Raw genomic sequence first — 57,011 nt, 5'->3', positions numbered from 1 at the left:
TCTGCCATACGAACCGGATTCGGAGCCGTCGCATTGTAAACTCCTTCCATGTCTGAGTGCGTTAGCACTCTTAGAATCAAATTCACAACATCCTCCCGGTGAATCCAAGCGAACCACTGCCTTCCACTCCCAATTGGGCCGCCTGCAAACAATTTAAACGGTGTCAACAACTTACCCAACGCGCCGCCCATCCCTAAGATAATTCCAAACCGCAAAATCACGAGTCGAGTGCCGCTTTCTTTTACCTTACTGGCTTCTGCTTCCCACGCCTGACACACTTCTGCCAAAAAATCATTGCCAGATGGACTCGTTTCATCAAAGGTGGCCGTTTCACTCGTGCCGTAAAAGCCGATCGCAGATGCATTGACCAAAACAGACGGCTTCGGGTTCACTTTAGCAATCGCTTCTACAACTTTCTGAGTTGTAATCTTTCGACTAGTCATTAAGGATTGTTTTCGCTCTGGCGTCCAGCGTTGCTCTGCGATCGCTTCTCCTGCCAAATTTACAACTCCGTCACAGCCTGCGATCGCGTCTTGCCAACTCCCCGACTCCATCGGGTTGTACGCCACAATCTCAACATTGGAATAAGTCGATTTGGGAAACACTTTTTCTGCACTCGACGCACTGCGCGTCAACACAACAGCGGAATGTCCCTCTGACTGCAATCGTTCCACCAATCGTGTGCCAACAAAACCCGTTGCCCCTGTGACTGCGACTTTCATGAATTAAGCCTGAAAACGCTAGATCTCACTTTAAACCAGATTTGGAGCAGACCGATAAGAGATTTTGAGTCTACATCCTTCATCTAAGCCGTGGTGTAGCCCTCTTGACTCGCTTTGATGCCCACGAGAAACCTTTGCGTCAGCCCTGTGTAGTGTTCGCCTATAGTTTCGCCTGGGTACTCTTCGACCAGATGAAATGGAGTACGGTTATGCAATGGATCGACTTTCAGCAAACGGTGAAGCAGCGGTTGATCCACACACACCCAGACGATGAGCAAACCAAAGCAAAGAACTTCAACATGAAAGGACATTCTCTCATTCGGGGTGTCGCCGGATCAGGGAAGTCGCTCGTTCTAAAAGATCGTGTTGAGAAAATTGTTGAAGACAATTATGAGTCGGTCTTAGTGCTGTCCTACAACCGCTTCATGAAAGGATGGCTCGAAGCTCAATTGACTCACAAGGGCGTCAAAGCTGAGTGCTGCACCTTCCATCAGTGGGCGCATCGACTGGGGTACAGCTATGACTTTGACCAGAATGAAACATCAAGGCAGAAGATCATCAAGCTGGCTGAACAGTCTAAGCTGAAATATCAAGCCATTCTGATCGATGAAGCACAAGACTTTTACGATGAGTGGTTTGGGGCAGTGCTGAAGGTTTTGGATTCGCAAACCAATTCTCTATTTTTCGTTTACGACAATACGCAATCGGTTTATGGGCAAGCGCATCGTAGAAAAAGCGGCTGGAGTTGGGCAAAGTTAGGAATTGAAGTCGTTGGGCGATCGCAGATCTTTGATCTCAATTACAGAAATGCACCCGAAATTCTAGAACTGGCATGGCGGTTTATTCAACCTGCGCTAGACAAAGCGGGAATGAAGACAGAACAGCGCGAAAACAGTCCAACGATCGACAAAATCATTGAACCGAAGAAAAAGATTTCCAGAAGTTCAGGCGTTTCTCCACTGCTGCTGCACGTCGATCGCGAACGCATCGCAACCGAAATTGCAGCACAAGTACAAATGGCGTTAACAACGCATTCTGAATCGTCGATCGCAATCCTGGTTCCTCCCACTCATGCCTCTGCAAAATCGCTAAAATCTGCGATCAGCAAAGCGCTACAGAACCTTGGAATCAACCATCACGCGCCCCTAAAATCGGGAGAACGAATGACTCATATCGTTCATCGTCCCTTTGTACTCGTTGACTCTTGGAATGCGGTGAAAGGAGTAGAGTTTGATGCGGTGATTTTAGCGGGAATAGATAGAGCAATTGATAGAACGGAGGAACTTGACGATCGCGACTTTGAAGAAAAAGCGGGACTTTACACCGCAATGACTCGTGCCAGAGACCATCTAGTTCTGTTGTATGAGGAGAAGACTGCGATCGTAGAGCAGGTCGAAGCCGCCCTCAGCGCACCTCCCCAACTGAAAGAAGCTTAACGCAAGAGAAGGATGCCCGATTGGAGAATGCCAATCACAAACCCTAAAATGCCGCCCAACGTCACGATCGCTTGCAGTTCACTCCTCACAATGCCATTGATTGCTGTTTCTAAATCAGCCGCAGAAGTGGCTTTGACGCGATCAGTAATCACCTGCTCAATATTGAGAATTGGAATTGCCTCCGCCACAATTTTTTCTAGATCTTTCTCTAAATAACGCTCCAAAATTAACGCCAACTCTTGACTCACGACTCCTAGCGACTCGTTAACCGCTTCAGACGTTTGTAGACGGCTCAAAACAACTGAAGCAACGTTCTGCCAATCCACAGAGCCGCTTAAGCCCTGAAGCACATCAGAGCCTTTATCTTGCAAATAGGTGCGGACACTATCTCGCATCGTCTTGCGGAGTTGTCGAACCGTTGAAACCGGAAGATTTTGCAACGACAGGTTTTGCATCCATTCCTTTAAGCGCTGTTTAACGCCGAGCGAAAAAATCAATTCTGCCAGAACCGAATTGCACGCTTCTTTTTCATCTAGACAGAATGCCCGCAACCGAACCAATGAATTACGAATGCCGAACAGGTTAGCAACCACCCAATAGGTGCCACTTGTTTTTTCCCGGAATCCTTCGTCAATCACCTGGATATTGCGATCGGTGAGGAAATCAATCAAGGTTTGCCGCAGCACATCGGGCGGAATCACCGTCTGGAGTACCCATTCTGCCAGCTTTCCAGCTTGGTCATCGGTCAGCTGAAACTCCAGAATAATTTGATCAAAAATGTGGTTTAGCTGATCTTCCAGAAAGTCTTCTCGCCGCGCCAATACCTTTAACAGCCGAGGCAGAGATTGACCAAACAAATCTCGCAGAATATTCGCCAAAATTTTTGCCGTTTTCTGCTCTTTATCTGCCTCAAGCTGATCGAGCGACAGCCGCAGCAACCACAGCAACGCGGCTTGAACTCGATCGGTTTGCAGCAACCGCCTTGCTAAATTCTGCAATTCTTCTGGCGTCAGCAGCGACCCCATGATCGTGTCAGAGATCCGCCTCGCCAACCGCTCTTGATTGCGCGGAATCAGACCCGGTGTAAACGGAAGCCGCTGTTTGCCAATGTAAAGTGCCCGATATGGGCGAAACAGCATTTTGATGGCAATATCGTTAGTGAAATAGCCGATAATGCCACCAACAATCGGAGGAGCCGCAAGGAGCCAAACTGTCGAGAGATCCACAGGCGTAGAGAGGGATGAAGGGAGGGATGAGGGATGAGGGATGAAAGGGGGTTAAGCGGGATATCAAATTCAATTCCTACTGAATTCTTGATTCATCCCTCATCCTTCATCCCTTCTGAATGACTAACACTCCCATCGTACCGCCCGCGATCGCATAGTGTGTTGCCCTTGAAAAACCTGCTTGATGTGCGAGTTCAATTTGCTCAGAGCCAATCGGAAACTTATCGAGACTCGGCGCAATGTAGGCGTACTCTTCCGTAAAGTCAAAGCGTTGCGCCATTGGAACGACAACTTCGTCAAGATACCACTCCTGAAAAATCCGAACCCAGGCGTTCTCAGGACGATGCATATCGAGAATGGCCGCTTTTCCACCCGGCTTGAGGACGCGATGAATTTCCTTGAGGCTGCGGGGAATATTGGTGACGTTGCGTAACCCGTAGCCCATCGTGGCGCAGTCAAATAGAACATCTGAAAAGGGGAGATCTAAAACATCGGCTTCGACCCAGTGAATCGGAGGTTTGAGGCAACGCCGTTCGCTGCGATCGCGGGCCACTTGAAGTTGCGCCGCCGAAAAATCAGCTCCATATACCTGCCCCGTTCTGCCGACCTTCTCTGTCAGCAGTTGGGCAATATCACCACTTCCACAGCACAAATCCAAACATGTATCTCCCGGCTTGGCCCCACTCCATTTCACCGTCATCCGTTTCCAAATGCGGTGCTGACCGAAGCTCAGCGAGTTATTCAGTTGATCATAAACAGGTGCAATGCGATTAAAAAGAGCTTGAACTTTATCAGCCGTCATTAGTTAAAATCTCGGTTTAAGAGGCAATACATTGGACGAGATCCCTCTAAAATTCTAAGTTTTGAAGGGTTCGTTTGGGACATGCCGAACCGAGATTTAGAAGACAGGCATCACGGTAGCAACATTTGTAACGGATGTAGCGGATGGAATTATGGTCAAATTCCATCCGCTACATCCGCTATCACGGCTGATCAGTTTTTCGTAGAAGTCCTACTTTAGACTTGAGCCATAACCCGCTTAGACCGAGTGCAGATGAGTGCTAGAGCCACTTGTTGCGCCGCTAAGTGCAGCAGAAATAGCTCATCTTCCCGGAAAGCACAGGGCTGTTGCCATTGCAGCGATAAAATCGCGAGAACTTCCCCGCAATAGGTAATCGGAACGATGAGATGTGCCTGAGTACCAGAATTGCTGTAGTGCGACACTTCAGACAACGCCATATCTGCCGGGACATTGACAGAAACCTGCATTTTCTTGGAGGCGATCGCGTCTTTTACCATCGGATCACGCTCTAACCAATTTTCGAGTTCTCCCTCTTGGCTGTAGCTGCCGTAGGTCGATACCAATCCACTGTTTTCAACTAATTGCAGAAGACTACCATCTGCCGAGAAGCTTTTGCCAAAGGCTGTTGCCATCAATTCAAGGCTGTTGTCTACAGTGGTCGCTTCTTGAGCAATCCGGATGAGTGTAGAAAGTAAAGCCGTTTGCGACTGCGATCGCCGTAACTCTTCGGTGCGCTGCTTCAGCAAATCGTAAGTTTCGGCAGCGCGTTGAACCACCGCTTTCAGCTCGTTCGGATCCCACGGCTTGGTGATGTACTTATACACCTGTCCAGAATTAATCGCTTCAACGAGATCCTCAACGTCGGTAAATCCGGTTAAAATAATCCGCATCGTGTCAGGAAACTGTGGAACCGTCCGACTAAGGAATTCGGTTCCTTTCATTTCAGGCATTCGCTGATCGGAGATAATCACGGCAACTTCGCCTTCGGTTGCTAGCAGTTCCAATGCCCGAACACCGCTCTCTGCTTTGAGGACGTGAAAATCACGCCGAAACGTCCGGTAAAGTAGGTCTAAGTTATCCGGCTCATCGTCTACCACAAGCATTTTGGTTTTTTTAGGACGTTCTAGGCTCATTAGCTGACGAGTAACACTGTCGAGTTCTGGAATGTTGTATTCCATATATTATTTGCTCCTTGGCAAAGCGGGAGAACGGTTAACGCGATCCTGTGGAGCGTCGCCAGGGCGAATCGTACATCCAGCAGAACCTTTATGCAGCGGATCACTATTCTCTAGTCTTGCCACTTCACCAAAATTTGTAACAGTTTGGATAGCTTCGGATGCGCGATCGTAGATATGAGCGTGAGGTGAGGCATAGCGCGATTGGCTCTGCCAGGCTCCGAAGGATCGCGCTATGTAACAAATAAATAAAAAAGGAGGAAGATTATCTTCCTCCTTTTTTATTTAGCTTTTAGGTGCGATCGCACAAAATTTTGTAAAGCGATCGCACCCCTATCAAGCCCGCTAATTAATAACGGTAGCCGCTACCACTGTTCTTAGCACCCGGCTTATGAACAATAAAGCTCATCACTTGACATTGCTTGATGTTGTCAAATGCCACAACGCGAATGTAAGAGCCACCGTACTCAGAACGGCACTGTTGCACTTCATTCAACACTTCTTGAGGAGAGGTCGCGTTAAACAACGGCAACTTCCACATCGTCCAGTAATACTCTTGAGGAGTCGGAGCTTCTGAAAACTCAATACAGGGGAAGTAGCCCTGATCAAGCGTGTACTGAATCTGACGCGCAATTTGAGCATCAGTCAGAGCAGGCAAATAAGAAAACGTTTCGTAACGCTGCTCAATCGGTAAAGTTCTCATGGATTCCCTCAGGCGTGAAGTAAATAAAGTCTTAGTAACAGATCAAGGTCAGGTCGCCTCAGGCTCTTCCGAGGTTATTTCGGATGGTTCCGTAGGCGCATCACCACTCAAGTCAACTTGCGTCATCCGCTCCAACTGCTGTTTGCGCTGCTCCATGTTTGCCTGCTGCATACTGCTCTGCAACAGTTCTGGCAAATAATCCGCAATCTCGCTCGCTAAATGTTCTCTCACCGTCAAGATTCTAAACGCTAGATCTGGCTTTTCCAAAAAAAGGCGTCTCAAGAACTGCTCCCCATCTTGAATGCTTTCCCGCGAGGAAAACTGATGAAGCCAGTAGGCTCGTTTTGGTTCAGTTTCACCTAGCTGATCTAGAACAACTCGCACAGCCCGATAGGTCAGATAGCTGATCAGCGTCTTGGTCGTATCTTTCGCAATTTGCTTGAGATCCATAGGGGAGGGATGAATTAGGAGAGATGAGGGATGAAGTTCAAGAATATCAGTTCCGCCTTCTTTGCACAGCGTTGCCGCAGGCGTCCCTCATCTCGGTTCATCAGATCGTATCTTGTGCCTCGAACTCGAACTTGATTTCCTTCCACAGTTCGCAAGCAGCAGCAAGTTCAGGAGACCAACGGCACGCTTCACGGATGATGTCTCCGCCTTCACGCATCAGGTCGCGACCTTCGTTCCGCGCTTGGACGCACGCTTCAAGCGCGACACGGTTTGCCGTTGCGCCAGGCGCGTTACCCCACGGGTGACCCAGCGTACCACCACCAAACTGAAGCACCGACTCATCGCCAAAGATTTCCACAAGAGCAGGCATGTGCCAAACGTGAATACCACCAGACGCAACTGCCATGACACCCGGCATCGATGCCCAATCTTGGGTGAAATAGACACCGCGTGAACGATCTTGCTCAATGTAGTTTTCTCTCAGCAAGTCAATGAAACCGAGGGTAACCGCTTTGTCACCTTCAAGCTTACCAACCACGGTTCCGGTGTGGATGTGGTCTCCACCGGACATCCGGAGGCACTTCGCCAACACGCGGAAGTGAATACCATGATTCTTCTGACGGTCAATCACAGCGTGCATAGCGCGGTGAATGTGCAGCAACACTCCGTTGTCGCGGCACCAGTGCGCCAGCGAGGTGTTAGCGGTAAAACCACCCGTTAAGAAGTCATGCATGATGATCGGCATTTCGAGTTCTTTCGCAAACTCGGCCCGCTTCATCATTTCTTCGCAGGTACCAGCCGTCACATTGAGGTAATGACCTTTAACTTCGCCAGTTTGCGCTTGGGCTTTGTGAATCGCGTCAGCTACAAACAAGAAGCGATCGCGCCACCGTTGGAACGGCTGCGAGTTGATGTTCTCGTCGTCTTTGGTGAAGTCCAAGCCACCGCGCAGACACTCATACACGGCACGACCGTAGTTCTTCGCAGACAAACCAAGTTTCGGCTTAATCGTACAGCCCAACATTGGACGACCGTACTTGTTCAATTTGTCGCGCTCAACCTGGATACCATGAGGAGGCCCTTGGAAGGTCTTCAAGTAAGCAACCGGAATGCGCAAGTCTTCTAGACGCAACGCTTTCAGCGCTTTGAAACCGAATACGTTACCCACCAAGGAGGTCAGCAAGTTGGTGACCGACCCTTCCTCAAATAGATCGAGGGGATAAGCGATATAGGCGATGAACTGATTGTCTTCGCCGGGAACAGGCTCGATATCGTAGCAACGCCCCTTGTAGCGATCGAGGTCGGTCAGCAAGTCTGTCCAAACCGTTGTCCAAGTCCCGGTAGACGATTCAGCCGCCACAGCTGCACCTGCTTCTTCAGGGGGAACGCCAGGCTGAGGAGTAACGCGGAACGCCGCCAAAACGTCCGTATCTTTGGGCGTGTAGTCCGGTGTGTAGTAGGTCAGCTTATAATCCTGTACCCCGGCTTTATACCCAGTTTTCGACTGAGTGCTAGTTTGAGCGTAAGACATTATGTCCCTTCCTGTAAAAATTAGTTCAAGACCTTACCAAGCAAACATCACCAGAGTGACCAGGCATTAACCTGCTCTTTACCCTTTGGCGACAAGACGTTGCGTATAGTCACTAGGAATCAGTTTGCCATCGTAGCGATCCCTAGGCGGGAATCGATTTCTTCAATTGCGTCCTGATTCGGTGTTTAGGCGCGGACTTTTCAGAATCATATCAGGATCTCGTTTCGCTTCAATTCAAACATTCTGTAGCGATTGATAACGGGAGCTAATCGATCCCCAAGTTTTGAAAAGTTTTATTGCGGTCGCTTTCGTTTAATTAAATCTGTAGAACATTGAAATGCTTTAAAGCTATGCAAAATTCGATCTCAAATCCTGTTAGTACCATTCTTCAGAACTTGGAGCTTGAGCCAATCGCAAACTTTATTTTTGCTCAAAACCTTTAGACACGAAGATGTTCGCGTCTCGTCGGCATACTCCAGCGATCACGCTTCTAGAGAATCGCACCAACGTCACGGCTGCTCAGTTGCAATTCCCAGCCTGATATTAGGGATGGTTCGTAACTGATCCATCACCGTAATTACCCGCCCGTGGCTTACCCGCTCATCTGCGTTGATAATTACAACAGCTTGGCGGTTTCTATTCAGTAATGCACGGACTCGCTCTCCTAGAGCATCGAGTTTAACAGCTTGCTTATTTAACGCTAAATTGCCCTTTTGATCGAGACTGACTACAATTTGCGCTGCATTCTGAGATTGAGCAGTCGCCGCTTTGGGTAGCGAAACGGGAAGACCCTGCGATCGCGTCAAATATAACGTAGATAGAATGAAAAACGTCAGCAATGCGAAGACCACATCGATCATCGGCGCGATATAGATTTGAGGAGGTAGATCGGGTTCTTCAGGAAGACGCATAAGGCACTCCATCTCGGCGACGACGGTACAGCAATTCTAACTGTCCACCGTATTCCTGAATTCGAGCAATTTGTCGGATGTACAACCCTCGAAAGGTATTTGCAAACATTAAAGTAAAAATTGATACAACTAATCCTGCTGCCGTTGAAGTCAGAGCTTCGCTAATGCCACCCGTCACGCCCCGAGCATTAGTCCCGCCCACATCACCGAGTTGCAGAGACGCAAACGAAGTAATTAAGCCTAGGATCGTTCCCAGCAGTCCTAGTAAGGGTGCAAGGCTGATGATTGTGTCAAAGACCGTATTAAATCGTTTAAGTAGAGGAATTTCGGCTTGAGCGGCGCTTTCTAGGGCTAGGCGAAATTCTTCGGGAGTAGCGTACTCTAGCTCCAGAGCCGCTATAAAAATTCGGGCAATTGGCAAATCTGTATTCTGCTCCAATAGAGCAAATGCTCCCTTTGGACTGCGTTTGTACAGGGTAAGGACTTCTCGAACAAAGCGATCGCCGCGCTTTCCAATTTTCACCCAAAACGTGACTCGTTCGATAATCAGCGCCACCGCTAGAATCGAAAACCCAAGCAAGGGCAGCAACCAAATGCTAGTAATGATCCAATTCATAGAGGGCTATAGAGTAGGTCATTGACAACCAACAATTATCAATGACGATCGCATCGTTTAACAAAATAGAACTGTAAGTAGCAATTCTTTAGTCCTTACAGAAACCTTGCGAAATATCGCGAGTGATAATCACTCTAAGCCTTTCAACTCACCCACTCAAGTTTTACTTGGAAATTTCTCAATTTCAGCGTAGCCACTAAAGATGAGCTTATCGCCCTCAGTTTCCAAACGGTTGAGGCGCAACATCACACCATCGAGATCAAAGCGATCGAGATCCACCATGTTGTTTAAAATTTCTGCAAAAGCGTTCGTCAAAACCTCTGAAATCCCTCGTTGCTCTTCGGGAACAACATCAGGTTCAAACTGCGAGTTTTGAAACAGAATGCGACGCCGACGAGAAATTTCTAACGTAGATGTCAGGCTAATTGGAACCGATCCATTAGGCAGAGCCGCTTTTGCAAAAATCCGGATCTGATTATCCGGCAACAGCTTCAGTTCAATATCAGTAAAAGAAATCGGCTCTCCACCCGACAAGTCCATCAGAGTCGGCTCAGTCACATCAACCAACCGCTTCGCCACTAATTCAGATTTAAAGGCACGGTTGATCCCTGCTTCCGTAAGCGTTACCTGAGCCACTGCTTGTGTAGGCTGCTTAAGCCGGATCTTGCCTGACATAATGGAGCCAAAATCGATCGAGACGGCATCCGTCTCGAACCACATGTCTTCAACCCAAAACTCTTTGCGAATTAAAAGCTTCTGTCCGCTCATCTTAAAGCTGTCGATACTGCCCTGAAGCAGTTTGCTCGACGGAAAACAGCGCACGGAAATGTCGACAGATTCGCTCTCAGAGAAAAGGTGACGAATCGATTGGCTGGCAACTTTGTTGAGCATTTGCTCGCCAAAGTCTGTGCTAGAAGGTGTTTTGAGACCAGTGAAGCCACCGAACATGGAGTTCCTCGCCCACAATAGTTCTCTGACATTGTAACAAGTAGTTAAGAAAGATAACTCTGAATTTACAGTAGAAGTAAAAATTCTCGATAGGATTATCTTGTAGCAGCCATCAGAATTGTAGACGTATCTGAGAGAATCTGGAAAAGCAGTCGCTACAGCAACGCTTCAAACTGTAACGAATCAGGAGTGAATTTGCTTGAAGCAAGACAAAGGACGGCGGTTCTAAGAACGGTTAACGGATTCCTAACTAGCCCGGAGCTAGATGACAAAGGGCTTCTAGATAAGGTTCTGTTGAGACAATCAACCAAAGTCAGCACAACGTATGATGCACCGATGGTTAGTAATCTTTTGGAGATTGGCAGCGCCAATTGCTGGAGTGGCTATTTTTCTTCTAATCGCAGTACACGCTTGGTCGCCTGTCCAGGCCCAAGTTAGCTTCGATTCACGCCTTTCGCGCCTAGAAACAGATCTAGCGGGATTAAGAAATCAGGTGAACCAGTTAGCTGCTGCCCGATCGCTCTCAAGTAGAACTGCACCACCCACTGCGCCGCCTGTTTATAGACAATCTACCTCCGCCGATTCACGCTTTGATCGCCTTGCTACGCTGGTGATTGAACTTAAAGAACGAGTCACAAAACTAGAAGAACAAAGACGGCGTTAGAGCGTCAGTAGAGTTTGATCCGCTTGAATGAAACAGCTTCTCTGTCATTTCTAAGTGGCTTGAGTTATTTAGGACACATGCTTTTCAGTTGAGTCCTCTCTTTGCTTAATTTTAGAAGACCTTTATTTTGAGCTAGGGAAGACCGAATCAAACGTTTTGCTACTGCTCTCTACATCTAGTCAGCCAAGTTCACTATGAAGAAAATTCTGCGGGCGCTTGCGATCGTCACTCTCGGTTTAGCAGTTCTGCTCGTCACTATCCGCGCTGGAGACGCAGAATGGATAGAAGGTAAACGAATTCAACTTTCTACTAGCTTAACCGTTGCACTTCAACCTACATCAGCAGACGCTAGAGAATTATTATCCAGTGCTTGTGCTGTCAAACCTTCTACCTCATCCAGCAAATATAGACGACTTCCTGCTATTACAGGACAACTTCCGCTTAGCCGCTTTAGGCAAGGCGTAGATGCAGCGGCGAGTAAAGATTTATCTACAGACTCACCGAGCTACAGCCCTAGAGAAGAAGTCATCTTGGCACATCCAACAAATTTTGGCAGACGATTCCTTCAGGACTTGTACGGTAAGCCAGTTCAAAATGATGCGATCGTCGTTCTGCATGAAACCGTTGGCTCTGCACAGTCAACCATTAACTATTTCCGAACGTCGCATCCTAAAGATGCTGATCAGGTGAGCTACCACACTTTGATTGAAGAAGATGGTACGGTCGTTTACATGGTTCCGCCCGAGCGGCGCGCGTTTGGAGCAGGCAACTCAGTATTTGCGGGTTCTACAGAAGAAGCGGTTAAAACAAATCCAAACTTCCCGGCTTCAGTTAATAACTTTGCTTACCACATCTCTTTAGTTTCGCCGCCAGATGGGCGAGGAAACAGAAGCAGTCATAGCGGTTATACCAGAGCGCAATATCAGTCTCTTGCTTGGTTAGTTGCCAAAACAGGTGTGCCCGACGCGCGTATCACTACTCATCGGCTGGTCGATCGCTCTCGCCAACGTAGCGATCCTAGAAGCTTCGATTCTCAGTACTTTTTTAGGTTGCTCTATCTCTACCCCAGAAATCGGGAGATTTTAATGCAGTGTTCTACTCCTGCGATCGCTCAGGAAGAATAACAGCATTGATCCAGATCGCCTTTAGCCTTAAATACTTACTTGTTCACGCTCTGGATCATCCATGTTTGCTGGCTCAGAAAGGGATACGATCGCAAAAAAGGGACACAACGGTTTGTTGTGTCCCTTTTGATTTGAGTTGTGTTTGACTTAACGAATGTCTAGTTTTCGTCAAACCTAAAGATTTTTGACCTAGACATCAATAGAGGTTTGGAAAACGTCAAACCTTGGCTTAGCTGGATCAGCGACTCCTTGATTGACGTTGTTGCTGGGATCAGCATCGCTAATGTCAATGACGTCAGCGTTAACGTACATGCCAATATAAATTGGTATGTTTCCAGACTTGCCTTGTAGCTCGGGCGAATTCCTATCTGGAAGCATAACCTCTATAGAACGGGTTCCACTGACGCTCTGTTTGAGGATGCTTTCAGTTACGATATCAGCCCCAATTTCGCGATCTTGCTCCGGGTTAATGTCCGGGTCAAGAGAAGCATAGAACTTGACTTTAAATTCACTTGAAGTGGGTCTGCTACCTAGGTTCGCAACAGCGTATTGCAAATTGATCTTCGCGCCGGGTTGGAAGCTACTGCCAGGAGTCACTTTTGTCAGGCTCTGTCCGCTGAGGTCGATGGTCGGGACATTCGTAACTTTAAGCTCCAACTTATCCTTGCCCAGCGCGACGTTGAAGTTATCCATAGCATTCGTCTCATTCTGGTAACCGATTAGATTGATCGCCATACCAATGAAGTAGGACTTGTCGATTGTCCAGAAAACGTCTTGTGTGCCTGGAAGCGTTAGCGTGACGTTGCCATCAAAGGTGCCATTCTTACCCAATCCTTTCTTAACCAACAAGTCTTTACCAGAGATAATAGCTTCTTGATCACCATTGAGCGAGATCTCCAACTGGCGATCTCCTCTATTTGGAACAGGGTCAAACGGATCAATCACAGAATCACGTGAGATATAGAATGACACTGTGAAATCGCTCGCGACAAATGTTTCCAAATTCTTAATCTGGAAAGTAGCATTCACCTTGTTAATGGCAGGATCAGTGCTTTCAACCAAGGCAAACGAAGCAGTCTCACCAACAAATGCTGTACCCGACAGATCAATTCGGCGCGGTACACCCAGAATGTCTAGCGTATAAGTCGTTGGCTGTGTTGCTCCGCCAATTTGGATATAATAGTCGCCTTTCCCGATCGTTTGCATAATGCCTGCTTGATAGGCTTGCTTCGTCCAGGCCCCATCCACATTTTTATAGAGTTCTAAAGCCGCTCCACTACTCACCGAAGCGGTTAGATCAGACTCAATGCCGACCGAGAACTTATAGAAGTCATTCTCACCCTGACCGATTTTGTCTTGATACCTACCAGCGTCGTCTAGTATCCCAATGTTAAATGCGGTTTCGAGCGTAGCACCACTAATGCTGAACGGTTGGGAGGTTAAGTTACGCTCAAGCGTACCCCGAATTTTCCAACTCGCGTCGATGCCGTTGTACGCTTTGCTGAGATCTGCTCCATTGCTATCCTTGAGGAGACTTACCGTGGTTGCAGTTCCATCGATCAGCCAAATTGCTGCCGATTGCAAAGATTCAGAGCGCCACAGTAGATCGGCTTTGCCATCTCCATTAAAATCGGCCACTTGTTCTACTTTCCACTCTTGCCCAACAGACGGCAGACTGACAAATTGGGTGGTTGTGAGACCATCCATTAGAGCGACTGCAACATCGTTGTTGACGCTACGACAGAACAGGTCTGCCTTGCCATCTTTATTAAAATCGGCCACTTGTTCTATTCGCCAACCTAACCCCGACTCGATTGATCTAGTGTCGCTAAATTGCAGTCCATCCATCAGCCAAAGTCCAAACGTTCCAGTCCGCTCGTTTCGCCAGATGAGATCGTCTCTGCCATCAGCATTCAGATCGGAAACGAACTGAAGCTTCCACTCCAACGGAATGCTAGGCCCAAGTGCTCCCTCTAGCTTGGTTATGCCACTCAGCAAGAAGACCGCAGTGCCTCCATCTGTGGAGCGCCAATACAAATCGTCTTGGTTGTCCCCATCAAAGTCGCCAATCTTCTCAATTGACCATCCTCTCGCAGATTCAAGCACTCCAGAATTAGCTATTGTAGCGCCTTGCATCTGCCACAAAGCAACTGTTCCGGTAGAAACTCCGCCCTCATACCGTTGCCAAACTAAGTCAGCAAAGTTGTTGCCATCAAGGTTCGCCGTACCAACAACCTTCCAATCGAGGGAAACTGTGTTACCGAGAACAGCACTAACGAGTTGCTTGTCTTTGAGAAACCAAAATGCCAGCTGACCTGAGTTTAGATTGCGCCAAACAATGTCATCCTCTCCATCGCCATCAAAATCAGCAAATCCTTGAGTCTGCCACTCTGGCCCAACCCCATTGATGGTGCTAAAACCTGTCAAGGTGCTACCTGACATTTGCCAAATTGCAGCTTGCTGAGCGGCAGCATTGTGCCAAACGATGTTGTTGAAATCTGCTGTTGTATTGAACTCAACGTTGAGCTTGTAATTAGCAGATGTGACTGCTGCAGGATCTAACGCAACTTCAATGTAATAGGTTCCTGAAGAAATGCTGTCGAGCAGGATGGACTCAGATAAGCGAGATGGCTGATTTGACTCTTTGATAAGGGCGCGATCGCTACCGTAAACTTTGAGCAAGGCGTTGCCTGTTAAGTCGGTCAAAGCAAGTCTTGCATTTAGGCTGCTGCTGCTAGCAGAAACTTTGTACAGTTGGCTATTAGTGTTGCTGCTGAGCGTTCCCTCTTCAATCTGTAAGCTGAAGGGATTGTCGAGCGATTTTGCCGCATTAAATTGTTCAGTGGTAGGCATGGCAGTTATTCTCTATGAGCAAAGGACGTGAAAGGATGGCAAACTTTTCTGGCTTCAGGCTCTAGAATTCCCCGATTCTTAAGGTCAGCCAACCGTCTTGTATTTTTTGATGAAGGTCAGCGTTGCTAATTCGTTTAGAAAGATGAAAAGAAGGCGTTTATACAAGTACAGATTTATACAAATAATGGGAAACAACTTCAGAGTTAATACTGAAAAACATGTTCAGTGCTTTGCAGTTTCTTCAAACTTTCGATGATTTACGGAAGCAATACTTTAGTTCAGAGGTTTTTCTTTCTGGTGAATAGAGAAAACAAAAAATGCCCACAATCCTGAAGGGTGGATCATGGGCATCTAACTTGAATGGACTTCTTGATACAGGCTTTAGTTAAAACTCGGTTAAAACTCGATTCCGGGTTGCGCCTTTACCCCCTGTTCGCGGAAAGGGTGCTTAACTAGGGTCATCTCTGTTACTAGGTCAGCCTTTTCAATTAAATCCGGTGGCGCTCCCCGCCCCGTAAGAATAACGTGAGACTCCTCTGGCTTTTGGTCTAACCCTGCCAGCACTGTTTCAACGCTCAGGTAGCCCAGCTTAAGTGCAATATTCACTTCATCGAGTAGAACTAATCTAAAGTCAGGATGGTGAATGTAAGATAGAGCTTTCTCCCACGCTTCTGTTGCTTTTTGAATGTCGCGATCGCGATCTTGAGTTTCCCAAGTAAAGCCTTCTCCAAGAGCGTGAAACTCAAGCTGATCACCCCATTTCTCAAACGCGGCTTTCTCTGCGGGTTCCCACGCTCCTTTAATAAACTGCACGATCGCGACCTTATAGCCATGACCAAGCGATCGCAACACCATGCCCAACGCTGCCGTAGTTTTACCCTTGCCATTTCCGGTATGGACAATGATCAACCCTTTCTCGCGATCGCGCTCTGCCAATCGTTTGTCCTGAACTTCTTTACGACGCTGCATTTTGACGCGATGCTGATCGGCGCTTAAAGACGATTGATTTGACGATTCTGAGGAGATGGTCATAGGGATAGGACGTTACAACGGTGTAATAATATTTGAGCTTTAGACTCTTCTAGCCTACCAGCCCAGCCCATACTCTATGTAAGTTAAAGTTTATGCCCATTTAAGTAGAATTCATTTTAAACATTGATGTTAATATAGGCTGGTCCGTGCTTAGTAACAGGTTACAAAAACGTTGAAACCGTTCTCGTTTGCTGGATATCCTTGGCGTCCGCTTTGGTATCTGGAAATGAAGTTAAAGCGAAAGCGACAGTGTGACCCTGCACTCTCTTGGGCAGACCGTTGCGAAGCGCCCAGTATGAACTGACCGATCTGTAACTCTAGGTTCGCAATCTCCTCTTGAAACGCTTTGTGATTGTTAGACTTGCGAACTGGATCGGTCATCTTCTCTTCTAGGAGAATTTTAAGAAATAAATGATGACGTCGGTTATTTGGGATTGGGCGACGAGGTTTAGATGCTCAATCACCAAAGTGCTGACTCAATTTATAGGAAGCTTCTAAGCTTTTGCAGGCAAGTGTGTTGCGGTTGAATCTAGCACTGGTTGTCTAACAATTTTCTGTGCAAGCTTCGATTGGCTTCGCCAAGCTTTAAATCGTGGCTTCCCTTGTCGTGCTGAACCGCTTTTTTGCCCATCCTCAAGGTGGTGCGGAAGTTTTCTCTGCGTCAGTTTATGGAACTGACTTCGACCTGTTCTAAACCTCACTTTATGCGTCTTAACCTTTCTGGAGTGCAATCATGTCCAAACTTCTTAGTCACAAAATTACGCCCTCCCCCATGCCTGCGGAGATTAGCGTTGTAGACCTAATCGATGGCTATTTCACTGCGTATAACTCAGCAAGGCTCCGGGAAGCCTGTCACTTGCTAAGCCGCGAAGTGATGCAAGATGGCGTAACGGTGGCACTCAGCTTGTCGGGTGCGATGACTCCGGCGGGTTTTGGAACATCAGTGCTGGCTCCCCTGATCCGCCATGGATTTGTGGATTGGATGATTAGCACTGGAGCTAATTTGTATCACGACATGCACTATGGGTTGGGCTTGGACTTGTATGCCAGCAATCCCTTTGTCGATGATGTCAAACTGCGCCAAGAGGGTCGAATTCGGATTTATGACATCGTGTTTGACTACGATGTGCTGCTGGGTACCGATGCCTTCATTCGAGAAATTATTAAGGCAGAACCGTTTCAGAAGCGCATGGGAACAGCAGAATTTCACTATCTGCTCGGAAAGTATGTACATGAAGTGGAGCGTCGGATCGGAGTGCAAAATCCTTCACTCTTGGCTACGGCCTATGAATGTGGCGTTCCGATTTACACCTCGTCTCCCGGAGATAGCTCGATTGGCATGAACCTGGCCGCGATGGCGCTAGAAGGATCAGCGTTGCAAATTGATCCGCTTGCGGATGTGAACGAAACCGCCGCGATCGCTTATGCGGCTCGTGAGTCTGGGATTCCAGATGTAGATGGAAAGAGTGCCGCGTTAATCATTGGCGGCGGCAGTCCTAAAAACTTCTTACTGCAAACCCAACCTCAACTGCACGAGGTCTTGGGTTTAGAAGAAAGAGGACACGACTACTTTGTGCAAGTCACTGATGCCCGCCCTGATACTGGTGGTTTATCGGGTGCAACGCCAAATGAAGCGGTGAGTTGGGGGAAGGTTGATCCCGATGAGTTGCCAAATACCGTCGTCTGCTACACCGATAGTACGATCGCGCTGCCGATTCTCACTGCTTATGTGATTAACCAATGTCAGCCGCGATCGCTCAAGCGTCTCTATGATCGGCGTCCTGAGATGATGGCAAAACTGAAGGCGGACTATGAAGCTGCAAAGCTGCGGCCTGCTAATTCCATTACAGAAGCCAGTTCTGTCATTGCAGAGGTTAAACGCGAACCGATTGCAACCTATCCGTGCGGCACACCAATTCGTAATAGTCGTCATTAAGTGCAGTCGCTAGTTTCTAATCAGGCAGGCAGAAATGCTTGCCTTTTTTTGTTCTACTGGCCCGATTGATTGGGCACCGGAGGAACGCCAGAATCAGACGGCTGTGGTGATTGACCTGCCGGATTTGGAGCGAGAGGTGCTGACTGACCAGGAAGCGGTTGGGTTTGGCTCGGATCAGTGGGTAGCTGTTGCAGTCCGTTTGGATTTGCAGGATTGGTTGGACTGAGAGGCGCTCCGGGTAAACCAGGAGCAGGAATGGTTGGAGATTGGAGTCCTGGAGCGCCTGGAGTTTGTGATTGTCCGGGCACTTGAGTTGTCGGCTCGGTCGCGAGGGCAACGCGATCGCCGCCGACCGATCTTAGAATATCCAGCACCTGAATCACATCGTTGTAAAATGCCGTTTGCGAGGCTCTAAGTACGAGTAACCCGTCTGGTCGCTGAGCCTGATAGTTCTTCAGCACTTGAAAAAGCTGAGCACGATTGACAACTTGCGTGTCTACATAGGTTTGTCCCGTTGAATCAATGGTGACGACTAGCGTTTCTCGCATTTGCACGTTGCTGGTCGCGGCTCTCGGTAAATCTAAGTTGATGCCCTGCTGACGAGTTAACTGCAGGGCTGCCAGGATGAAGAAGGTCAGAATACAGAAAATCACGTCGATCAGCGGAATAATCTGGATCTGAGCATCATCGGTGGGGGAGTCGAAATTAATTTTCATATGGGGACGCAAAGGATAGGATGCGATCGTTGAATCAGAGCGGGGTTAACTGAGGCGTTCAGGAAGCGCTTTCCCGTGTTGAAGTTGCCATTGCTGACGGTAGAGCACTTCTAATTCGTTGCCTGTCCGCCGAAAAATTTTTGCTTGATTGAAAATTAGACCTTGAAAGATGCGGTAAAAGACAGCGGCGAAGATCGCAACAACCAAGCCCGTTGCTGTACTGATTAGCGCTTCTCCGATTCCGGTCGTGACGCCAGTTGTAGACGCGGTTCCAATGTCACCAATGCGAATTGACCCCAGCGAAATAATCAGACCAATCACGGTTCCCAGCAGTCCCAGTAAAGGCGCGAGCGCAATCACGGCCTCTAAAATTTTGTCGCCGCGACGCATGGATGCAATTTCCTCGTCGGCGGTTGATTCTAACGCTAGACGAAATAGTTCTGGATCAGGGTCTTGCAGCCGCATGGGTGAATAAAGGAACCGTCCGATCGGCTGATCATAAGACTGCCGCGCAATTTCTGTGGCGGCAATCCAGTCGCGCTTTGAGGTGTCCATGATGCGACTCGCGACTTCTTTTTCTTTATTGAGAACATTGAACCAGAACCACGATCGCTCGATTACGGCGGTGAGCGTCAAAATTGAAAGCAGCAGGAGCGGGATCATGGTCACGCCGCCTTTCTGAAATAGTTCTACGATATTCATTCATCTCCTCCCATGCGTGCCTGACCTTAGAATGTTAATTTTGCAACTTCAAATCAGAAGCATACCAAATTTGCAGATCCCCTAAGCTTTCTACGGAAAGGTCGAGGGAATCTCAGGATAAGGCATAACCAAAATGACGGTCAGGAATAGTCTTAAGGCGAGAGCCGTGCTTTCTTCAGCCGATTGGTTTCGTACCACTCTGCAATTTCTGGAACCCAAGCTTTAAAGTGATCCCAACTGGACTCACAAAGTTTTTGGGCTTCTAGTTGAGCGTCTGCCTTCCAACGCAGGTCTAAAAGGTGCATCAGCGATCGCACATTGGCTGACATCACCCAGTGCTGCCGCACATCAAACGGAATTAGGCCTCTCGCATGTTCTTCTGAAAAGCCTTGCTGAATGCGGGTTTGATACCGCTTGCACGCTTCGAGACACCACTCAACATCTTGCTGACGCTGTTCGAGCGTGTATTCGTATTTTTTGCCTTGGCGATCGCTATAAAATCCGAGAGGGCGCAGGTAGAAGACTTCCTCGACCTCGCGCTTACCTTCAACCACATCAATGACGCGCTGTCCCGTGTAACGAAAAGATTGGACATCAAATGAGATTCCTACCCGATGGGTCCGAATTTGCTGCATTGTGCTGTGGGGGAACCAGCCACAATTGAGCACAATCTGAGGATGCTCTAGCGGCCCGTAGTGCCCTCTATTGCCCGCAAGCAAGTGTTTGATAATCATCTCCCCTGCTTTGCGCTCATCGGGAAAGCGATCGCGATCGTCCCAGACAAAACCTTCTGCATAATCCTGGTGCATCGCCGCATAAATCGTTTGCTGGGGGTTGGGCGTTTGGGAGATAACTTCGACTTTAAAGCGATCCATAGGTTGAGTTGAAGAAGCTGTGAGGTTTCTATGTAGAGGCGGTTTGAAACAGATAGAGTACCTCGAATTGATCGGAAACGGTAGGGCTAGTCCTTTAAGTTTTTGTCACGATCGCCAGCAAGATCGATTAAGCTAACTGACAGCACCCTGTCGTTTTTCAAGTCTCATTGTGGCAAGACGATTTTCTCTGATTTCCGCCTGCTTAGCGTTGGGATTGTTCGCTGTGATGCAACCTGCATCCGCACAGCTTATCCCTCATACTCCTCAAGTTGATCTGACTAAATTAGAGCAACAAGGACTGGGACTGCTTCAAGAGGCAACGCAGCTTGCTCAATTTCAGCAGTTTCCGCTGGCAGTGTCGCGGGCACGACTTGCCACTCAGCTTGCGCCAAAAGCTCCCGAATCTTGGGCGATTTTGGGCAGTTTGTATTTGCAAACTAATGAGTTAGATAAGGGAATTTCCTCCCTCAAGCGCGCCCAGAGCCTTGATCCGAGAAATGCTGCCATTCCATTTGCACTTGGCAGTGCCTATTTTCAGAAGACGGACTACAACCAATCAATCAGCTACATTCAAACGGGTCTCAAGCTGAAACCAAATACGCCAGGAGCGCTATTTGACTTGGGCAATGCCTACATGATGCTGAAAAAGCCGAAAGAGGCGATCGAGAGTTACCAAAAAGCGGTTTCTCAAGATAAGGCATTTTGGCCCGCTATCAACAATATTGGGTTGTTGAGATATGAAGCGGGAGATCCAAACGAAGCGATTAAACTGTGGAAGCAGGCGGTTTTACTAGATGCGAAAGCTGTTGAACCCAAACTGGCAGTGGCGATCGCACTCTATTCAAAAGGCGATCGCGCTCAAGGATTGGCGCTAGGTGAATCTGCAATTAAAATGGACAGCCGCTACAGCGATCTTAAGTTTTTGAAAGATAATCTTTGGGGCACTCGCCTGTTAGCCGATGCCCAGAAGTTCTTCGCGCTTCCCAAAATTCAAGCCACGATTGCCCAAGCTCAATCTGAGAGAACTACACCTCCTGATAGCCTTGGTCAGTAACATGCGCTAAATCCGGTGAGCATCGAGGATCTTCTGAAGTTAATCTGAATGGTTTGCGCGTCTTGACATCGCTTGGGTGTCCGGGATCGCGGCGACCAAAGGTGAAGTGTGAGAGTGGTTAGTTTTGGGTGGCATCATGCGATCGCGAAGCGAGTTTTCTCCAGAATCAAAGTCTGTCTCTAGACAGCGTTCTACCAAACAGGGACGGTCTCGCCGGTTCCCCTGGCTTTGGGTAGCGCTGCCCCTCGTCATCTGGTTTGGGGTTCGTGCGGTTCAGATTCACTTTGAGCAGCCAGATGCCATTCTTGTGTTAGGTGGGTCTAAAGATCGAGAACAGTTCACCGCCAAATTTGCTCGACAACATCCTGATTTACCAATCTGGATTTCATCAGGAACACCCAGAGAATATACAGAATGGGTATTTTCTGAAGCCGGAGTAGATTTAGATCGGTTGAATCTCGATTATCAAGCGGTTGATACGGTTACCAATTTCACCACAATAGTCGATCAGCTTCAGCAACGAGGCGTTCACAGCGTTTATCTTGTTACGTCGGATTACCACATGCAGCGCGCCCGCGTCATTGGCGAAATTGTGTTGGGAAGTCGAGGAATTCACCTTAAGACGATTTCTGTCCCGTCTGCTACGGAGTCCGACTCGTCTGCTACGAAGCCCGAACCCTTTGTAAAAGTGCTTCGAGATGGCGGACGGGCAATTCTTTGGGTCACTACAGGACACACGGGATCGACGTTAGCCCATTGGAAGGACGAATAATTGGAGACAGTCGTTGTAGATTTTTTGGCACGAGAATCGAGACACTGCCGTATCCTACGACTTCACTACGAGAAAATTTCAGGACTGCGTTTTCTCTTGCACCAGAACATAAGGCTGAACAATCAGCGCGTTAAAGCGTTTTTCCTGGTTCTGGTTCCAAACGGCTTTCTGCTCGTCTGATGGCTTATAGATCAAGCACTGACCAATCCAATGTTGAACTGAGGTCACATTATCGTTCGCGATCGCGACTCCGACCTCAACTAAGTCCAATCCTTCTGCTACAACAATGACCGCGCCTCGTTCTTCATGCGGCATTAACCAATCCCACTCGGCTTCATCCACCGTTTCTTTTAGTTCGTCTCTTAAATCCGACATTCACTGTATTCTCAAGGCTAGAGTTTCAATAGAAGGACGTCTAGATGCAATTAGCCTTGCACATAACCTTGAAGGAAACGCTGCAAACTCTACTCGTCATCGCGATCGCCCTGTGCTGCACACTAGCTAACCCTAGCGCAACGTTGGCTGCATCTGCTACCGAAAATAGTTCTATCGTGACCTCCCAAACGGCTCCTAGTGCTCCTAGTGTGGGGATTGATGCGAGTACCATTTCTTCAGAAAAACTCAGTCAGTTTGTTTACGCCTGTCTTCAGGTTGTGAGCCTAATTGAGCGTCGAGAAGGAGAACTGCAAGCGGCAGAGACTGACTCTGAATCTCTCCGCCTTCAGCGCGACATTGAGACAGGCGCGATCGCCATCATTGAACAAGCAGGATTAACTCGGCAAGAATATCTCCAGCTTTTGAGCTTGGCAAACGTTGATCCCGAGTTTGGCGAGCGAGTCGCAACTCTTTTACAAGAAGCTTCAAACTCCTAGAGAGCTTAAGGCTTTCTGTGAAAGTAGGGGGAACGAGAGGGTAGTGGTGTAAGCCTGTGGTTGAACGATCGCCTTGCCCATGTGAAAGATGTGATTAATGTGTTTCTACAGCACAGCATCAATGCTAATCAGCAGGTCTACACCGTTCTCGATCTAAGCTTGCATAGACTACTAGCCTCTCAAATGGCCTCTCAAAAAAGTTGTTTGATCGCAAAGCAGATCGATTAGAGTAGGGCTGACAACGCCTGAGCGCTCCCAATCTTTAAAGTTCACGACTCATTCTTTAACTTTAGGTTGAGATTAATTGTCAGGCTTGGCAGAATGGCTAAGTCTGACCCCACTTGCCCCCTTTGCCCCGTGTGAGAACAGGATGACTAGCATCGCCCCCGTATCGTCCACTGACTTAAACCAACGTCGCCGCACCCTGCGTCGCCAACGGCGAGTTCGATTTTTTCAGAGCGGATGGCGGAGGATCGCCGTTTTAGGACTTGCGGCTGGCTCCGTTTGGGCAGCAACTTTACCGGCTTGGGTGATTCGTGAACCGGAGCAGGTTGAGATCGAAGGCAACCGATTGATCTCACCTCAAGCCCTCCGATCACGCTTGCCTCTCACATATCCACAGTCGCTCTTTAAGATTCAGCCGCAAGCGATCGCAGAAGCGCTCAAGTCAGAAGCTCCGATCGCTCAAGCTACCGTCGATCGGCAACTCTTTCCACCGAGTTTGACCGTCAGAATTCAGGAGCGGGTTCCGGTTGCTGTCTCAACGTCGAGCGGTGCTCAATCTGCTTCTGCTCAACCTACGCTTTTAGATGAAAGTGGTTTATTGATTCCCCTCAAAAGCTATACGGCGTTCAATCAAAGCTTTAAACTGCCAACATTAAAAGTTACAGGTAAGCCAGAATCCTATCGCCCTTATTGGTCAGCGTTTTACCAAACTGTTCTTCAAAGCCAAGTTAAGGTTCTTGAAGTGAGTTGGGATGATCCCTCAAACTTAATTTTGAAAACAGAATTTGGGATCGTTCATTTCGGCGCTTACAGCGATAATTTTCCCAATCAACTCCGACGGCTCGATCAAATGCGCCGTCTGAACAGCCGCATTAACCCCAGTCAAATTTCGTATATTGATTTGAGCGACCCCGAATCACCCAAGGTTCAGATGAATGCGTCCAAAACTCCTGTAAAATTAGGTACTCCATAACGCATAAGGTGTGGGACAATTTCCCAATTAGCTAATTTCTTCGACTACGCCTAAAGCTGTCCGAACCCAAATTACTGTCTGTCCTCCCATCGCTTGAGATTCCAATGACGCTTAACAATGAGTCAAATACCGTTCCAATGACACTCCATGAGAGACAAGAGCAAGGCTACGAAAGCTCTCATGCGGAGGGGTCATCGAATAATTTCTCAACGTCAGCAGAACCTTCTAACCCCTTTAATTCTGGTTTATATATGGGGCAATCTGCTGGACTCAAAGCTGTACCTGGCGAAGATGTAAGGAGCGGTGATATTGTGCCTGGGAGCATGGCGAAAATCAAGGTTATCGGTGTGGGTGGCGGCGGTGGAAACGCGGTCAATCGCATGATTGCAAGTGATGTGTCGGGCGTTGAGTTTTGGTCGATTAACACCGATGCTCAAGCGCTGGCTCAATCTTCTGCGCCCAAACGGTTACAGGTGGGTCAGAAGTTGACGCGAGGACTGGGGGCTGGCAGCAATCCCGCGATCGGGCAAAAAGCCGCCGAAGAATCTCGCGATGAAATTGCTTCAGCGCTGGAACATTCAGATTTGGTATTTATTACGGCTGGCATGGGAGGCGGTACAGGCACCGGCGCGGCTCCGATCGTGGCAGAAGTGGCAAAAGAGTTAGGCGCATTAACAGTCGGGGTGGTGACTCGTCCGTTTACGTTTGAAGGACGTCGCCGCACGGGTCAGGCGGAAGAAGGAATTGCGGCGCTGCAAAGTCGCGTCGATACGCTGATTATTATTCCGAATGACAAATTATTGTCGGTGATTTCGGAGCAGACTCCGGTACAAGAAGCGTTTCGCACGGCAGATGATGTCTTGCGTCAGGGCATTCAGGGCATTTCTGACATCATCACGATTCCAGGATTAGTCAACGTTGACTTTGCCGATGTGCGGGCCATTATGGCGGACGCGGGATCGGCGTTGATGGGAATTGGTATCGGTTCTGGCAAGTCGAGAGCGAGAGAAGCAGCGATCGCGGCAATTTCTTCTCCTTTACTTGAAGCTTCAATCAATGGAGCGCGAGGTGTGGTGTTCAACATTACGGGCGGGCAGGATTTGACGCTGCACGAGGTTAATGCTGCCGCCGAAATTATTTATGAGGCGGTTGATCCCAACGCCAATATCATTTTTGGTGCGGTGATTGACGATCGGTTGCAGGGCGAGATTCGGATTACGGTAATTGCAACTGGATTTTCCCCAGATGTCCAGCCGACGGTCATGGGCAAAACGGAAGCTCCAAAACGAATTTCGGTTAACCCTGCGCCAACACCTACAGCCGACCCTGAGCAAAAGCAGCAGCAACAGAAACCAGGTGGACTAGATATTCCCGAATTTCTGCAAAGACGCAGACCGCAGAAGTAGTTGACAGGACAATAGTTGGTCATAAAATAAAAAAATGGATGCAAGCTTGAATCGTTGTCTTGGTTGCATCTATTTTTTCTTTCTGCCGAAATTTAGGCTTACTTCCCGTGAGTTAGCAGCACTTGAATTGTGTCTCCTGCCTTAACGTGAGTCTGCGCAATCGCAACGACTCCTAAAGCATTTGTGCCTGCCAAATTAATTAAATTACCAGAACTGCTGCTGCCGCCTGCTGGAGTGAATCGGTAAGAGCCATCGAAGATTTCAATGTTGCCCCACAAATACGATTCGCGTCTTCCATCCGATCGCAGATCTTGCGTCGTTACCGCTCTAATAAATCTCGGTTTCCAGCCATGCGCTAATCCTGACCGTTTAAGAATGGCAGGCTGCACAAATCGCCAGAATGTTACCAGCGCAGAAACCGGATTGCCCGGAAGACCAAAGTATAGAGTGTTGGGAAACGTCGCAAAGGTGAGCGGCTTTCCGGGTTTGATGGCGACAGAGCGAATGTGAATTTCGGCTCCTAGTTCTGCCAAAATGCGATCGACATAATCGTAATCGCCGACTGAAACGCCACCAGAGGAAAGAATGATGTCAGCAGATTGAATGGCCGTTGCGCTTGACTCAGGCGCTAAGCTCTGAATGATTGCGTCCTTCAAACGATCTGGATCGTCTTGCACAATGCCCATTGTGATCGGTTCGGCTCCGATTTCAGCTACAAGGGCCGCTAAAGCGTATTGATTAGAATCTACAATCTGTCCTGGCTGCAACGATTGCTCAGGAGAAACTAATTCATCTCCAGTCGATAGAATGGCCACTCGAACCCGCCGAAACACAGGAATTTGCACACATTGCGCGGCAGCTAAAACCGCAATTTCTGGGGCTTTGAGAACGATGCCAGTCGATAAAAGGGGTTCACCTGCCTGATGAAATGCTCCTTGATGCCGAACAAAGGCTTGCGGTTCAGACGGCGGCTCTAAAACTAACACTGTTTTCGCTTGCCGTTGAGTATGCTCTTGAATGACGATCGTATCTGCTCCAGTCGGCATCACAGATCCCGTTAGAATTCGGGCAGCTTGACCAGGTTGAACACTTTTTTGAGGTTGATAGCCTGCTGGAATCTCTTCAATAACTTCTAGAACGGCAGGTTGATCAGCACTACACGTTTTCACATCCTCAAATCGAACTGCGTAGCCGTCCATCGCGGAGTTGTCCCAGTGGGGGAAATCGAGGCGGCTCGTGACTGGAGATGCGAGAATGCGATCGTGGCACGCTTCCAACTCAACGAGTTCCACATCTTGCTGAACGTCTAATGCTTGAACGGCTTCGAGAATTAACGCTTCAGCTTCTTGAGCAGGCAGCATATGCTAGACATTTACTACAACAGGTATTCTTTAGTATCCCACCTTAGCCCCAAGCCGTCTGTCGCGCTCTAGATACAATGCTTCTAACTTTTTCCTCTGCTGTGAACAGAAGATTGAGGATGAAGGGCAACGTCTTTTCATTTAGCTGTAGAAACAGTTATTGAGATTGCAGAAGTAGCAATTGGAATCGTGGAAGTAGCAACTGAGTCTGTGGAAGCAGCAAATGGGATCGCACAAGTAGCAACTGAGTTCGCCCAAACAGTAGTTGAGTTTACAGAAATAGTAATTGAGTTTATGGAAGTCGCTTTTGCGATCGCAAATTCAGCATTTGTAGTTGCAGAAATAGCACCGAAAAACCTTGAAAAGATTCAGTAGATTTGCGTGAAGTATGAAATGATCGAGTCATCCTTCACGCCTCCAGCTTTATTTGTTTTATGGAAACTCCCTGTCACTTTATTGTTGAGGGAAACTCAGCGATCGTTTATGCCAGTCGCGATGGCTCCCCTGGAAAAGTATTGCCCACTCTAGAACGATTTCTAGATAAGTTTTGGCAAGAACGCGATGTTTCAGGCGAATCTCACGACACGCCAGAATGTTTAATCGCTCAAATCGTGGTGAGATTTGGCTTCGAGATCTGCGAAGATGACTACTCCAACCTCAAAGTTGGTCTGAAGTATGATCCTACGGCTCGCTATCTTTACTTTGTCGCCGACGATCGCACGGTTAGTGTTTGGGTCACAGATGAAGCGTATAAGCAGAATCCAGAATTAGGGATCAACGCCTGTCAGCCGTGGGTTCAATCGGCAACCGTGGGCGGAGATCATTAACTGATATCCTTCCAGGCCGCTTCAAAAATTTGATAATCTGCTTCCACACGGGAGGCATACGATCGCGCGTAGTCCAACACGATTGGATGCCACGAGGCAGCGTCTTGAGCGAAAGCAATCAAATCATCTGCGATCGCAGATTCCTGTCGTCCGCTGCTCCGCAATTGTCCCCAAGCCGTTACTCCTGCCATGGTTTGCACCACTTTTTTGAGCCGTTTGAGCTTGCCATTCCATTGATCCAAGTCAACCCGATCGGCAGTGGGCTGAAGTTCTCGCAGCACAAACGATTTACCATCGAGCTTGAGCGGATTGAGCAACGCTGGAGCCGATTCTTGAAATCGGAACTGAATCGCTGTGATTCGTTCGGCTTCGCTGTTCCAAGTTGGCTGCGGCTGTGGAGCATAAGGCTGAAGCGATGACGATCGTGCTGCTTTAAGATCCAGCAGATAATTTTCCTCGGGTGAACTGTCGCCTTCAACCAAAATAATGTAGCGCTCTAACCCTAAACTCCCGGTTCCAGCAATCCGATGTGCTACGTCTAACACCTTAAAGAAGTTGGGGTTAGGCTGATGCGATGCCCACGTGTTAATCAACGTTGTGATGGCTTCTCGCTCAGCATCACTTACGGCAAATGTTTTCTCCGGGATTAATTTCAGCGATCGCGTCTTCTTTTTGAGATCGGTTCGTTCATCTAAAAACTGCTGACGATTTCGCGTTGTTAGATGCTCCAGCAAATCTTGAACCAGCCCTGTTGCCGTTGCACAATGCACAGCGCTAGATTTTCCCGTTTCCAATGCTGCCGTGTACGTGTTCAAAAAGCATTTGCACAAGTCTTGCGCGTCTTCGTCGTTTACCTTCAGCGTGTGCGCTCCGACTAGAACGCTCGTTAGGAATCTAGTAATATCCCACGTACAAGGTGCCAGTAGCGCCTCATCAAAATCATTTACGTCGAAGTAAACTAAGCGATCGTCACCCTTAAAACTGCCAAAGTTCTGAAAATGCAGATCGCCGCAAATCCACACGTGAGGCGCTTTTGCAAGTATATCAACAGGTAAATCTTGATAGAACAAATGGCACGTTCCGCGCAAAAAAACAAAGGCGTTTTTTGTCATTGCCTTATATTTCAGCTTCAGCGTTTCAGGCGTGCGTCCTGCGTTAAAGGCTTGAATTCGGTCAACTAGATCTTGCTTAGTCATGCGGCTATGATTTTCCCCTCAAGCTGACCTTTATTCTTCCCTAGAAACCTTCCATCCTAATCGTGTTGGCTGCTCATACACCCGCTTCAACGTGTTTACGTCTCGCTCTGAAATGGGCAAAGGATCGCGCACCTGCGAGAAATACATCGCATCTGTTTCAAACGGGCTATGTCCCCAAATTCCTAAAGCATGACCCAGCTCATGGCGTGCAGCCGCTAACAGATAGACGTCTGCCTGACTCGGTTGAATAAAAATCGAACAGCGATGATATGAAATTCCGGGCGATCCCTTTGTGTAGAGTTCAAATCGCGTTTCTGCTGATCGCACGCGCGCAACAGGTGGAAATCGAATTGGGGGAGCCGAACGCACAATTGTAATATCGGCGTCTTGCGCCTGCACCACGGTTATTAAAGGCAAATAAACGCTCCACTGCGCGATCGCATTCTTCACCGCATCGACCCAGACTTGAGATCTTCCTCCACCTTGCCTAGCATCAACATAAACCTTGATCGGAAACTCCGACCATACGAGATACTCAGGCGGCGTCCGCTCCACCTGATCAAAATAATCTCCGCGATCAGACAGACTGTGCCACTGAGCTAGGGTTGACGGTAGGGGGTGACGCTGAGCCAATGGCAAGGCGGTAATTCCTGTAGAAGCTTGTAGAGCGTTTCCTACGGAGTTGCGCTCTACGCCAATCGCAGGAATCATAGACAGCAAAAAAACGCATCCAATGCCACAAAAGATAGCGCTCAGATGCGTTCTAATCAATCGATTAATCCGTCGCCCAATCCAATTCATGGGCAAATTCTCCACAACGTCGTCTGTTCTGGATTACCGACCGAGCCAACCCGCACTCAAAATCACAGTAAGTCCCATAAACAGAACGGTCAAAATCCACGTTGTCCGGTTCAACGTTGTTTCAGCACTTTTAGCACTGGTAAACAGTTGGGCTTGTCCGCCCAAACCGCCCAAACCATCTCCCTTCGGGCTGTGCAGCAGGACAAGAATGACAATTCCCACAGCAGAGAACATCCAAATCGCTCTTAAAGCAGTAATAAGCGTCATCGTACAAATCCCTAAAGTGAAAGCTGGAAATCGAGTTCTAGGCAAAAGATCGACGGTGAAAGACCCCTTTGCAAGAAATGCAAAGCCCAAAAGGGCGCAAACAACTCAAATTCTCTTTCTAATTATCGCGCAATTTTCACAGGCGTCCGGTTTGCCCTGACATCAAACTCGGCTTTCTGAATCATCGATTTCCCAGTCATTTCTGCGGGCTGCTCTAGATTCAGAATGTCTAAAATGGTCGGCGCGACATCTGCCAATCGTCCATCCTCTCTCAAGGTGACCTCAGTTCCATGTCCTGGAATCTTGATCCCTTCCCCTTCAACTAAGATGAACGGAACCGGATTTGTGGTGTGTGCTGTCCAAGGATTGCCCTGTTCATCCCACATCACTTCAGCATTGCCGTGATCAGCAAGAATGATAGCAGTTCCTCCCGCTCCAATGACGCCTTCTAAGAGCTTGCCTAAGCAGCGATCGACGGTTTCAAGAGCGCTGATGGTCGCGTCCATCTGTCCTGTGTGTCCAACCATGTCGGGATTGGCGTAGTTGATCACAACGAGCGAGTAAATCCGCTTTTCAATCGCCGTAAGCGCCACATTCGTGACCGCATCCGCCGACATTTCAGGCTGGTGATCATAGGTCATCACCATTGGACTTGGGACTAATTCTCGATCTTCCCCTGGAAATGGATCTTCCAGCCCGCCGTTGAAGAAGTACGTCACATGAGCGTATTTCTCCGTTTCGGAGGTGCGGAATTGCCGCAAGCCCTGACGAGCAATGACTTCGCCCAAAATGTTATCTAAGTTTTGAGGCTGAAACGCGACTGCGACTGGCAGCGACGGATCGTACTGCGTAAACGTGGCAAACGAAAGCGGTTCGATTCTGGAGCGCTCAAATCCTGAAAAGCGGGGATCAACAAAGGCCTGCGTTAGCTGCCTCGCGCGATCGGGGCGGAAATTGAAGAAGATTACACCATCATTTGCTTCAACGGCTCCCGGAGCAATTCGGGTGGGAACTACAAATTCGTCGGTGATGCCTTGCTCATAGGAGGTTTTCAGCACGTCTAACGCCAATTGTCCTGTACCTTCGCTGGGCTGGGTCATCACGTCGTAGGCTTTCTGAACGCGATCCCACCTGCGATCGCGATCCATGCTGTAGTAGCGCCCGCTTACCGTCACAATGCGACCGATGCCAATCCGATCGATCTGTTTCTGTAACGTTTGAATTTCAATGATGGCTGCAGTAGGAGGAGTGTCCCGTCCATCAGTTGAAACGTGAATGCAGACATCCTGAATGCCTTGCGCTTTTGCCAGGTTGAGCAATCCAACCAAGTGGCTCAAATGAGAATGAACGCCCCCATTTGAACATAGCCCGACCAAATGGAGCTTGCTCCCCTTGGCGCGAACCGTTTGGCACACATCAACTAAGGTTGGGTTCCTGAGCAAACTGCCATCTTCAACCGCATCTGAAATCCGAACTAGCTCTTGAGGGACGACCCTACCCGCGCCGATATTCAAGTGCCCCACTTCCGAGTTGCCCATTTGACCATCGGGCAGACCGACATCTTTACCCGATGTCCGAATCAGAGTGTGAGGATAGGCAGCCCACAGGCTGCTGATGACGGGGGTTTTCGCAGCCGCGATCGCGTTGCCGTCCAGGTCTTCGCGATAACCCCATCCATCGAGAATAATCAGGACTACGGGAGAAACAGGCATTTGCCCCATATGTTCATGCCCTTTCACTTAATATTTCTCCGCAAATCATACCACTGCAATTGAGAGTCCTACCTTATCTACCACCGAGAAAAAACTTTTTTTGTAGTGGAGCTAAGACGAGATTTAAGCCAGATTTTGAGAACTTACGCTCTAATAGTTAATCGAAATTCTCTATACGTAAATGAGTAGAAACTCTCATTGCAACGGTTGAATGAGTGATCCCCAGTCCTCATTTTCTCTGCTTTCGATTTTTTAGCAAACTGAGAATTACTTTTGCCCCTTTCTGGCCTTTTCTTTTTCTTTTTGCTTCGCGCGTTTTTCTGCTACTTTCTCCGCTTTTTCAGCTTCAATGGCTAAAAGCTTTGCCTTGTCTTTCTCTTCGGCAATCTTGTCAAGGTAGTAGTGATAGTCGCCTCGATATAGCCTCAATTCTCCGTCTCGAATTTCAACAATTTTGTTAACGGTTTGCGAAATGAAGTACCGATCGTGAGACACGATAATGACGCTGCCGTCATAGTTGCGGATGGCGTCCTCTAACATCTCTTTAGCCGGGATGTCTAGGTGGTTGGTCGGCTCATCGAGAATCAGCAAATTGGCTGGACGAAGCAACATTTTTGCGAGTGCAAGTCGCGCTTTCTCGCCCCCGCTCAAAGCTTCCACATTCTTAAAAACGGTATCACTGCTAAACAAAAATCGACCCAGCAATGTCCGGACTTCCTCATTTTTCCAGTCGGGCACTTCGTCATGAATCGTGTCCAACACCGTTTTTTTGAGATCCAACGCTTCTGCTTGATTCTGCTCGAAATAACTTGCAATAACGTTATGATCCCCTAACGTTACTGTTCCTTCTGTCGGAGCTTCAGATCCAATTAGTAATCGAAGTAAGGTCGATTTTCCGGCTCCATTTGGGCCAAGAATTGCAATGCGATCGCCGCGTTCAATCAGTAATTCTGCTCCAAGAAATAAGATTTTGTCATCGTAAGTGTGCGTCAGATCTTTAATGATCACGACATCGCGACCGCTTCGGGGAGCGGGCGGAAACCGGAAGTGCAGTGATCGTCCGCTTGCCTCAGGCGCTTCAATCCGTTCAATTTTGTCTAACTGTTTCTCGCGGCTTTTGGCTTGGGTACTGCGAGTGGCACTCGCACGGAAGCGATCAACAAAGGCTTGTTGCTTCTCAAGTTCTTTCTGCTGCCGATCAAAGGCGCTCAACTGAGCGTCTCGCATTTCTTGTTTCTGCTGCAAATAAGCAGAATAGTTGCCGAGATAAGTAGTAGATACTCCTCGCTCTGTTTCAACAATTTGGTTACAGAGCCGATCTAAAAATTCTCTATCATGAGAAACAATTACCATCGGGGTAGTTAACCCTCGCAGGTAAATTTCAAGCCATTCAATGGTCTCCAAATCCAGATGGTTGGTCGGCTCGTCTAGCAGCAGTAAATCTGGCGTTTGCAGCAGAATTTTGCCCAAACTCATCCGCATCTGCCAACCGCCACTAAAGGCGCTGACTAAGCGATCGCCGTCGTCGCCATCAAACCCCAATTCCGGCAAAATCTTTTCAATCTTGGCATCCAACCCGTAGCCGTCCATTCCTTCAAACCGCCGTTGGAGCTTGTCCATCTTAGTCAGCAGTTTGTCTAGCTCATCAGGTGTTGCGGTCTCCATCGCCACATGCACCTGCGAGAGCGCTTCATGCACACTATTCGCTTCTTGAAAGGCTCGCCAGAATTCTTCCCGCACAGTCCGCGTTGGATCAACTTCAAATTCTTGGGTCAGGTAAGCAATTCGCAGACTAGACGGACGAATGATTTCTCCAGAGGTTGGCTCGACTTCGCCCGCGACAATTTTCAGTTGAGTTGATTTTCCTGCCCCATTCACGCCAACTAACCCGATGCGATCGCCAGGTTTAACTTCCCAATTCACATCCTTGAGTACTTCGCCAGTCGGGTAAATCTTACTGATATGTTCCAATCGCAGCATGAAAGCTCTCCAGGGCAGGTAGCGGGTTATCGGTTTTAAAATCTTAACAAATGCTACACAATTCGAGAGACAATATTGATTTTGTTATGGATTTCTGAGCGGCTTCAAGCGGTGGCTAATTGATCAGGTAAAGTGAAATATCCGTCTGCATCAGGTTCAAAAGGCAGGACAGCGGCGATCGCTTCTACGTTTAGTGCTCCGTACACATGCGGAATTCCTCGCCTCCATCTACTCCTTCGTACTTGATCTCAGCCTGAACCTTCTCGGACTCGATACACAACAGCACTAGAGAAGATTGCCCTTGATAAAAGGAATTAGCAACCCATACGACCTGCTCTAGCTTAGAGCAATGAATAAATCCTTCGGAATCTAATGTGTCACCCCGATAAGTACCCGTTTGTTTGGCATGTTGCCACTGGTCGCTCTGGGTAATGTGTAGAATTAATGACATTTTGGTTGCAGCACAAAGGCTTCCTAGCGAAGACTTAATTCAAAGGGAGATGCGATCGCTTGAAAAGCGGAGCCAGAAATCGTGGAGTTTGTCGGAGTTCTTGCCCCTGCCCAAACATTAAGTAGCAGAGTTATGATTGCGGCTTGAAACAATTTTGTCAGCATTTTTAGACCTCACTCAAACGTTCATAAACCTATGAAGAATCTTCGCTAAGCAAGAGCGGATCACTTCTATAGCAAGATACTACTTTAGAGTGATGCGCTTGCTTCACCTTTCTCAGAGAGAATCATGCTGTTGGCTTAAGTTCTTATACGTCTGAGCGTTCTCTGTGATGCATCTTCTTAAATTTAAAGATGTACTCTTCACAGAGATTGTTGTAGATTGTTCACAAACTTGAGGAGTATCGTCCTCTCTAGGCTTGATTACAGCGAATTTCAAGCATGAAACCATCAGGGTCGTAGAAATAGATTCCCCGCCCTGTGGGGCGACTGACGGGGCCATGATCAATCAAAACGTGATGTTCGTGCAACACTGCGATCGCGCGATCGAACAACTCCGGCGCAATATCAAACGCCAAATGATTCGCTCGCGTGAATGCGGCTTTTGGGTCAGGATTGGGGGGTAGCAAGTCCGGTTCCCAAAACAAATCCAGAATGATGCCATCTGGAGTTCTGAAGTTTGTCACTTTTCCAGAGGCAACCTCTGCTTTTAACGTTGCGGGCACTTCTTCGCCTTGCAGTTGATGCAGTCCTAAAATCGTGCCGTAGAAGTGCCGCGACGCCTGCATGTCCCGCACATTTAACGCTATATGATGAACGCCTCGTAAACATTCAGTAAGGACAGTATTGGGATGAGACATAAATTCCAGCGACAGTTAGGAGTTTCCCTCATTATTACTTTACCTTTGCCGAACGGGGAGCGCAGCTAACTTCCCCTTTAGGAGAAAATTCAGGAACGAGCGGAGCATCCATTGACGGCTTCTGAGTTTGACAAATGACTGGGACTGTAGTGCCTGTCTCAGTCGCAAATACTCCGCCGATATAACTCTTGAGTCCAGCTTCTCGTGGTGAGGCCGTGATGAGGGAGCGATTAGCGCAGGGCGCAGTTCCGCAAGCATCACTCACTTTTAATCGGTAAGCATAGTCGTAGCTTTGAGCCATCAAATTTGCCGATCGCTCTAATTCTTCTAAGCTATTGGCAAAGCGATTATTCTGTTGATAAAATTTTTCTTGCGCCGTGTTCATTGCTTTGAGATACACTTCTGCCCGTTGTTGCTTTTCGTCGGGCGGTTGATCATCAGGAGTTGGCATCACCTCTTCTACCCGATTTTGCGCTGCTTTTGAGGTAGAGAGAAAGGCGGCAATGCCTCCAATGAAAAATGCCCCAACCACAACCAGCATAATAGGCAACGAGTAAGCCAGCCAGTAAATCTTCAGCGATGCAAAGAAACTGCTGGGCGGCTCCTCAGACTCCTCTTCCGCTTCGGATTCCTCCTCTACCTCTTCTTTGGCGGCTGGCTCAGCGGGTAACTCTACTTCAAAATCTTCTAACCAAAGATGGCTATCTTCTTTTAGCTCAATTGGCGCTTCTGGTTCCTCTGGTTCCGCATCAAGATCGTCAAGCCAGAGTAGATCATTTGGCAGGATCGGGTATAGCTCAAGCTCTTGAGTCCAAGAAAGGGAGTCTGTTCCAAGCTTTTTGCCTTGCGCTCTGACCGTTCTAATGGAGTCCGTTCCAAGCTCCAGTAAGCCCTTTTGAATAAATGCAGTGAGCGTTTCCTGATTGAGGGTTTTTGGAGACTCTAACAGAATGTTTAAACAGTCGTATTCTCGTTCGGCATGGGCTGTAATACCTTTAGGTTCTAAGACTGCATTCATTAATGCTGCGATCGCGTCTGGCTCACCCTGTTTAGCGAGATCCAAAAGATTCGACTGTTCCATCTGAAGAAGTTCTCGACGTGGAGTAATTCGCTAATCAACCAACTTACAACCAATTGACGCCGCACAGTCGCATCAACGGCGGCAGTTTGCTCTTAATCTACATCATCTTTAGAAAAAAGCTGAATTGAACGCTGCACTTCTGCTCATTTCTGATCATTTAAGTAATGCACTCATGCGAATGCCCGTTCAGGAAACCCTTTAACAAGATTCTTTTTTGAGATTTTCAGAGTGGGCGGCCAAGTCCCGCTTCGCCGTGAATGAACGGGGTTTTTGGGAACACTTAATTTAACAGAACAATACCGTCTATCGTTACTGATTACTCCAGGAGCAGGGCAGTGCAATCAGTTAAGCAGCAGCAAATTCTTGGCTATTTCATTGAAGAAGCGAAAGAACATCTCGATACGATCGAGCAAGGATTAGTCGATCTCAAATCGACAATGGCAGATTCAGAGCGAGTGAATGAGCTATTTCGGGCGGCTCACTCGATTAAAGGCGGAGCGGCAATGCTTGGCTTTGACAGCATTCAGAAAACGGCTCACCACTTTGAAGACTGTTTCAAAATTCTCAAAGAGCACTCGATTAAGGTCGATCAGCGCGTTGAAGACCTGTTTTTAACTGGCTTTGATACGTTGAAGGCATTGATTGTAGAGCTTCAAAGCCCGTTCGGATTGCGAGAAGAGGCGGCTCAGCAAGCGGTGTTAGCTGCAGAGCCAACATTCAATGAATTGCAGAAGTATTTTCAAGTTTTACTCTCCGGTGGAACCTCTGGTAGTGGAACGACGCCTACCGCCGCTAAGGGCACATCTGCTTCTACTCTTCCTGCAAATGCGGCGGCTCAGATCAACGCCATTCTAAAGGCGATGCTGCAACTGTTTAAGCAGGGCGATTCTCCAAAAAGTCGTCAGCAGCTAATTGCCTTGGGCAATCGCCTAATTCAGGTTAGTCCAACGGCGAAACCTTGGGTTGTTCTGGTTCAGATGGCTCAACGGGCGATTAGCGCAGAGCGCAACTCTGAAGGAACCGCAGCCCACAACACGTACGCCGCGATCGCGCCCGTGCTAATTCGAGACTTGAAGCAGGCCAGTGACTTGCTTTTAGCAGGACGCGCCACCGAAATTACAGCCAGCGCTAATCTGCAGAAACTTGTTGCGCCTGCGACACCGCAGCGCTCTGCGCCTGCGCCCCAACCTGCACGCGCTTCCGCTCCCAAACAAGTGTCTATCCCGCTTGAACCGAGAGCGGCAGCGAGAACCTTGCTAGAAGTGTTCAACAAATCCCAATTGATTGAAATTGCTGAGTTTTTGATGAAAGCTATTCAGTAACAGTTAGGATTAAATCTAGAGATCTGAGCGCTGAATGGGTAATGCCTTCAGCGCTTTTGAGTTTTAGGAGAGATCAACCGTGAAGATTGGATTTATCGGAATTGGGCTGATGGGACTACCGATGGCGCAACGGCTGATCGATGCTCAAAATTCTCTCACGGCATACAATCGCACATCCGCTAAGTTGGAGCCGCTAAAGACGGCTGGAGCCGAAATCGTGAATGCTCCAGACCTGGCGATCGCGGCTTCTGAAGCGATCGTTCTCATGCTCACCGATGCCGCCGCGATTCGCAGCGTATTGCTGAGTGATGCCTCACGGCAACATCTCTCTGGGCGCATGGTGATTCAGATGAGTACGATCGCGCCAGATGAAAGTCGAGAGATTCGAGATCAGGTCGTGGCAGCAGGCGGAGAATATATCGAAGCACCCGTGCTTGGTAGTATTCCAGAAGCTCAATCTGGCAACCTGATTGTGATGGTTGGATCAGAACCAGCGCAGTTTGAGCGAGTGTTGCCCCTCCTAAATGTCTTTGGTTCTAATCCAATTCTTCTAGGTGCAGTCGGATCTGCTTCTACGGTGAAATTAGCGCTAAATCAACTAATTGGCTCAATGACGAGCGCTTTTTCTGCCAGTTTAGGGCTTGTCCTTCGTCAAAATGTGGATGTAGAAGCGTTCATGAGTATCTTGCGTAAAAGTGCGTTGTACGCGCCAACCTTTGATAAGAAGTTGCAGCGAATGCTCGATAGCAACTATTCAAATCCTAACTTTCCAACCAAACATCTCAAAAAAGATATCGATCTCTTTATTAAAACTGCTCACGTTAATGAGTTGAGCGTTGAGAATGTGGAAGGAGTCCGCAACGTCCTTGAACAGGCACTTCAGCAGGAACTTGCAGAAGGAGACTATGCCGCTTTGTTTTCCATAATTTGTCCTGGCGTTCCCTCAACGTCTGCTGAGCGATCGTGACGAGTTTCAGTAGCTATCCAGTCTTCTTAGCTGTAATGATTACAACAGCTATATTTAAACTTGCTCGCTTCCCTCTGTCGCCGTATATACTGCTGGTGAATTTGTCTACGGAGATCTTGAATTAGATTTGGCTGAATCAGCCTGGGCTTCTGTATGGATTTGAGTTTGCTCGGAGCCTCCACGAAACGACTAACGCTTAGTGGGCTATTGTTGTTTTTCGCTTACGGAGGTGAGCATCCATTCAACTAAATTTAGTTTGCTAAAGCAGCTTCAATCAGGAGGTACCAAATAAAACTCAGTATTTTCCGGAAAGCTTTTTCTTGAAATGAAAGATACATTAGATACCGTTATAGGCAAACTCTGACTTTTACAGGCTTATCAGAGCCATCACTTAGTATTTTTTTGTACAGGCGATACTCTAAGTCACCCTATTAATAATGTGAATTTAATAGAAGCTGTGTTTAGAAATAAATGTAAAAAAAGATACTTAGAAGGGCACTTTAAGCTCAGTGCAAGTAAGTAAATATTCTTTAAGAAAGCTTTAGAGACTCTTGGAGAGGCAAAAAGATTTCCTGAAGACTGCCTGAAAAGGTTTTAGAGAACCCTTGGAGGTCGTTAATGTTACAACAGCCCCACTAGTAACATTAATTGACACTTTAGCCCCAGCTAAGTCCCCATGGTGTCCTCTGAGTTACCCAACTCGATTGTACCTCTCGCATCGCCCCCGCAGAATAACCCGTTGAACGCGACAGTCACCGTTTGAGTCCAACACAAGCTATGCGTGTCTTAATCTATTCTTACAATTACTACCCAGAGCCAATCGGGATTGCACCACTCATGACCGAACTCGCTGAAGGATTAGTCAAGCGAGGGCATGATGTTCGAGTCATCACCGCGATGCCAAATTACCCGCAGCGTCAAATTTACGAAGCGTATCGGGGGAAGCTTTATACAACGGAAGAACGTAATGGAGTGACGATCCAGCGTAGCTATGTGTGGATTAAGCCAAAGCCAAGTCTAGTCGATCGCATCCTGCTAGACAGTAGCTTTGTCTTCACGAGCTTTTTCCAAGCGATTCGAGGTTGGCGACCAGATTTGATTCTGTTGACTGTGCCGCCTTTGCCTGTGAGTGTGCCTGCCGCCCTTTTAGGTTGGCTGCACAACTGCCCGATCGTTCTCAACGTTCAAGACATTCTGCCTGAAGCGGCGGTGCATGTCGGGTTAATCAAGAACAAGCTGATGATCCGCGTTCTTGAGTCTCTAGAGAAGTTTGCCTATCGCACAGCCCACACAGTAAGCGTAATTGCAGATGGATTTGTCGATAATCTAGAGCGTAAAGGTGTTCCATCGAGCAAAATCACCTGCATTCCGAACTGGGTTGATGTCAATTTCATCAAGCCTTTGCCGAAAGACAATGCCTTCCGAAAAGCACATAATTTGGAAGGTAAGTTTATTGTGCAATATTCCGGTAACATCGCTCTGACGCAGGGATTAGAAACCGTTGTAGAGGCGGCGGTTCGGCTACGAGATTTTCCAGAAATTGCGTTTGTGATTGTGGGTGAATCAAAAGCGATCGCGAAACTAAAAGATTATTGTGCGGCTTGTGGTGCAGAGAATGTTATGTTGCTGCCCTTCCAACCCAGAGAGAGGCTTCCTGAAATGTTAGCTGCGGCTGATGTTGGGCTGATTGTGCAGAAGCAAAACGTGGTGTCGTTCAATATGCCGTCTAAAACGCAAGTGTTGCTAGCAAGTGGGCGTCCAGTAATTGCTTCAGTGCCGAGTACCGGAAGTGCAGCGAAAGCGATCGAGAAGAGTCATGGTGGCGTGGTTGTAGAGCCAGAGCATCCAGAAGCATTGGCGCAGCAGATTTTAGAACTTTACAAAAACCCTGAGTATGCTGCATTGCTTGGTAAGCAAGGTCGTCAATATGCGATCGAGCGGTATTCGTTTGAGCAAGCGTTGAATCAGTACGAAGCGCTGTTCCAGAAAGTGAAAGAAGGCTCTGAGGCGGTTAAACCTGCTTATGCACTGACTGTGAATAAGTCAAGCAGTTAGTTAGCTGTTTTTAATTCTCACTGAGGTTGTGGGTTTATGTTTCATGCATAAGCCCTTTTTTTGACCGCTTGAGTGTTTCTAAGGAATTTCTCATTACGCCGTTTCAGAGTTGCTCAGGACCGACGCAGAGATTCTTGTGGCGATAGATTTGAGATACCTTTCGGAAGGTGCCTCGCCTGCGAATGTAACGGACATCCGACTCCCTTTGGGGCTTCATTCTTGTGCCGCGTTGCTACAGGCGTAAGCTATCAAACTCGCTGCTAATAGGTAAGTCTTATTGCTGTCAACTTTTGGAGCAATACAAAGCGAATTGCAGAATATAAAATTCTTAGCGATCCACTCAAAAAGAGTGGGTATTATAAAGACGAAATCAAGCTAATCTGCCCATCAATCCTACATTTTAAGGCAATTGTAAAGTGATGATTTCTGGTTGGTCTGAGATTTTGACGACATTTCCTCTGTTGGCTTAACAATGATGACTTCTAATTTAGCTAAAGTCCCGGTTTCCGTTCTAATTCCAGCAAAAAATGAAGAAGCGAATTTGCCCGCCTGTTTAGAGAGCGTTGCTAGAGCCGACGAGGTGTTTGTTGTTGACTCTCAGAGTAGCGATCGCTCGGCTGACATTTCCCAAAAGTACGGCGCGACGCTAGTTCAATTTCAGTTCAATGGTCGCTGGCCTAAGAAGAAAAACTGGTCGCTGGAAAATCTGCCGTTTCGCAATGAGTGGGTGCTGATTGTCGACTGCGATGAGCGCATCACGCCTGAACTTTGGGAAGAAATTGAAGCGGCAATTGCTCAGTCTGACCATGATGGCTACTATCTTAATCGTCGAGTCTTTTTCCTAGGGCAATGGATTCGTCATGGTGGCAAGTATCCAGACTGGAATCTTCGCTTATTTAGACATGCGAAAGGACGCTACGAAAACTTAAATACTGAAGACATTCGCAATACTGGCGATAACGAAGTTCATGAACATGTTGTTCTGCCAGGTAAGGTTGGCTATCTAAAGAACGATATGCTGCACATTGACTTCAAGGATCTGTATCACTGGCTAGAGCGTCACAACCGCTATTCCAACTGGGAAGCGCAGGTGTATTTGAATGTGCTGAATGGGAAAGGCGATAGTGGCACGATCGGAGCTAATTTGTTTGGGGATGCTGTGCAGCGCAAGCGGTTTCTCAAAAAGATTTGGGTCAAGCTGCCGTTCAAGCCCTTCTTGAGATTTGTGCTGTTCTATTTTATTCGGCTCGGATTTTTAGATGGTAAAGCTGGTTATACTTACGGGCGTTTGCTCAGTCAGTACGAATATCAGATTGGGGTAAAACTCTACGAACTACAGCAGTGTGGCGGTACGTTGAATACGCAACCTGTACCCACTTCTAAACTTCAACCCATTCCTCAACCTGAGTCTTAATGCTGGAGAAGAGAGAGAGAGAGGGTGACCGGAAATCTCTTCCTGCACCGATTCTGACTGCTAAACCCCTTGTGAATTTGCAAAAATACGACCAATCCTGGTTCGATCGCGGTCGTCCAGGGTGGGTTGTGTTGTTGTGGTGGCTGGTGCAGGCGATCGCATTCCCGCTCACGCCTCAACCGCTGAACAACATTAGACGCGGCATCCTACGACTATTTGGTGCGAAGATTGGAAAAGGCGTTCTGGTTCGCCCGACCGCTAGGTTTACCTATCCTTGGAAGGTGGAGATTGGTGACTATAGCTGGATCGGGGATGATGTGGTGTTTTATAGCCTCGATCGCATTCAGATTGGTGAACATTGTGTCATTTCGCAGAAAACCTATCTCTGCACGGGAAGTCATGATCTGCACGATCCGAGTTTTGGATTGGTGACGGGAGCGATCGCGATCGGAAATGGCGCTTGGATCGCCACGGACTGCTTTATTGCTCCCGGTGTGCAGATTGGAGCTAACGCAGTTGTAGGTACACGCAGCAGTGTTTTCACGTCGCTTCCCGAGCAGCAAGTTTGCTGGGGAACGCCTTGTCGTCCTCAGTATGAGAGAGAGTTCCGAGCCTAGCTATGCTGATTGCTCTAACCGCATCGGACCTAAGTATTTTTCTAGATAAGGTGAAAAAACTTCGTAAATTAAGGTTAGGGGCTGTCCGTGATGCCAGAACAGGTAATGGCGTCCCCAGAAAGGTCCCGGATGTCCAAACGCTTCTTCTAAGGCTTTGGAGTGACCGTAGTACAACCCTTGAATATCACGGTACAGTTCGGCCCTAAGCCGAGAAAGATTTAGCCAAATGGGCTGCGATCGATTCTGTAAATAGTCATCAATGTGGCTCAACTCCCACCACGAGGTGGCATATCCTAACCGTTGACCAGAAGCTGTTCTCAGCCAAATTTGGCGGCGCAATCGAGGTCCAGGAACTTTCTCAATTGAGCTTGGGGCATGGTCGGTCGCAAATCCGATCGGCGACATATCTAGCACATCTACTTCTGTGCGTTCGCCTGTGAGAAGCTGTAAACAGTGAGTTGGAGAGCCATCTCCAAGCATCATCATCTGCCAAGTTGGGGCAAGTTGAGTGTGGGGTAATCCTTGCTGAATATCCTGTTCGCCGCCCTGCCAAAGAGGACTGAGAGCGTGCCAAGTGGTGGGCAAGATTGCGCTATCTTTGGGTCTAAAGGTGGCAGTCACGTTGCTTTACAGAAGTTAACTTATCTTTAATGATAACGCTCTCAGTTCAGTTACTGCGGTTGCTTCATAAATTTGCAGCCTGAAGCCATCTTCTAGAGCTGCAAGTTACATCAGCGCTGCGCTATGAGAAATGCTGGTAATCTTCTAAACGGGTTGTCCATTCAGCATCTTTTCTCGCAAACGTTTATATGTCTACTGTCACCGTTAAAGTTCCTGCCACGACTGCAAATATTGGTCCCGGATTTGATTGCTTGGGAGCGGCACTCACCCTTTACAATCAGTTCGCCTTTTCACCGCGATCTGATGGAGAAGCTTTAAGGATTACTGTGAGCGGTACAGAGGCGAATCGGGTTTCTACAACTGCTACTAATCTGGTGTATCAAGCCTTTTGTAAGCTGTGCGATCGCATTAACAAACCTATCCCTGCGATTCACCTTGATATTCAAATGGATGTCCCCCTAGCGCGGGGGTTAGGAAGCTCAGCGACGGCGATTGTTGGCGGCCTTGTTGGTGCGAATGTTTTGGCAGGTTCGCCGCTCAGTCCCGATCAGTTAGCAGATTTGGCGACGGAAATCGAAGGTCATCCCGATAATGTAGTTCCGGCGCTGATGGGCGGCTGTCGATTGGCAGCATCAGGCTATGCTGAGACTGCAACTTCTCGCCCTTGGGAAATCTGTGCATTGAGTTGGAATGCTAACGTTGTTCCCATTGTTGCTATTCCCGATTTTGAGCTTTCAACGGCAGACGCGAGAAAAGTGTTGCCTGCTGACTATAGCCGTGCTGATGCCATCTTTAACGCGGCTCATTTAGGATTGCTCCTGCGGGGGTTAGAAACTGGAAACGCGGATTGGTTAAGAGCGGCGTTGCAAGATCGAATTCATCAACCTTACCGTCAGGCATTGATCAAGGGATATGACGCCGTGCAGCAGGGCGCGATCGCAGCAGGTGCGTATGGCATGGTAATCAGTGGCGCAGGTCCGACTCTATTGGCGCTATCTGATCCGAGCCAAGCCGAATCAGTGCGATCGGCAATGGAAAACGCTTGGATAGCTCAAGGGATTGGCGTACAGGTGAAAGTATTGACCCTTGATACTCAGGGAGCGCGCATATTGTGAGGCGTTGGCTCTTTGGTTAGTCAGTTCCTTGTGCTCTAAACTAAGGATTAAGTTTTGTTAGGACGCCTTCTCTCATGCTCAGACGCCTAGTTCTCATCCTGTTCGTTGCGATTTGTTGGCTCACCTCTAATCAATCCGCAGGTGCAACTCCTCTTCAGTCCGTTCCGGTTGCCGCCATCTTTTCATTCCCGAACTCTCGACCCACTAATTTGGGAATCGGTAGCAATGGCTTTGCTGCCTGTCCTAAAACACCCAACTGCGTCAACAGCTTCAGTACCGATCCAGTTCACCAAATTGAGCCACTGCGCTATACATCCTCACCCGAACAGGCATTTACTAATTTAAAACAAACCATTGCAGGACTGCCCAGAACCAAGGTCATTAGCGAAACAGATACCTACTTGTACACAGAATTTACAAGCCGATTTATGGGATTTGTGGACGATGTAGAGTTTTCCTTAGACAAACCTGCGGGCCTTATTCAAGTGCGATCGGCTTCCCGTTTGGGTGAATCGGATTTAGGCGTCAATCGCAAACGAATCGAACTCATTCGCACAAAGTTAAAAGACGCTGAAAACGTTGGTTAATTGGCTAGAGAACTGCCAAGGAGGAGCTTTCAGTGCGGAAGCTCCTTTTTATTAGAAAAATTAATCGGATGGCTTTCTTGACAAATAAGTGCAGCAGCATAAACATTTTGTACCCAAACTCATGCGTTAGAATGGGTCAACAAGCCTTCTATTTTCCGAACTTCGTTGTGATTCCTTCGGAAGCTTGAGGGCATCTGCTCTCATCTCCTAAAGGAGTGTTCCATTTGAATGCGTGAGTCGCCGAAACTCTTCCGTCCTAACTATCCTAAAGCTGATTCTGCCAGCGCTCCTATCCTGAGTGCGCCTCAGTTTTCGGATGAGTTTCAACCCTTGCGGGAACGAGCGATCGCGTGGTTAAAGTTAAATGTGCCCGAAACTCGACTGCGGCACATCGTTCGAGTCGAGAAGATGTCAATTGAATTGGCTCAACGCCATCGGCTTGATCCTGAGAAAGCGGCGATCGCAGGATTAATGCACGATCTAGCCAAGTTCTTCAAGCCCGACCGCTTACTGCAAATGGCAAAGGACGAAGGATTAGAACTCGACGCGATCGACGAACTCAATCCCCATTTACTTCATGCAGATGTTGGCGCGATCGTTGCCCGTGATGAATTCGGAATTCACGACCCTGATATTCTCAATGCAATTCGCAACCACACGCTGGGCAGACCGCAAATGAGTTTACTGAGTTGCGTCGTCTATCTGGCGGACGGCTTGGAACCGGGGCGAGGTAGCACCCCGGAGTTAGAAGAACTGCGTCGATTGAGTCGTCAAGATTTGGTCGAGGCCACATGGAAGTCAGCTGATTGTTCTATCAAACATTTGATTCAGGCACGACATCTGATTCACCCTCGAACCGTTGATACTCGTAATTGGTTTTTACAAACCGCAATGCAACGCTCTCGAAAATCCTAATATCCTAGAGTTATGCCACCTAATTTTAGATATCGATTGTCTCGCTGTTCGCATTATCTAATGTCCAATTCAACTCTTTACGTAAAAGGAATTTAGACCTGAATGGCAAATCTTTCTAACCAACAAACCCTCTCCACCATCGCGAATCCTGCACTGCAAGTCTCAGATCGAAACTATGCTCTGGCCTTGGCGATCGCAGAAGCGGCCGATGAGCGCAAAGGGGGCGATATTGTCCTGCTCAAAGTTGGCGATGTCTCGGTGTTAGCAGATTATTTTGTGTTGATTACAGGTTTCTCGAAGGTGCAGGTGCGCGCGATCGCGGGCATGGTTCAAGACAAAGTAGAAGAACAGTTCGATCGCAAGCCGATTCGCTCAGCGGGGCTGATGGAAGGCACGTGGGCTTTGTTAGATTACGGCGATGTGATTGTGCATATCATGATGCCCACAGAGCGCGACTATTATGGGTTAGAAGCGTTTTGGGGACATGCAGAAAGCACGTCGTATAGTGCGCTGGCTCTACAAACGTCTGAAGAAATCGCAGACCAATAACTTCTTCTAGCGAGTAATGGTGAAGCGACCGTTACTCGCTATTGAGTCTATCCTCCATTCCGGCAATCAGACTGCGAGATTAATCGTAAGAAGAGTGATGTTGATAAACACAGATGTTATGAAGCAGTTCAAAATTAATTGTCATTGAGAAACATTCGGCTGAATATCTGGCTTATCCGAGATTAAAAGCGGCACGGTAAGAGCGATTTGTACTCAAGCTGATATTTCTAGAGAAGTCATGTTCGGAAGCCTATCATCCAAGCTAAGGAGACAGTTTGATTCCGGTTTGTATCTCTCTATCAACGCAGTGGAAAGTCAAAGATTGCCCAGAGACGCAATGCACTGCGGCTGTTAAAACTCTTCTATACTGACGAATAGAATTCCACTCACCTCTTTAGCCTGGCTATGAGTTCTGTTACCTGTCCCGTTCCTGTAGAACAGCGGCCCATCAACGAGTATCAAAACCTGAAAGAATCCTGGTTCTTCCGGTGGGCGACGTTGGATGGGTGGGGCTACATTCAGCCGATCGTGGTGCTTTGGGCGCTGAATTGGATTGTGGCAGGTCCGATCGCATCAGTGAGTTTTGCGCCTACAAAGCACCTACCTCAGTTCCTGTTGCTTGGCTCGATCGGGGCAAGCTTAATTCCGATTTTGGCACTCGTTCGGCTCTACCTAGGTTGGGTCTATGTGAGAACTCGGTTGCTCAACGCCAATGTATTTTACGAAGAATCAGGTTGGTATGATGGGCAGATTTGGGAGAAGCCGCCCGAAGTGATTGATCAAGATCAGTTGATCGTGTCGTATCAGATTCAGCCGATTTTGCGGCGGTTGCAAAAGACCTTTGCCGCGATCACAGGTGCTTTTCTAGCGATCGTCGCCTTGTGGTGGCTTTTGTAAGGCACAATCCTAACAACTCATAACGTTTTTTCAACCTCGTCTCCACCTAGTGTTAGAGTCTTTTCCATGACAAGGGGCAAACGCATTCAAAGCACCGCAGAGCTAGAAGTTAAGCTATTGCGGGAAGGCATTACGGAATCGGTTCATTCGGCTCAGGCGATGATTTGTGACGATCGCGGTCGCATTCTCCTCTGTGCTGGAAACGCTGAGGCAGCTACATTTGCACGATCCGTGCTGAAACCGTTTCAAGCACTGGCCGTGACCACGACCGGAACGCTTGAGAGCTTCGGCTTGACCGATCGTGATTTGGCGATTATCTGTAGCTCTCACAAAGGCACGATCGAGCAAGTCCGGCAAGTGTTCAATATTCTATGGCGCGCAGACTTGGAGCCGACTGCCTTGCAGTGCCCGACTCCAGAGGGCAAGAAAAGTCCACTCCAGTACAATTGCTCTGGCAAACATGCGGGCATGTTAGCGGTTTGCAAACAGCGCGGGTTTCCGCTTAACAGCTATCTCCAGTACAACCATCCGCTTCAGCTGCTGATTTTAGGAAAAATCGCTGAACTACTGCAAATTCCAGCAGAAGAATTCATTCCAGCGCGAGATGATTGTGGCGCACCGACTTACTACATGCAACTTAGGCAGTTGGGCTGGCTTTACGCTCAGCTTGCCTCTGGTAATAGCTTAGACATGGAGCGGGTCTCGCGATCGATGACTCATCATCCAACAATGGTGGCAGGGGATGGAGAATTTGATACAGAACTAATGCGCCTCACGGAAGGAGAGATCATCAGCAAATCAGGGGCGGAAGGCGTGCAGTGTATGGGTCGTGTGGGAGAAGGCGTTGGATTGGCGATCAAGGTGAAAGATGGCGCGAAACGAGCTAAGTATGCGATCGCAATTCACATTCTGCAACAAATGGGCTGGATTACGCCGACGGTAGCTGAGAGTTTGTCCGAAACCTACATTACCCTCGGACGCTACAAACGTTTAGATGTCACTGGTGACTTATCCATGCTGTGACCAACTGATGATCAGCAACGAAGTTGTTCCCTTGATCGTCTGATTGGGAACAGTCGTTGCCTAAATTCGTTGTTAAGATTCACAGAACTGCGTTCACACTATTAGTATTTAGCTCTACTGTTCCGCCTCCTATGAGTGACACTATCCTCGACGTTCGGAATCTCGAAGTTGAATTTAAGACCGATACCAGAGTCGTCAAAGCTGTAGATGGCATTTCGTTTCAGGTCAAGCGCGGACGAACGTTAGGCATTGTGGGAGAATCCGGATCGGGAAAGTCAGTCACTTCGTTAGCCGTCATGGGACTAATTCCCAACCCACCCGGACGGATTGCGGGCGGCGAGATTTGGTTTAATGACGATCAGAGTGCCGGAAAACCGGTCGATTTGCGGACGGTTTCAGCCGAAAAGCTGCGAGATTATCGTGGCGATCGCATTGCGATGATTTTTCAAGAACCGATGAGTTCGCTCAACCCGGTCTATACGTGCGGCTACCAGTTGGTTGAGGCTATTCGGCAGCACACCAAGCTTTCCGAGTCAGAAGCGCGGCGGCGGGCAGTTTCGCTGATGCAAGAAGTGCGGGTGCTGCCGCCCGATGCCGAACTGAAGCGGCGGCATGTCGAAGATCTTCACCAAAATTCAGGCACTCTGCCAAGCGAAGCCGATCTCGATCGAGAAATTAACCGTCAGAAGTTAGCGATGCTCGATCGCTATCCTCATGAATTATCGGGCGGTCAACTTCAGCGCATTATGATCGCGATGGCCATTTCCTGCAATCCGACCCTGTTGATTGCTGACGAACCCACGACGGCGTTGGATGTCACCGTTCAGGCGACGATTTTGGATTTGCTGCGAGAACTGCGCGATCGTAGAGGCATGTCGATGATGTTCATCACTCACGATTTGGGCTTAATCGCCGAAATTGCCGACGAAGTAGCAGTGATGTACGAAGGCAAGATTGTAGAGTACGGCTCTGTACTCAACATCTTCTCCAATCCGCAGCATCCTTACACCAAAGGACTTCTCACCTGCCGTCCTCAGCCGACTCGTCGCTTGCGACTCTTACCTACTGTTTCAGATTTCATGGAAGTGGCGCTGCTTCCGAATGGAGAGAAGCGGCTCCAAGAAAAGAAGCTGGATGTGAATGCGGCCCTAGCAGAAAATCAAGAAGTGAGTGAAGCCGAGTTTGATCGGCGCATGAAAGCGTTGCAGCAGCAAGAACCGCTGGTTTCGGTACGCGATCTGCAAGTGGCGTTTCCGATACGCGGCGTATTTGGACAAACAAAACGCTACATGATGGCGGTCAATCACGTCTCGTTTGATGTCTATCCTGGCGAAACATTGGGATTGGTGGGTGAGTCGGGTTGCGGAAAATCGACCTTGGCGAGAACCTTGATGCGCCTAATCGAGCCAAAGGCAGGACAAATTTTGTTTGAAGGACGCGATATTCTAGCGCTCTCTAGCAAGGAAGTTCGGCAACTGCGGCGAGAAATCCAGATTATTTTCCAAAATCCCTACAGTTCGCTTGATCCGCGCATGAACATCGGTGAGGCGGTGATGGAACCGTTGCAAATCTACGGGCGCGGCGGCAAGCGACAACACCGCGATCGCGTCGCCTATTTGCTAGAGCGAGTTGGGTTGAATCCAACCTGGATGAATCGCTATCCCCACGAATTTTCTGGCGGTCAGCGTCAGCGAGTTTGCATTGCGCGATCGCTGGCACTCAATCCTAAATTTATTATTTGCGATGAGTCTGTCTCAGCGCTCGATGTCTCGGTGCAAGCTCAAGTGCTAAACCTGTTGAAAGAACTGCAATCCGAGTTTGGATTGACGTACATCTTCATTTCGCACGATCTGAGCGTTGTGAAATTTATGAGCGATCGCATTATTGTCATGAATCGCGGCAAAATTGAGGAAGTCGGCACGTCGGACAGCATTTACCTACATCCGCAGCAGCCCTACACGCGCCAACTGATTTCAGCGATTCCCCTCGGAACCCTCGATCGCATTCGCGAACGCCAGCTTCACCGTGGACTATCTGCCTAATTAAGATGGGGATTGCCCGCTGAATTTTTGCTTCATTACCAGCCAGAAGAACGGCAGATCATCCACAAAATAGCGCTTCCAGAGGCGCTTGGGTTCGCAGTACAGCCGATATAGCCACTCAATGCCAGTGCTGCTCATCCACTGCGGCGCTCTGGGTTTGTTGCCGGCCTCAAAGTCGATCGACGCGCCAACAGCCATGAAGATATCGATGTTTGGTAAATGATCTTTGTATTTAGAGATCCAAATTTCTTGTTTAGGCGCACCTACACCAATGACCAACACCGTTGCCGTCGAGCGATTGATCAGATCCACAATCAGACGACATTCTGCTTCATTCTTCTCAAAGCCAAAGGACGGCGAATGCGCCTCTACAATAATGTCCCGACCAATCCGGTGATTAATGCGTGCTTGCGCCCGCTCAGCTACCCCTGCCGCACCACCCAGCAAAAAGATTTTGATGTTCTCATTGTGTCGGTGATGCTCACAAAACACGGGAAACAAATCAGAACCAGAGATTTTAGCTTGGAGTGGAGATCCTAAAAACCTAGAGGCATAGAGCACAATTTGACTATCGCAGATTTTATAGTCTGCCACTTCATAGGCCTGTCGAAAGGTTGCGTCTTGCTGAAGCTTCATCAAGTGATCGACATTGGGAGTGAACACAACGCCTTTCGTTAAGCGATTCAGCAGTTCAGTCCTAGATAAATTGTCGATCTCAACATTTAGAATTTCTACTTTTTCGTGCCCGATTCGATCACTAAGTGAACGGCGGTTCTCTTGGGTAATCGAATTAGCAGTTGAGGCTAAGACAGCTTTCCGAAAGTCTCGGTAGAGCCGTTGTACCTCTTCTCGTCTTACAACTTTTGAAGTGTCTTGGGACATGATGGCGAATCTGAGTCGAAACAAGTTCCGGAGCAAGGAAGCACACTACAAAAATGTGTAGCAATCGCTACGACGCTTTACTGTAGTGTTCCCATTTTGTTTCGGGTTTCAGACTGCAATCACGTTAGACGGCCAAGTTTATCAACATTGCATAATTGCAACGCTATAGTTCACAGAACTTTTGCGCGCAGCCAAGCGATCGGCAATGACATCATTTTTTTTCTACCAGATACAAATGCCCGTTTTTGGAAGTTGTCGTAGCCGTTGCGCTCAATCATGTCAAGAATCTGGCTGTACATCATCAAGGCAGACCAGACAGGTAGCCGAGCATCCTCGCTGAGGGCACTAATGCCGCGCTCTGCTAGAGCGTAGAATTTGCGGGCACGCTCAATTTGAAAACTCATCAGCGCTTTCCAGCGCTCATCAATCACGCCTTTAATCAAGTCCTCTTCGGTGTAGTCAAACCGCGCTAAGTCCTCCATTGGAAGATAAATGCGACCGCGACGGGCATCTTCACCCACATCCCGCAGAATGTTGGTGAGTTGGTTGGCAATGCCGAGCGCGATCGCTTCTTCAATCGGAGGCGTTGCGGATGGGTCATCCCAAGGTGCCGATCGCAGTCGTGGCTCGGTTCCCATTACGGTAGTAGACATAAGCCCTACCGTTCCGGCAACGCGATAGCAGTACAACTCCAGTTCCTCAAAAGTTTCGTAGCGACTGCGGTAGAGATCCATGCGCTGCCCATCGATCATGTCGCGGAATGGCTGAATGTCGAGGTCAAATCGCTCTAAAGTGTCAACCAGCGCTACATCTAGATCATCGTGGGGATGCCCCACAAAAATTTTCTCTAGCTGCTCTTCCCACTGGTCGAGCGTCTCGTTGGTCGTGAGATGCGCCGCTGGACCATCGACTAACTCATCGGTGCGCCGACACCAAACATAGATTGCCCAAATTGCGCGACGCTTCGGGGGGGACATTAACATGGTTCCCAGGTAGAAGGTCTTCGAGTATTCGGCAGTGATCTCGCGGCACTGTTCGTAAGCCTCCTCCAGGGAAGCCAGGGTTCTCTCACAGGAAGAAGATTCGGGCAATTGTAGCATTCTCATGCAGATGGGAAGGTTGACAAGTCCTAGTTGCTACTGGTGACTAAGCTACGCTGGTCGCTTTCGGACACCGTGGGCGGTTGGATGTTTGTAATCGCCTGCGCTGTCAGCTTACCAGAAAGTACAGCCCCTTCCATACTGCCTAAGTAGCGCTGCATCGTATAACTGCCTGATAAAAAGAAATTAGATATGGGTGTGACCTGAGACGGACGATGCGCTTGTCGCCCAGGAGAAGCGGTGTAGACGGATCGCGGCGTTTTGACCACTTTGTATTTTCTGAGCTTGGCAGGATTTTCACCCGTCAAATGCTGCGGGAAGAGTCGCTCTAGCTCTTTCATGGTGGCAGCGATGATCTCTTCGTCAGATTTGTCAATCCAATCTTTGGCAGGAGCTAAAACGAGTTCGAGCATCGAGCGGTTCGGATCGGCATATTCCTTGCAGGTGATGCTCATGTCGGCATAGACGCTTAGCAGATCGGAACGCGAGAACAGCAGGTGGTCGATGTCGGTGATTTTGCGATCGAACCACAAGTGTAGATTGATGACCGGAACGCCTTCGAGTCCATCTAACTTCTGGAAAAACTCCATCTCTTTCCACGGCTGTGGCATCAAGACTTTCATCACATCAACCGACATCGCAGAAACGTATAAATCTGCCGTAATGACTTCATCTTCCGCGCCATTGATACCCCGAATCAGAAAGCCCTTCACAGTGCCGTCGTCGTTCAGCAGAATTTGCTTGAGGGGTTTGTTGAGGTAAATCTCTCCGCCGCGATCGCTGAAGTAATCGACGATGGGCTGGCACAATCGCTCTGTCGGTGAACCATCTAAGAAGGCAATTTTAGACCCGTAGCGCTCTTGCAAAAATTTGTTCACTGCCGTCAAGATGATCGTTGCTGAGACATCTTCAGGATCGATGAATGTGAGCGCCTTGGCTGCCGCGATAAACACATCAGAACTGACACGCTCATCAATTCCTTGACGCCGCAGCCATTCGATAAGGCTGTACTTATCCATGTCTTCGACATACTTCTGACCCCGCAGCACTCCGGGCCACAGCCCCACTGCAAAGCGAATTTTCTGTTCCCACGTCAGCATGTCGTTGTTGCGGAGAATCGACATGATCACGTTGAATGGCGCAGGAATGTCTGGAACGCTGAAGTATGAGTAGGTTCCCGGCTTTTCAGGTTGATTAAAAATCAGGGCGTGCTCTTTCCACTGGAGCCGATCTTCGATGCCCAATTCCTTCATCAGTTGCAGCATGTTGGGATACGCACCAAAAAAGGCGTGCAGCCCCGTTTCGTACCAATCGCCCTCGTCGTCTTTCCAAGCTGCCACCAAGCCGCCCAGCACATCACGACTTTCTAAAACGATGGGAGTATGCCCTGCATCAACCAGGTATTTCGCGCAAGATAATCCTGCTAAGCCGCCTCCGGCGATCACTACTCGCATGTGATTCTTCAACACCTTTTGAGGATGAATTCGATTTTCATTATACGTTGCAATCCGTTACATTCCTCGATGAATTTTGAAGTGGGGTAACGTCTTCGACAGCGCAAGAGAAGAGGTACTGCTAAGGTAAGAGGTAATTCTTCTCAGTAAGCTGTAGCGACAGAATGAAACCTGCTAAACATAGAGCACTTTCTACAACGGTGCGCTTTGCCTTAGTCGCCGGAGTGGTTGGCACAGGAGCCTATTTGGCTCAGCACTATTCTGATAGTGAGGCCAACTTAGATAGTGGGACAGTGGCAGTAGCGCAAACGGCGGAGAAAGCGAGGAGTGCAAACTCGTTTATTGACTCCCTTGGGGTCGCTACGCATTTACGCTACATCGACACGAGCTACGGGCGTTACACGGATGTCGTTGAGCCTCGACTGCGAGAGTTAGGCGTTCGGCATGTTCGGGATGGCGGCAACGATCCAGGTTTATTTGCCAAATTGAATCGATTGTCTCGCTTTGGCATTCGCTCCACGCTAGTCTTTGATCTGCGAGATAACATTACGCCTAGTAATGCCGTGTCGGTGTTGAAGAAAGTGCTGCCATCAGTGGTTGCGATCGAAGGCCCAAACGAGTGGGATATCAATAATGTGACCTATCGAGGCAGAGGGTTTCCAGCAGGTCTAAGAGACTACCAAACGGAGCTGTATGGGGCAGTTAAGCGCGATCCGGCAACAGCAAAAATTGCGGTGCTAACGCCTTCGATCGCCTATCCAGAGAATGCCGCTAAGCTTGGTTCTCTCAGGTCAGTCAGTGATTATGGCAATCTTCATATCTACGCCGGGGGTGGCATCCCAGCACTTGACTATGAATCGAAGTGGCTGCCGCTCACGCGCAAGATGACTGGCGATCGCACCATCATCGTGACAGAAACAGGCTGGCATAATGCGGTGAACGATCGAAACGCTGGGCAGAGAGGGGTTTCTGAGCAAGTCTCTGCCAAATACATTCCCAGAATGTTTTTGGAGTATTTCAACCGGGGCATCAAGCGAACGTTTTTGTACGAATTTTTGGATGAGCGATCGCGGGGAGACCAAGAAAGCAACTTTGGCATCATTCGAGCCAATGGCATTCCAAAACCTGCGTTTGTCGCTTTGCGAAATCTGATTCGAGTCCTAAATGATTCGCCTAATACGGCGGCTACCGGAACGTTAAATTACAGCTTGAGTGGCAATGTCAGGAATGTCAACCGGACGCTACTGCAAAAGCGCAACGGAGATTTCTATCTTGTGTTGTGGTTGCAGACAACCAGTAGCAATGCCCTAAAGACACAGCGAGTGACGCTGAATTTAGGCACACCGACGCGGCAAGCGGAAACCTATTTTCCCAACCAGTCCCCCAATGTTGTCATGAGACATCAGTCGCCAAGCCGGATTACATTAGATGTGCCCGATGCGCCATTGATTGTCAGAATCACACCAAAATAGGCTGCATGGGTGCAATGAGTCATTCGCCTTCTCAAGGCAACTGCGAAGTCCGAACTCGTTAAACTATGCGCCCAGTCAGACTGGAAACCACTGTTGCTAACTCGATCGCATCGACGGGTTTGGTTAGATGCATCTGAAAGCCTGCTAACAATGCTTGCCTACGATCATCACTCCGAGCATAGGCGGTCAGCGCGATCGCGGGGAGCCACCCGCCCTGCTGCGCTTCGAGTTGACGCAACTTCCGAATAAGGAAGTAGCCATCCTCCTCTGGCATTCCAATATCGCTTACTAACATATCGAAGCGGCGATCGCTGGAGGTTTCGATGATTGTCATCGCCTCTCGAACGGAGGTAGCGGCGATAACGTCAGCACCATACTCTTGCAGAATCGTACTGAGCAATTCCAGCGCATCAGCCTCGTCGTCCACCACTAAAATTTGTAAGCCTTCTAGGGTCGGCGGCGCATCTATCACTTCATTCACCTGAACGAGCGGGTCTAATTGCTCTGGGTTAATCGCGAGCGATTGGTTGATCGTCACAGGCAGTTCAACGGTAAAGGTCGCCCCCTGTCCTATCCCTAGACTCGTCGCCCTAACGGTTCCGCCATGTAATTCAACCAGTTGACGCACAATGGCTAACCCTAAGCCTAGCCCGCCGTAACTGCGAGTCGTCGTGCTGTCATGCTGGCGAAAGCGATCGAAGACATACGGTAGAAAGTCTGAACTGATTCCTTGTCCAGTGTCGCTGATCGTAAGCTCAACATAGGAATTAACTCGCTTTAGGCGAATCTGGACTTGCCCGTCTTTGGGCGTAAACTTGACAGCATTAGACAGTAGATTCCAAACAACTTGCTGCAATCGATTGGCATCCCCCGTGATTGAACCCGCTTCAGTATCTAGAACGCTTTGAATCCGAATTGCCTTTGCTTCAGCCGCTAGGCGTATAGACTCAATTGCAGATTCAACCACAGGGACAAGTTGGACTGGACGGGCTTGGAGGCGCAGTTTACCCGTGATGATGCGAGAAATGTCTAGAATATCTTCTATCAGTTGTAGTTGGGATCTGGCGTTCCGCTCGATAGTCTCCAACGCCCGCACCATTTTTTCCTGGCTCAGACTCTGCTTTCGTAGAATTTGAGACCATCCTAAAATCGCATTGAGGGGGGTTCTTAATTCATGAGAAAGAACCGAGAGAAACTCGTCCTTAGCCCGATTGGCAGTTTCTGCCTCTGCTCGAATCACCTGTTCGCGAACTAACAGTTCATCTTTGGCGCGATTTGACTCTTCCAGTTGGATTGTGCGCTCTTGTACACGCTGCTCTAGCTCCGCATTGATTGCCTGAATCTGGCGACGACTATCCTCTAGCTCCTGGTTTGTGCGGGCGAGTTGCTCTGGACTGGGGGCATCGATCGCGACTGGAATTAATGGAATCAGTAAAAAGGTAAACGCATAGGCAGACCAAACGGCATTAGTCGATTTAATCAATCCTGAAACCCAGTAGATCGGATGCCAGAGCGTAACCACTCCCATTAGGTGAGTTGTGCCACACAAGGCAAAGACAAAAAAGTAGCCCACAAGCAGCGTTACCGTCTTAGCGGGTAGATCCTTTCGCTCATTTGTAAAGTAAACAATGGCAACTGCTACTGAGTAATACGCAAGGGCAGTCACGGTAGTGCTATAGATCTGTTGTTAGTGCCTAGATCGATAATCCAAACTCAAATC

55 protein-coding genes (1 of these 55 running past the window's edge) are annotated in these 57,011 nt (G+C 48.5%); 24 read left to right on the top strand and 31 right to left on the bottom strand.

The window, feature by feature from the left end:
• Window positions 1–722 carry the 5' portion of a thylakoid membrane protein ThyD gene (gene thyD, locus AC5JLB_RS22535; protein WP_495876066.1) on the bottom strand. It extends 199 nt beyond the left edge of the window, so the window shows 722 of its 921 coding nt (coding positions 1–722); the start codon lies at window positions 720–722; its stop codon lies beyond the left edge, outside the window.
• A 209-nt stretch (window positions 723–931) separates the two neighbouring features.
• Here thyD and AC5JLB_RS22530 point away from each other — a divergent pair, with 209 nt between their 5' ends.
• Window positions 932–2,158 (top strand): AAA family ATPase, encoded by a 1,227-nt coding sequence (locus tag AC5JLB_RS22530; RefSeq protein ID WP_495876065.1) that lies wholly within the window; start codon window positions 932–934, stop codon window positions 2,156–2,158.
• Here AC5JLB_RS22530 and AC5JLB_RS22525 read toward each other — a convergent pair.
• From AC5JLB_RS22525 to AC5JLB_RS22485, 9 genes are all read right to left on the bottom strand, one after another.
• Window positions 2,155–3,384 carry a DUF445 domain-containing protein gene (locus AC5JLB_RS22525; protein WP_495876064.1) on the bottom strand — a complete coding sequence of 410 codons (1,230 nt, stop codon included), beginning with the start codon at window positions 3,382–3,384 and terminating at the stop codon, window positions 2,155–2,157. The genes AC5JLB_RS22530 and AC5JLB_RS22525 overlap by 4 nt on opposite strands.
• Before the next feature lie 106 nt (window positions 3,385–3,490).
• The gene (gene ubiE / locus AC5JLB_RS22520; RefSeq protein ID WP_495876063.1) at window positions 3,491–4,186 is read right to left on the bottom strand and encodes a bifunctional demethylmenaquinone methyltransferase/2-methoxy-6-polyprenyl-1,4-benzoquinol methylase UbiE; all 696 of its coding nucleotides are present in this window, start codon (window positions 4,184–4,186) and stop codon (window positions 3,491–3,493) included.
• Window positions 4,187–4,401: 215 nt separating this feature from the next.
• Window positions 4,402–5,364 carry a response regulator gene (locus AC5JLB_RS22515; RefSeq protein ID WP_495876062.1) on the bottom strand — a complete coding sequence of 321 codons (963 nt, stop codon included), beginning with the start codon at window positions 5,362–5,364 and terminating at the stop codon, window positions 4,402–4,404.
• Window positions 5,365–5,710: 346 nt separating this feature from the next.
• Window positions 5,711–6,064 (bottom strand): ribulose bisphosphate carboxylase small subunit, encoded by a 354-nt coding sequence (locus AC5JLB_RS22510; protein WP_495696347.1) that lies wholly within the window; start codon window positions 6,062–6,064, stop codon window positions 5,711–5,713.
• 48 nt (window positions 6,065–6,112) lie between these two features.
• Window positions 6,113–6,514 carry a RuBisCO chaperone RbcX gene (gene rcbX, locus AC5JLB_RS22505; RefSeq protein ID WP_495876061.1) on the bottom strand — a complete coding sequence of 134 codons (402 nt, stop codon included), beginning with the start codon at window positions 6,512–6,514 and terminating at the stop codon, window positions 6,113–6,115.
• 100 nt (window positions 6,515–6,614) lie between these two features.
• Window positions 6,615–8,045: a form I ribulose bisphosphate carboxylase large subunit gene (locus AC5JLB_RS22500; protein WP_495876060.1), complete on the bottom strand. Its 1,431-nt coding sequence runs from the start codon at window positions 8,043–8,045 to the stop codon at window positions 6,615–6,617.
• A 509-nt stretch (window positions 8,046–8,554) separates the two neighbouring features.
• Window positions 8,555–8,956, bottom strand: coding sequence for an ExbD/TolR family protein (locus tag AC5JLB_RS22495; RefSeq protein WP_495876059.1), 402 nt, complete (start codon window positions 8,954–8,956; stop codon window positions 8,555–8,557).
• Window positions 8,943–9,572, bottom strand: coding sequence for a MotA/TolQ/ExbB proton channel family protein (locus AC5JLB_RS22490; protein WP_495876058.1), 630 nt, complete (start codon window positions 9,570–9,572; stop codon window positions 8,943–8,945). Before AC5JLB_RS22490 ends, AC5JLB_RS22495 begins: the two co-directional genes overlap by 14 nt.
• Window positions 9,573–9,728: 156 nt before the next feature.
• Window positions 9,729–10,520: an LmeA family phospholipid-binding protein gene (locus AC5JLB_RS22485; RefSeq protein WP_495876057.1), complete on the bottom strand. Its 792-nt coding sequence runs from the start codon at window positions 10,518–10,520 to the stop codon at window positions 9,729–9,731.
• Between the two features lie 325 nt (window positions 10,521–10,845).
• On the opposite strand from AC5JLB_RS22485, the gene AC5JLB_RS22480 reads away from it, so the two are divergent.
• Window positions 10,846–11,184, top strand: a complete 339-nt coding sequence (locus AC5JLB_RS22480; RefSeq protein WP_495876056.1) for a hypothetical protein — start codon at window positions 10,846–10,848, stop codon at window positions 11,182–11,184.
• Window positions 11,185–11,378: 194 nt separating this feature from the next.
• The gene (locus AC5JLB_RS22475; protein WP_495876055.1) at window positions 11,379–12,308 is read left to right on the top strand and encodes a peptidoglycan recognition protein family protein; all 930 of its coding nucleotides are present in this window, start codon (window positions 11,379–11,381) and stop codon (window positions 12,306–12,308) included.
• Window positions 12,309–12,497: 189 nt separating this feature from the next.
• On the opposite strand, the gene AC5JLB_RS22470 is transcribed toward AC5JLB_RS22475, so the two are convergent.
• Both AC5JLB_RS22470 and cobO read right to left on the bottom strand, forming a co-directional pair.
• Window positions 12,498–15,161: an FG-GAP-like repeat-containing protein gene (locus AC5JLB_RS22470; protein WP_495876054.1), complete on the bottom strand. Its 2,664-nt coding sequence runs from the start codon at window positions 15,159–15,161 to the stop codon at window positions 12,498–12,500.
• A gap of 396 nt (window positions 15,162–15,557) precedes the next feature.
• A complete protein-coding gene (gene cobO, locus AC5JLB_RS22465) occupies window positions 15,558–16,193 on the bottom strand; it encodes a cob(I)yrinic acid a,c-diamide adenosyltransferase (RefSeq protein ID WP_495876053.1) in 636 nt (211 codons plus the stop codon).
• A 733-nt stretch (window positions 16,194–16,926) separates the two neighbouring features.
• On the opposite strand from cobO, the gene AC5JLB_RS22460 reads away from it, so the two are divergent.
• Window positions 16,927–18,129, top strand: a complete 1,203-nt coding sequence (locus tag AC5JLB_RS22460; protein WP_495876052.1) for a homospermidine biosynthesis protein — start codon at window positions 16,927–16,929, stop codon at window positions 18,127–18,129.
• A gap of 53 nt (window positions 18,130–18,182) precedes the next feature.
• Here AC5JLB_RS22460 and AC5JLB_RS22455 read toward each other — a convergent pair whose 3' ends face one another.
• From AC5JLB_RS22455 to thyX, 3 genes are all read right to left on the bottom strand, one after another.
• The gene (locus AC5JLB_RS22455) at window positions 18,183–18,845 is read right to left on the bottom strand and encodes an ExbD/TolR family protein (RefSeq protein WP_495876051.1); all 663 of its coding nucleotides are present in this window, start codon (window positions 18,843–18,845) and stop codon (window positions 18,183–18,185) included.
• 45 nt (window positions 18,846–18,890) lie between these two features.
• Complete coding sequence (locus tag AC5JLB_RS22450) at window positions 18,891–19,547, bottom strand: MotA/TolQ/ExbB proton channel family protein (RefSeq protein WP_495876050.1); 657 nt, start codon at window positions 19,545–19,547, stop codon at window positions 18,891–18,893.
• 152 nt (window positions 19,548–19,699) lie between these two features.
• Complete coding sequence (gene thyX, locus AC5JLB_RS22445) at window positions 19,700–20,422, bottom strand: FAD-dependent thymidylate synthase (RefSeq protein WP_495696360.1); 723 nt, start codon at window positions 20,420–20,422, stop codon at window positions 19,700–19,702.
• A 169-nt stretch (window positions 20,423–20,591) separates the two neighbouring features.
• On the opposite strand from thyX, the gene AC5JLB_RS22440 reads away from it, so the two are divergent.
• Together AC5JLB_RS22440 and AC5JLB_RS22435 are read left to right on the top strand one after the other, a co-directional pair.
• Window positions 20,592–21,476: a tetratricopeptide repeat protein gene (locus AC5JLB_RS22440; RefSeq protein ID WP_495876049.1), complete on the top strand. Its 885-nt coding sequence runs from the start codon at window positions 20,592–20,594 to the stop codon at window positions 21,474–21,476.
• A gap of 136 nt (window positions 21,477–21,612) precedes the next feature.
• Window positions 21,613–22,248, top strand: a complete 636-nt coding sequence (locus AC5JLB_RS22435; RefSeq protein WP_495876048.1) for a YdcF family protein — start codon at window positions 21,613–21,615, stop codon at window positions 22,246–22,248.
• Between the two features lie 78 nt (window positions 22,249–22,326).
• On the opposite strand, the gene AC5JLB_RS22430 is transcribed toward AC5JLB_RS22435, so the two are convergent.
• Window positions 22,327–22,623 carry a DUF2288 domain-containing protein gene (locus tag AC5JLB_RS22430; protein WP_495876047.1) on the bottom strand — a complete coding sequence of 99 codons (297 nt, stop codon included), beginning with the start codon at window positions 22,621–22,623 and terminating at the stop codon, window positions 22,327–22,329.
• Between the two features lie 44 nt (window positions 22,624–22,667).
• On the opposite strand from AC5JLB_RS22430, the gene AC5JLB_RS22425 reads away from it, so the two are divergent.
• The 3 genes from AC5JLB_RS22425 (at window position 22,668) to ftsZ (ending at window position 25,724) form a co-directional block, all read left to right on the top strand.
• Window positions 22,668–23,120 carry a DUF4168 domain-containing protein gene (locus tag AC5JLB_RS22425; protein ID WP_495876046.1) on the top strand — a complete coding sequence of 151 codons (453 nt, stop codon included), beginning with the start codon at window positions 22,668–22,670 and terminating at the stop codon, window positions 23,118–23,120.
• A gap of 370 nt (window positions 23,121–23,490) precedes the next feature.
• Window positions 23,491–24,318 (top strand): cell division protein FtsQ/DivIB, encoded by an 828-nt coding sequence (locus tag AC5JLB_RS22420; protein WP_495876045.1) that lies wholly within the window; start codon window positions 23,491–23,493, stop codon window positions 24,316–24,318.
• A gap of 104 nt (window positions 24,319–24,422) precedes the next feature.
• On the top strand, window positions 24,423–25,724 hold the full coding sequence (gene ftsZ, locus AC5JLB_RS22415) for a cell division protein FtsZ (protein WP_495876044.1): 1,302 nt from the start codon (window positions 24,423–24,425) through the stop codon (window positions 25,722–25,724).
• 98 nt (window positions 25,725–25,822) lie between these two features.
• Here the strand turns inward: ftsZ and AC5JLB_RS22410 are convergent, their stop codons facing one another.
• Window positions 25,823–27,085 carry a molybdopterin molybdotransferase MoeA gene (locus AC5JLB_RS22410; RefSeq protein ID WP_495876043.1) on the bottom strand — a complete coding sequence of 421 codons (1,263 nt, stop codon included), beginning with the start codon at window positions 27,083–27,085 and terminating at the stop codon, window positions 25,823–25,825.
• 189 nt (window positions 27,086–27,274) lie between these two features.
• Here AC5JLB_RS22410 and AC5JLB_RS22405 point away from each other — a divergent pair, with 189 nt between their 5' ends.
• Together AC5JLB_RS22405 and AC5JLB_RS22400 are read left to right on the top strand one after the other, a co-directional pair.
• Window positions 27,275–27,460: a hypothetical protein gene (locus AC5JLB_RS22405; RefSeq protein WP_495876042.1), complete on the top strand. Its 186-nt coding sequence runs from the start codon at window positions 27,275–27,277 to the stop codon at window positions 27,458–27,460.
• A 59-nt stretch (window positions 27,461–27,519) separates the two neighbouring features.
• Window positions 27,520–27,912, top strand: a complete 393-nt coding sequence (locus AC5JLB_RS22400; protein ID WP_495876041.1) for a histidine kinase — start codon at window positions 27,520–27,522, stop codon at window positions 27,910–27,912.
• Here AC5JLB_RS22400 and AC5JLB_RS22395 read toward each other — a convergent pair.
• The 9 genes from AC5JLB_RS22395 to AC5JLB_RS22355 all read right to left on the bottom strand — a co-directional run bounded on the left by AC5JLB_RS22395 (window position 27,909) and on the right by AC5JLB_RS22355 (window position 36,259).
• Complete coding sequence (locus AC5JLB_RS22395; protein ID WP_495876040.1) at window positions 27,909–29,108, bottom strand: DUF2252 domain-containing protein; 1,200 nt, start codon at window positions 29,106–29,108, stop codon at window positions 27,909–27,911. The two genes, AC5JLB_RS22400 and AC5JLB_RS22395, sit on opposite strands and share 4 nt — an antisense overlap.
• A gap of 30 nt (window positions 29,109–29,138) precedes the next feature.
• Window positions 29,139–29,909: a peptidase gene (locus tag AC5JLB_RS22390; protein ID WP_495876039.1), complete on the bottom strand. Its 771-nt coding sequence runs from the start codon at window positions 29,907–29,909 to the stop codon at window positions 29,139–29,141.
• Window positions 29,910–29,942: 33 nt separating this feature from the next.
• Window positions 29,943–30,176 (bottom strand): preprotein translocase subunit SecG, encoded by a 234-nt coding sequence (gene secG / locus AC5JLB_RS22385; protein WP_495876038.1) that lies wholly within the window; start codon window positions 30,174–30,176, stop codon window positions 29,943–29,945.
• A gap of 122 nt (window positions 30,177–30,298) precedes the next feature.
• Window positions 30,299–31,897, bottom strand: coding sequence for a 2,3-bisphosphoglycerate-independent phosphoglycerate mutase (gpmI, locus tag AC5JLB_RS22380; RefSeq protein WP_495876037.1), 1,599 nt, complete (start codon window positions 31,895–31,897; stop codon window positions 30,299–30,301).
• 258 nt (window positions 31,898–32,155) lie between these two features.
• A complete protein-coding gene (locus AC5JLB_RS22375) occupies window positions 32,156–33,868 on the bottom strand; it encodes an ABC transporter ATP-binding protein (protein ID WP_495876036.1) in 1,713 nt (570 codons plus the stop codon).
• 190 nt (window positions 33,869–34,058) lie between these two features.
• Complete coding sequence (locus AC5JLB_RS22370; RefSeq protein WP_495876035.1) at window positions 34,059–34,319, bottom strand: DUF952 domain-containing protein; 261 nt, start codon at window positions 34,317–34,319, stop codon at window positions 34,059–34,061.
• A gap of 23 nt (window positions 34,320–34,342) precedes the next feature.
• Complete coding sequence (locus tag AC5JLB_RS22365; RefSeq protein WP_495876034.1) at window positions 34,343–34,483, bottom strand: QAALIT motif small membrane protein; 141 nt, start codon at window positions 34,481–34,483, stop codon at window positions 34,343–34,345.
• 248 nt (window positions 34,484–34,731) lie between these two features.
• Window positions 34,732–35,178, bottom strand: a complete 447-nt coding sequence (locus AC5JLB_RS22360; RefSeq protein WP_495876033.1) for a VOC family protein — start codon at window positions 35,176–35,178, stop codon at window positions 34,732–34,734.
• 34 nt (window positions 35,179–35,212) lie between these two features.
• Window positions 35,213–36,259: a type IV pilin-like G/H family protein gene (locus AC5JLB_RS22355; protein WP_495876032.1), complete on the bottom strand. Its 1,047-nt coding sequence runs from the start codon at window positions 36,257–36,259 to the stop codon at window positions 35,213–35,215.
• Between the two features lie 335 nt (window positions 36,260–36,594).
• Between AC5JLB_RS22355 and AC5JLB_RS22350 the strand changes: the two genes are divergently transcribed.
• The 5 genes from AC5JLB_RS22350 (at window position 36,595) to hpsU (ending at window position 42,634) form a co-directional block, all read left to right on the top strand.
• Window positions 36,595–37,581 (top strand): Hpt domain-containing protein, encoded by a 987-nt coding sequence (locus tag AC5JLB_RS22350; protein ID WP_495876031.1) that lies wholly within the window; start codon window positions 36,595–36,597, stop codon window positions 37,579–37,581.
• Window positions 37,582–37,660: 79 nt separating this feature from the next.
• Window positions 37,661–38,548, top strand: a complete 888-nt coding sequence (locus AC5JLB_RS22345; RefSeq protein WP_495876030.1) for an NAD(P)-dependent oxidoreductase — start codon at window positions 37,661–37,663, stop codon at window positions 38,546–38,548.
• A 777-nt stretch (window positions 38,549–39,325) separates the two neighbouring features.
• Complete coding sequence (locus AC5JLB_RS22340; protein ID WP_495876029.1) at window positions 39,326–40,603, top strand: glycosyltransferase family 4 protein; 1,278 nt, start codon at window positions 39,326–39,328, stop codon at window positions 40,601–40,603.
• A gap of 472 nt (window positions 40,604–41,075) precedes the next feature.
• Entirely contained in the window at window positions 41,076–42,017 is a 942-nt protein-coding gene (locus AC5JLB_RS22335; RefSeq protein WP_495876028.1) for a glycosyltransferase family 2 protein, read from the top strand.
• A gap of 71 nt (window positions 42,018–42,088) precedes the next feature.
• On the top strand, window positions 42,089–42,634 hold the full coding sequence (gene hpsU / locus AC5JLB_RS22330; protein WP_495876027.1) for a hormogonium polysaccharide biosynthesis acetyltransferase HpsU: 546 nt from the start codon (window positions 42,089–42,091) through the stop codon (window positions 42,632–42,634).
• On the opposite strand, the gene AC5JLB_RS22325 is transcribed toward hpsU, so the two are convergent.
• Window positions 42,635–43,255 (bottom strand): chorismate lyase, encoded by a 621-nt coding sequence (locus AC5JLB_RS22325; RefSeq protein ID WP_495876026.1) that lies wholly within the window; start codon window positions 43,253–43,255, stop codon window positions 42,635–42,637.
• 188 nt (window positions 43,256–43,443) lie between these two features.
• Here AC5JLB_RS22325 and thrB point away from each other — a divergent pair, with 188 nt between their 5' ends.
• The 7 genes from thrB to AC5JLB_RS22290 all read left to right on the top strand — a co-directional run bounded on the left by thrB (window position 43,444) and on the right by AC5JLB_RS22290 (window position 50,383).
• Window positions 43,444–44,370, top strand: coding sequence for a homoserine kinase (gene thrB / locus AC5JLB_RS22320; protein ID WP_495876025.1), 927 nt, complete (start codon window positions 43,444–43,446; stop codon window positions 44,368–44,370).
• 74 nt (window positions 44,371–44,444) lie between these two features.
• A complete protein-coding gene (locus AC5JLB_RS22315; RefSeq protein WP_495876024.1) occupies window positions 44,445–44,957 on the top strand; it encodes a DUF1499 domain-containing protein in 513 nt (170 codons plus the stop codon).
• 228 nt (window positions 44,958–45,185) lie between these two features.
• Entirely contained in the window at window positions 45,186–45,872 is a 687-nt protein-coding gene (yqeK, locus tag AC5JLB_RS22310) for a bis(5'-nucleosyl)-tetraphosphatase (symmetrical) YqeK (protein ID WP_495876023.1), read from the top strand.
• Between the two features lie 102 nt (window positions 45,873–45,974).
• Window positions 45,975–46,421, top strand: coding sequence for a ribosome silencing factor (rsfS, locus tag AC5JLB_RS22305; protein ID WP_495876022.1), 447 nt, complete (start codon window positions 45,975–45,977; stop codon window positions 46,419–46,421).
• Between the two features lie 405 nt (window positions 46,422–46,826).
• Entirely contained in the window at window positions 46,827–47,318 is a 492-nt protein-coding gene (locus AC5JLB_RS22300) for a CGLD27 family protein (RefSeq protein WP_495876021.1), read from the top strand.
• 66 nt (window positions 47,319–47,384) lie between these two features.
• Window positions 47,385–48,341: an asparaginase gene (locus AC5JLB_RS22295; RefSeq protein ID WP_495876020.1), complete on the top strand. Its 957-nt coding sequence runs from the start codon at window positions 47,385–47,387 to the stop codon at window positions 48,339–48,341.
• A 131-nt stretch (window positions 48,342–48,472) separates the two neighbouring features.
• Window positions 48,473–50,383: an ABC transporter ATP-binding protein gene (locus tag AC5JLB_RS22290; protein WP_495876019.1), complete on the top strand. Its 1,911-nt coding sequence runs from the start codon at window positions 48,473–48,475 to the stop codon at window positions 50,381–50,383.
• Here the strand turns inward: AC5JLB_RS22290 and AC5JLB_RS22285 are convergent, their stop codons facing one another.
• The 3 genes from AC5JLB_RS22285 to pds form a co-directional block, all read right to left on the bottom strand.
• Entirely contained in the window at window positions 50,384–51,265 is an 882-nt protein-coding gene (locus AC5JLB_RS22285; protein ID WP_495876018.1) for a WecB/TagA/CpsF family glycosyltransferase, read from the bottom strand.
• A 170-nt stretch (window positions 51,266–51,435) separates the two neighbouring features.
• On the bottom strand, window positions 51,436–52,365 hold the full coding sequence (gene crtB / locus AC5JLB_RS22280) for a 15-cis-phytoene synthase CrtB (protein WP_495876076.1): 930 nt from the start codon (window positions 52,363–52,365) through the stop codon (window positions 51,436–51,438).
• Between the two features lie 29 nt (window positions 52,366–52,394).
• A complete protein-coding gene (gene pds, locus AC5JLB_RS22275; protein ID WP_495876017.1) occupies window positions 52,395–53,819 on the bottom strand; it encodes a 15-cis-phytoene desaturase in 1,425 nt (474 codons plus the stop codon).
• A 164-nt stretch (window positions 53,820–53,983) separates the two neighbouring features.
• Between pds and AC5JLB_RS22270 the strand changes: the two genes are divergently transcribed.
• Window positions 53,984–55,291, top strand: coding sequence for a hypothetical protein (locus tag AC5JLB_RS22270; RefSeq protein ID WP_495876016.1), 1,308 nt, complete (start codon window positions 53,984–53,986; stop codon window positions 55,289–55,291).
• 58 nt (window positions 55,292–55,349) lie between these two features.
• Here AC5JLB_RS22270 and AC5JLB_RS22265 read toward each other — a convergent pair whose 3' ends face one another.
• A complete protein-coding gene (locus AC5JLB_RS22265; RefSeq protein WP_495876075.1) occupies window positions 55,350–56,972 on the bottom strand; it encodes a hybrid sensor histidine kinase/response regulator in 1,623 nt (540 codons plus the stop codon).
• Between the last annotated feature and the right edge of the window lie 39 nt (window positions 56,973–57,011).

The organism is Myxacorys chilensis (genome assembly GCF_059505265.1).
Note: the sequence above shows the minus strand (reverse complement) of the source record. Positions and strands in the feature narration are given on the sequence as shown.

Coding starts and splice junctions, on each gene's coding strand:
- AC5JLB_RS22335 (WP_495876028.1), top strand. CDS start 41,076: ATGATGACTTCTAATTTAGCTAAAGTCCCGGTTTCCGTTCTAATTCCA.
- secG (WP_495876038.1), bottom strand. CDS start 30,176: ATGACGCTTATTACTGCTTTAAGAGCGATTTGGATGTTCTCTGCTGTG.
- AC5JLB_RS22315 (WP_495876024.1), top strand. CDS start 44,445: ATGCTCAGACGCCTAGTTCTCATCCTGTTCGTTGCGATTTGTTGGCTC.
- AC5JLB_RS22480 (WP_495876056.1), top strand. CDS start 10,846: ATGATGCACCGATGGTTAGTAATCTTTTGGAGATTGGCAGCGCCAATT.
- AC5JLB_RS22435 (WP_495876048.1), top strand. CDS start 21,613: ATGCGATCGCGAAGCGAGTTTTCTCCAGAATCAAAGTCTGTCTCTAGA.
- AC5JLB_RS22395 (WP_495876040.1), bottom strand. CDS start 29,108: ATGACTAAGCAAGATCTAGTTGACCGAATTCAAGCCTTTAACGCAGGA.
- rsfS (WP_495876022.1), top strand. CDS start 45,975: ATGGCAAATCTTTCTAACCAACAAACCCTCTCCACCATCGCGAATCCT.
- AC5JLB_RS22455 (WP_495876051.1), bottom strand. CDS start 18,845: ATGAAAATTAATTTCGACTCCCCCACCGATGATGCTCAGATCCAGATT.
- ftsZ (WP_495876044.1), top strand. CDS start 24,423: ATGACGCTTAACAATGAGTCAAATACCGTTCCAATGACACTCCATGAG.
- AC5JLB_RS22470 (WP_495876054.1), bottom strand. CDS start 15,161: ATGCCTACCACTGAACAATTTAATGCGGCAAAATCGCTCGACAATCCC.
- AC5JLB_RS22510 (WP_495696347.1), bottom strand. CDS start 6,064: ATGAGAACTTTACCGATTGAGCAGCGTTACGAAACGTTTTCTTATTTG.
- crtB (WP_495876076.1), bottom strand. CDS start 52,365: ATGCTACAATTGCCCGAATCTTCTTCCTGTGAGAGAACCCTGGCTTCC.
- AC5JLB_RS22500 (WP_495876060.1), bottom strand. CDS start 8,045: ATGTCTTACGCTCAAACTAGCACTCAGTCGAAAACTGGGTATAAAGCC.
- gpmI (WP_495876037.1), bottom strand. CDS start 31,897: ATGGGGCAAATGCCTGTTTCTCCCGTAGTCCTGATTATTCTCGATGGA.
- AC5JLB_RS22490 (WP_495876058.1), bottom strand. CDS start 9,572: ATGAATTGGATCATTACTAGCATTTGGTTGCTGCCCTTGCTTGGGTTT.
- AC5JLB_RS22425 (WP_495876046.1), top strand. CDS start 22,668: ATGCAATTAGCCTTGCACATAACCTTGAAGGAAACGCTGCAAACTCTA.
- AC5JLB_RS22375 (WP_495876036.1), bottom strand. CDS start 33,868: ATGCTGCGATTGGAACATATCAGTAAGATTTACCCGACTGGCGAAGTA.
- AC5JLB_RS22515 (WP_495876062.1), bottom strand. CDS start 5,364: ATGGAATACAACATTCCAGAACTCGACAGTGTTACTCGTCAGCTAATG.
- AC5JLB_RS22300 (WP_495876021.1), top strand. CDS start 46,827: ATGAGTTCTGTTACCTGTCCCGTTCCTGTAGAACAGCGGCCCATCAAC.
- AC5JLB_RS22295 (WP_495876020.1), top strand. CDS start 47,385: ATGACAAGGGGCAAACGCATTCAAAGCACCGCAGAGCTAGAAGTTAAG.
- AC5JLB_RS22460 (WP_495876052.1), top strand. CDS start 16,927: ATGTCCAAACTTCTTAGTCACAAAATTACGCCCTCCCCCATGCCTGCG.
- AC5JLB_RS22475 (WP_495876055.1), top strand. CDS start 11,379: ATGAAGAAAATTCTGCGGGCGCTTGCGATCGTCACTCTCGGTTTAGCA.
- yqeK (WP_495876023.1), top strand. CDS start 45,186: ATGCGTGAGTCGCCGAAACTCTTCCGTCCTAACTATCCTAAAGCTGAT.
- ubiE (WP_495876063.1), bottom strand. CDS start 4,186: ATGACGGCTGATAAAGTTCAAGCTCTTTTTAATCGCATTGCACCTGTT.
- AC5JLB_RS22430 (WP_495876047.1), bottom strand. CDS start 22,623: ATGTCGGATTTAAGAGACGAACTAAAAGAAACGGTGGATGAAGCCGAG.
- pds (WP_495876017.1), bottom strand. CDS start 53,819: ATGCGAGTAGTGATCGCCGGAGGCGGCTTAGCAGGATTATCTTGCGCG.
- AC5JLB_RS22390 (WP_495876039.1), bottom strand. CDS start 29,909: ATGAATTGGATTGGGCGACGGATTAATCGATTGATTAGAACGCATCTG.
- AC5JLB_RS22360 (WP_495876033.1), bottom strand. CDS start 35,178: ATGTCTCATCCCAATACTGTCCTTACTGAATGTTTACGAGGCGTTCAT.
- AC5JLB_RS22450 (WP_495876050.1), bottom strand. CDS start 19,547: ATGAATATCGTAGAACTATTTCAGAAAGGCGGCGTGACCATGATCCCG.
- thrB (WP_495876025.1), top strand. CDS start 43,444: ATGTCTACTGTCACCGTTAAAGTTCCTGCCACGACTGCAAATATTGGT.
- AC5JLB_RS22355 (WP_495876032.1), bottom strand. CDS start 36,259: ATGGAACAGTCGAATCTTTTGGATCTCGCTAAACAGGGTGAGCCAGAC.
- AC5JLB_RS22290 (WP_495876019.1), top strand. CDS start 48,473: ATGAGTGACACTATCCTCGACGTTCGGAATCTCGAAGTTGAATTTAAG.
- cobO (WP_495876053.1), bottom strand. CDS start 16,193: ATGACCATCTCCTCAGAATCGTCAAATCAATCGTCTTTAAGCGCCGAT.
- rcbX (WP_495876061.1), bottom strand. CDS start 6,514: ATGGATCTCAAGCAAATTGCGAAAGATACGACCAAGACGCTGATCAGC.
- thyX (WP_495696360.1), bottom strand. CDS start 20,422: ATGGATCGCTTTAAAGTCGAAGTTATCTCCCAAACGCCCAACCCCCAG.
- AC5JLB_RS22485 (WP_495876057.1), bottom strand. CDS start 10,520: ATGTTCGGTGGCTTCACTGGTCTCAAAACACCTTCTAGCACAGACTTT.
- AC5JLB_RS22400 (WP_495876041.1), top strand. CDS start 27,520: ATGGAAACTCCCTGTCACTTTATTGTTGAGGGAAACTCAGCGATCGTT.
- AC5JLB_RS22370 (WP_495876035.1), bottom strand. CDS start 34,319: ATGTCATTAATTCTACACATTACCCAGAGCGACCAGTGGCAACATGCC.
- AC5JLB_RS22340 (WP_495876029.1), top strand. CDS start 39,326: ATGCGTGTCTTAATCTATTCTTACAATTACTACCCAGAGCCAATCGGG.
- AC5JLB_RS22285 (WP_495876018.1), bottom strand. CDS start 51,265: ATGTCCCAAGACACTTCAAAAGTTGTAAGACGAGAAGAGGTACAACGG.
- AC5JLB_RS22530 (WP_495876065.1), top strand. CDS start 932: ATGCAATGGATCGACTTTCAGCAAACGGTGAAGCAGCGGTTGATCCAC.
- AC5JLB_RS22270 (WP_495876016.1), top strand. CDS start 53,984: ATGAAACCTGCTAAACATAGAGCACTTTCTACAACGGTGCGCTTTGCC.
- AC5JLB_RS22495 (WP_495876059.1), bottom strand. CDS start 8,956: ATGCGTCTTCCTGAAGAACCCGATCTACCTCCTCAAATCTATATCGCG.
- AC5JLB_RS22410 (WP_495876043.1), bottom strand. CDS start 27,085: ATGCTGCCTGCTCAAGAAGCTGAAGCGTTAATTCTCGAAGCCGTTCAA.
- AC5JLB_RS22420 (WP_495876045.1), top strand. CDS start 23,491: ATGACTAGCATCGCCCCCGTATCGTCCACTGACTTAAACCAACGTCGC.
- AC5JLB_RS22365 (WP_495876034.1), bottom strand. CDS start 34,483: ATGCTGACAAAATTGTTTCAAGCCGCAATCATAACTCTGCTACTTAAT.